Below are 57,671 nucleotides of genomic sequence, written 5' to 3' on the forward strand. Positions count from 1 at the left end.
TGGCCCCGGAAGCCGTGCAGGCCGCACTGCAAAGCTGGAATCAGCTGCTCGAAGAGCTGGCCAGTTCCGTGGATGAGCAAGTGTCGGCCTACAGTGCAACCTTTGTGTTGGGAATGCTGGCCTACGGGATGGCTTTTCCAGCCGCGCTCGGACTGATGATCGGGCGTTGGTGGCACTCGCTGGTGGATAATCCCGGCGGGTTTGGAGCGGAGTTTCAGGCGCTGAAACTCCATCCGATACAGGCTGTTACCAGTATGGCCGCCGCCGTGTACTGCCTGTTTCAGGGGCTGGATTACGCACTGTGGTCAGCGTTGTTTCTGCTGCCTTTGGTACTACAGGGGGTGGCGATAGTGCACCGCCTGGTGGCCATCAAGGGTTTGGGCGTTCAATGGCTGTTCGTGTTTTACGCGGTATTGATATTGCTGGAACCCGCGACTCAGCTGTTGGCCGTGTTGGCATTTCTGGATACTTGGCTGAATTTTCGCGAGCGGGCAACCCCCCGGGCCTGAGGCCCAGCCCGATTGCCGGATCATACAACTTAGAGGGTAAACGAGATGGACGTTATTCTGCTGGAAAAAGTAGGCAAGCTCGGTGGCATTGGCGACCAGGTTGCTGTGAAAGCCGGCTTTGGCCGCAACTTCCTGCTGCCGCAGGGCAAAGCCATTCCGGCCACCGCCGAGAACGTGGCTGAATTTGAAGCGCGCCGCGCAGAACTGGAAGCCGCTGCCGCCGCCAAGCTGAGCGAAGCCGAAGCGCGCGCCGCCAAGCTGGCCGAAGTCAGTGTCACCATCGGCGCCAACGCCGGGGACGAAGGCAAGCTGTTCGGCTCTATCGGGACTCGCGACATCGCTGACGCCATCACCAAGGCCGGCGTTGAAGTCACCAAGGCGGAAGTCAAGCTGCCGGAAGGCGCGCTGCGCGAAGTCGGTGAGTATGAGATCGACGTGCAAGTGCATGCTGAAGTCATTCAGGCTGTTAAAGTCAGCGTAGTGGCCGAGTAACGGGCGCTACCCTGTGTTGGCCATGATTCATGGCTGGCGATGACAAGTCTGACGAAATCGGGCACTATCGACCCCTCGGGGACTGATCGGTAGTGCCCGTTTTTTTGTCCGAACATTACCTGTACTGAGAGCCCATGTCTGATCTACCCCTGGATCTGTCGTCGGAGGAAGAGGCCTCCCCGGCGAAAATGCCCCCGCCGCACTCGTTAGAAGCCGAGCAGGCGGTATTGGGTGGCCTGATGTTGGACAATATGCGCCTGGAAGCGGTGCGCGAAGTCCTGTCTGAGCGGGATTTTTACCGGGATGATCATCGGCAGATCTTCTTGCGCATGTGTGAGCTGGCGGAAGAAGACCAGCCGCTGGATGTCATCACTCTGTCGGAAGAGCTGCATCGGCACGAGGAGCTGGAGCGGGTTGGCGGGCTGGGGTATCTGACCGAGCTGGCGGCCAATACCCCCAGTGCGGCCAACATCCTCGCCTACGCCAATATCGTGCGCGAGCGCTCGACGCTGCGCCAGCTCATCAGTGTGGCTCAGGAGATCAGCAAATCCGGTTATAACCCCCTGGGGCTCGATGCGGACGACCTGCTGCAGATTGCGGAAAAACGGGTGGCGGAAATTGCCGAGGATCGTCCCAAAGAAGGCGGATTGACCGACCTGAACGCGCTGCTCAAGGACACGGTGCAGCGGATTGATGAGCTGTTCCGCTCAGGCAGTGACCTGACCGGGGTCAGCTCGGGACTGGAAGATCTGGATCAACGAACCTCCGGCTGGCAGCCCGGCGAGCTGGTCATTCTGGCGGCGCGTCCCTCCATGGGGAAAACGGCTCTGGCACTGAACTTTGTCGAGTCGTCCATCTTTACCCAGAGTCGTCCCACCCTGGTATTCAGTATGGAAATGCCCTCGGCGGCATTGGTCATGCGGATGATGTCGTCTATCGGGCGGATTGATCAGGGGAAAATCCGCAACGGCAAACTGACCGAGGAGGACTGGCCGAAACTGTCCGCCGCGGTCAGCAAAATGAAAGACAAACCACTGTTTATCGACGATACCCCGGGGCTGTCGCCCACCGAAATGCGCGCCCGGGTACGCCGCATCGCCCGCGAGCACGGCAATCCGGCGATGATCATGGTGGACTACCTGCAGTTGATGCAATTGTCCGGCCCAAGCGAGGGGCGGACCCAGGAAATCTCTGAAATTTCCCGCTCGCTCAAGGCCATGGCCAAGGAGTTTGACTGCCCTGTGATCGCTCTGTCCCAGTTGAACCGGGGTGTGGAGCAGCGCCCGAACAAGCGGCCGATGAACTCGGATTTGCGCGAATCCGGTGCGATTGAGCAGGATGCCGATGTCATTCTATTCATCTATCGGGATGAGTATTACAACGAGGACAGCCCTGACAAAGGTATTGCCGAGTTGATTATTGGCAAGCAGCGCAACGGTGAGATCGGCACCTGTCGCGCCGCGTTTATTGGTAAGTTCACGCGCTTTGAGAACCTGGCGCCGGAATACATGCAGCAGGGAGACTACTGATCCGGCACCCGCGGGAATCCCGGGAAAGTAACGCTGTCGCGTCAGAAAGCATGAATCTGGCGCCATGTTGCGCAAAGATTGTACATCCCGGATCGAGCGTGTATTATCCCGCCCCCAAGTTTGGGTAATTAGGTAACGCCAGTGTCGGTCACGGCGTTAGGGTCCGCACCGCGTTGTCGCCTGAAACGAGCCAGTCATGCAGGTATTTCATCAGATTCACTCGTTGCGCACCGCGCTGGCGGAAGAACGTCGCCAGGGCAAGCGTATTGGCTTCGTGCCTACCATGGGTAATCTCCATCAGGCGCATTTGGCACTGGTTCAGCAGGCTCAGGCCAGTTGCGACTGTGTGGTCACCAGTATTTTCGTCAATCCGCTGCAGTTCGGGCTGAATGAGGACTGGGATAAATATCCCCGGACACTGGCGGCGGACACGGCCAAGCTGGAGGGTATTGGCTGTGACTACCTTTTCTGCCCGGATGAGACCGAGATTTATCCCAATGGTATGGCCGAGCAGACCCGGGTTGTGGTACCCACCATGACGGACGTGCTCTGTGGTGCCAGTCGCCCCGGCCACTTTGAGGGGGTGACCACGGTCGTCACCAAGCTGTTCAACATCGTTCAGCCGGATGAGGCGGTCTTTGGCGCCAAGGATTTCCAGCAACTGGCGGTGATTCGCCGGATGGTGGAAGATCTGTGCATCCCGGTCAAGATCAGCGCGGGCGAGATTGTGCGGGAATCCGATGGCCTGGCGCTCAGTTCCCGCAACGGGTTTATTGGTGAGGATGAGCGCCCCCGGGTGTCTCAGTTGTATCGGAGCCTGAGCTGGGCGCGCGATCAGATTCTGTCCGGTCGGCGCGACTATCTCGCGCTGGCGGAGGAAGCGAAGGAACAGATTGAAAATGCGGGTTTTCGGCCCGATTATGTCAGTGTGTGCAATAGTCATACGCTGGACCCGGCGGCCCACGATGACGCCGAAATCACAATTCTCGGCGCGATGTACACTCGGGGCGCGCGCCTGATTGACAATGTATCCCTTGTGCTGGACGCTTGACGTCAGCACCGAACACGGGAGAAGCCTATGCTTTCTACTCTGCTGAAAGGCAAATTGCACATGGCGGCGGTCACCCAGGCCGAGCTCTGGTACGACGGCTCCTGCGCCATCGACAGCGATCTGGTGGCCCTGGCTGGCTTGCGTGAGTTTGAACAGATTGATATCTACAACGTCAATAATGGCGAGCGGTTCACGACGTACGTGATTCTGGCGGAAGCCGGTTCGGGAACCATCTCCATGAATGGCGCCGCGGCCCGCAAAGTCCAGGTCGGAGACCGGGTGATCATCGCCAGTTATGGGCAGTACAGTGAAGCGGAGCTGCTCAACCACAAGCCCCGACTGGTTTATCTCGACGAGGCTAACCGCGTTGAGCGGACGACCAATACCATCCCGACCCAGGTCGCCTGACCCGGGTCGCGTGCCCGTTACTACCCTGCCCCTTCCCCTCTGATGGATCGGCGTCGCCCGCTTAACGATTATTTACGGGCTCACCAGTTCAGACAACGTTGTCTGTGGCCAATTTCAGAAACTGCTGTTAAGCTTGAGGCTACGGCTCTGAGCCAGGATCCTGAACAATAGTGTCAACCACGAAATGCATAACAACTGTAAGCGAGGCCTGTCATGTCCGAACAGCACGTCCACCCGGTTCCTGAATCTTTCAAAGCGCATGCGGCCATTGATGCGGCGCGCTATCGGGAGATGTACCAACGTTCGGTGGAGGATCCGGACGGATTCTGGGCCGAGCAGGCCGAAGCCTTTCTGACCTGGGATAAAAAATGGGATACCGTCTGTGAGAGTAATCTGCGCAAAGGGGAAGTTGCCTGGTTCAAGGGCGGCAAGCTCAACGTCAGCGTAAACTGCGTAGACCGCCATCTGGCACAGCGGGCGGATCAGGTTGCCATCATCTGGGAAGGGGATGATCCGTCGGAAGACCAGATGATCACCTACCGTGAGTTGCACACCGAAGTCAGTCGCCTGGGCAACCTGTTGCGCGAGCGCGGTGTCAAGAAAGGCGATCGTGTGTGCATTTATATGCCAATGATCCCCGAGGCGACCTACGCCATGCTCGCCTGCGCCCGTTTGGGCGCCATCCACTCGGTGGTGTTTGGCGGTTTTTCACCGGATGCTCTGAAAGACCGGATTCTGGATGCGGATTGTCGGGTGCTGATCACCGCCGATGAGGGCATTCGTGGTGGAAAACACATCCCCTTGAAAAACAATGCCGACAAGGCGATGACATCCTGCCCGGATGTGCATACCTGCCTGGTGGTCAAGCGCACAGGAGCGGATGTCGCCTGGAAGGAAGGCCGGGATATCTGGTACGAGCAGGAGGTGGAGCGCCAGCCCGATCATTGTGAACCGGAGAGCATGGATGCCGAAGACCCCCTGTTCATCCTGTACACCTCCGGCTCTACCGGCAAGCCCAAGGGCGTGCTGCACACCTCCGGTGGCTACCTGCTGCAGTCGGCCATGACCCATAAATATGTCTTCGACCACCAGGAAGGAGATGTTTACTGGTGCACGGCGGATGTGGGCTGGGTGACCGGTCATAGTTACATTGTCTACGGCCCGTTGGCGAATGGCGCGACCACGCTGATGTTTGAAGGCGTGCCGACCTATCCGGACGCCTCCCGCTGTTGGCAGGTGGTGGACAAGCACATGGTGAACACCTTCTATACCGCCCCGACGGCTATCCGAGCCTTGATGGGGGCCGGGGATAAGTGGGTCACCCAGACATCCCGTCAGTCCCTGAAGCTGTTGGGAACCGTCGGCGAGCCGATCAATCCCGAGGCGTGGGAGTGGTACTACCGGGTTGTGGGCGAGAGCCGGTGCCCGATCATGGACACCTGGTGGCAGACCGAAACCGGTGCCCATATGCTGACACCACTGCCCGGTGCCATAGACCTGAAGCCCGGTTCCGCCACCTTGCCCTTCTTTGGCGTTCAGCCGGTCCTGCTGGATAACGAAGGCCATGAAATACAGGGTGCCGGTTCGGGTAATCTGGCGATCAAGGCGCCATGGCCCAGCCAGATTCGCACGGTATACGGCGATCATCAGCGCTGTATCGATACCTACTACAGTGCTTATCCCGGTTATTACTTTACCGGTGATGGCGCCCGTCGGGATGAAGATGGCTACTACTGGATTACCGGCCGAGTGGATGACGTGCTGAATGTCTCCGGTCACCGGATGGGAACGGCCGAAATCGAAAGCGCCCTGGTGCTTCACCCGAAGGTCTCCGAGGCGGCGGTTGTCGGTTATCCCCATAACATCAAGGGGCAGGGTATCTATGCCTATGTGACGCTGATGGGAGGGGAGGAGCCCAGTGAAGCGCTGCGCAAGGAACTGATTGACCTGTGCGTGCAGGAAATCGGCGCCATTGCCAAACCGGATATCATTCAGTGGGCGCCCGGCCTGCCGAAAACCCGCTCGGGCAAAATCATGCGCCGCATCCTGCGAAAAATCGCCGCCAATGAGCTGGATAACCTCGGGGATACCTCGACGTTGGCTGACCCGGCAGTAGTCGATGATCTGATCGACAACCGGGCCAATCAATAAAATCACCTATGGGAGAGTAGAGACACATGAATCAACTTTGGAGACAACGTTTCGGCATCGGTGTGTTGAGCACGGCACTGGGGATGGTAGCGCTGAATGCCGGCGCGGGTGAATCCCCCCGCCTTGAACAGCAATGGGAAACCGACGGGTTACGTACCCCGGAGTCCGTGCTGTACCACGAGTCGGACGGAGAGGCCTATCTGCTGGTGGCCGAAATCGAAGGTGAAGGCAGCCAGGCCGACGGTAAAGGCGGTATCGCCAAGCTGTCGTTGGATGGGGAGGTCATCGACCGGGACTGGGCTCGCGGCATGAACGCCCCCAAAGGCATGGGCATTCTGCGCAACACCCTCTACGTCGCGGATCTGACCGAGGTGCTGGCCGTGAGTCTGAAAACCGGGCAGATCATGTCCCGGATTCCGGTGGCGGACTCGGTGTTCCTGAACGATATCGCCATTGACGACGGCGGCACCGTCTATGTCTCCGATACCCGCACGGGCAAAGTCCATCGCATTCTCAGTGACGGTGCCGAGCTGTTTCTGGATGGGCTGAAAGATCCGAACGGCCTATACATTGACGGCGATGCGATCTATATCGGCGCCGGGAATACGCTGCTGCGGGCGAACCCTGAGGGCGAGCTCGAAACGGTCGCCGAAGGCTTTGAGTCCGGGATTGATGGTGTCGAGAAAATCGGTACCAACGAATTCCTGGTGACCTGTTGGGTGGGGTTGGTCTACCACGTGCGTGATGGCAAGGTCACCCGTCTGATGGACACCCGCGATCCGCGCATGAACACTGCCGACCTGGGGTGGAATCCGGATGACGGCATCGCCTATATCCCCACATTCTTCACCGATTCGGTCATCGCCTACCGCTGGCACTGATGACGTTCTCCTTGATCGACAGCCACTGTCATCTGGATTTTGAGGTTTTTGATCGGGACCGGGAAGCGCTCTGGTCCCGATGTCGATCACAGGGGATCCACCAGTTGGTGATTCCCGGCACGGATCCGGACCAATGGGTACGGGCCCGGTCTTTGTGCGAATCGCCTCACCTCGATTGGTACTTTGCCGCCGGCATGCATCCCTGGTGGTTGGACAGGGCCGGTGAAGGCTGGGAATCAGCGTGTCGGGACTTTCTGGCTCACCCGCGCTGCGTGGCAGTGGGAGAGTGCGGCCTGGATAAGCATATTGATACACCCATGAGCGAGCAGGAGGCATTGCTCGAGGTTCATCTGGAGATGGCCCGGGCGTGCGACAAGCCGATCATTCTTCACTGCGTCAAAGCGCATAATGAGCTGATTCGACAACTCAAGCGCCACCGTTTTTCCAGAGGCGGTGTGGTTCATGCTTTCAGCGGTAGTGCCGACATTGCGCAAACCTATTGGCAAATGGGTTTTCGGTTGGGTGTCGGCGGTGTTATCACGTACGAGCGAGCCCGCAAAACCCGGGCTGCGGTCAGCCGGGTGCCCTTGGAAGCATTGCTGCTGGAAACCGACGCGCCGGACATGCCGGTATCCGGACGGCAGGGCGAGCGCAACAGCCCGGAATTTTTACCGGTCATCGCCCAAACGTTGGCCGGGTTGCGGGGGTGTCCGGTGGAGCAGGTGGCTCGTCAGACCACAGACAATACCCGTCAGCTCTTCAGAATCTGAACGGTGTTTCAGATGGATGTGAGCACGTTTGCTCAACAGCCCCGGTCCTGCAGGTACCGCTCCACGGCCTGACTGGCGGCCGCGAACCCGAAGCTGCCCGTGACCATCACGACCGAGCCCAATCCGCCCCCGCAGTCGAGCTTGACCCCACTATCGGGATCCCGATTACCTTTATCGCCCACACACACGCTGCCGTCCAGTTGCGGGAAATGCATTTGCTCATTGGAGTAGATGGCATCCACCCGAAAGCGTCGTTTGGCGTCCTTGCGAAATCCGTAATGACGGTAGAGCAGGTTGCGTACCTTACGCAGCATCGGGTCGTAGGTGGTTTGCGCCAGGTCGGAACAGACAATCTGTTTGGGGTCGCGCTTGCCGCCTGACGAGCCCACGGTGACCAAGCGGCCCTTGAGCCGGCTGATATAGGCCACCAGGTGTGCCTTGATATGGGCGGAATCGATGGCATCAATCACGACGTCGTGTTCACGATTGATCAACTGCTCAATATTGTCACTGGTCAAAAACGCTTCCTCGCTGTGAACCGTCAGCTCGGGGTTGATGGCTTTGAGGCGATCACTCACCACCTGGTTTTTTGAGGCGCCGATATAACCCTCCAGGGCGTGCAACTGTCGGTTGGTATTGGTGACACACACACCGTCGAGCTCAATCAGGGTGAGCGTCCCGATACCGGTGCGGGCCAGTGCCTCGGCCGCCCAACTGCCCACGCCGCCCAGGCCGACCACGGCAAAATGGGCATCGGCCAGATGCTCCAGAGCAGGCTCGCCATAAAGCCGTGCCAGGGCGCCAAAGCGTTGCCGGTAAGCGGGCGTCAGAGTCATTCAGAGCTCCTGTCGTGCGGTGGTAGGCTGGATAATGTGCCATTGTAAAAGATTTGCGCCCGCGGGCCGAATTAATGTGTGGTTAAACCTTGAGATATCCCCAAAGCTGTGCAACTATTAGGCCGCTGGAATCTAATATAAGCCTTAAGCACGATCGGTTGTCCGTCGTCTGACGACGCCCATCACGTTCGATGTAAAAAGGCGATCAGCCAAATGATAAAGTGAGAGAGGATAGGGAGAAATGAACCATTCAAACGACGTTCTTCCAGTCGGGTTTCCTGCTGTCGTCAGACAGTCGGGCTCGGTTGCCCCGCTTTCAAGACCTGCGTTAGCAATTCCTTTGTAACGATACCTCAGGTAAGTCGAGTGCCAGTGTTGGTGCGGGCTTTCCGTTTTCACTTTGGTGATTTCCCCGAAGGGAGTTGCTGTGGCTGTACGTTAGAGTCGCATCTGGCTTGTGCATTCTTGCAGGCCAGGGTGTTCCAGTAGTGAGAGTCAAAGACATCAGTCTACATAATAAACCAGGAGGCATCATGTCCCTATTCAACTACAAGTTTAGTAAGCAATTTCTGGCCAACACATCCATGACTGCTCTGGCACTGGCTGTTTCAGGTGTGTCAGTTTCCGCCCACGCCCAAGACGAAGGCGCGGGCGCCCTGGAAGAAGTGGTTGTCACCGGCTTCCGCCAGAGTCTGGAACGCGCGCTGGACATCAAGCGCGATTCCGCCAACAACGTCGAAACCATTGTCGCCGAAGACATGGGTAAAATGCCCGACCTGAACCTGGCCGAGTCCCTGCAACGGGTCCCCGGTGTGGCCATCACCCGCGAAGGCGGTGAAGGGCGCAGCATCACCGTGCGCGGCCTGAGCCCGGACTTCACCCGCAGTACCCTGAACGGTATGGAAGTGCCCGGCAGTGCCGGCGGCCTGGACTCCTCCGGCGGCGTCAACCGCGGCCGCTCCATGGACTTCAACATCTTTGCCTCCGAACTGTTCAACCGCATCGATATTCACAAGTCGCCCAAGGCGTCGGTGGAAGAGGGCGGTCTGGCCAGTACCGTGGAGCTGTTTACCGCCAAGCCGTTTGATAACCCCGGCCTGAACGCCAGCGTCAGCGGCCAGTTCACCGTGGATAACGTCGCCAGTGAGTCCGACCCGCGCTTCGCCGCGCTGGTGAGCAACACCTTTATGGACGACACTGTCGGGGTGCTGTTCTCGGTGGCCCATTCCACCCGTACCGTGCGTCAGGAAGGTTTCGGCACCGTGCGCTATACCTCGCCGTTTGCCAACGGTCAGAGCTGGGCGGACACCAGCGGTACCACCATCAACGGCACACCCGACCCGGACACCAACCACCCCGAATACACTCAGGGTGACGATCCACTCGACTACATGTGGACCCCGCGTCTGCCGCGGATGGACTACTTCGGCAACACCCAGGACCGCACCGGGGTGACCGCCGCCTTCCAGTTCCGCCCCACTGATCGCCTGGAACTGGGTCTGGACATTGTCGGCTCCGAGCTGTCCAATGACCGTGAGTCCTACAACTACTTCGCCCAGTTCCGGAACACCTTCGATGAAATCACACCCACCAGTGTGACCCTGGATGCCGCCGGCCGTCAGATCGTCGCCGGTACCTTCCAGAACGTGACCCCGCGTTCGGAAAGCCGTGGCCAGTTCTCGGAAACCACGTTCCTGCAGACCGTGTTCTCCGGTAAGTACGATCTGAGCGATCGCACCGTGCTGAGCTTCATGCTGGGTAACGCCAACTCCGAGCACGATGAAGAACAGTACCGTTTCAACCTGACCGCCTCGGAAGGTCACGACTTCACCTTTGACTTCGGCGCGGACTCCAACATCGCCGAGATGAGCTACGGGTTCGACATCCTGGAGCCATCGAACTACTTCTTCTCCGGCCCGACGCTGCGCAAAGACGTGGTGGACCGTGACAACACCACCTTCCGTCTGGATCTGGAAACCGAGCAGGGCGGTGCCGTGTTCAAAACCGGCTTTATCTACAACGACCGGGAAGTGGACTCACTGCGCTACAACCCGACCGAAGGCACCATCGACGCGCCGGATGAAGTGACCCCGGATCTGGCCACCTCGCTGACCGGCATCGGCATTGATGACTTTGCCAGCGGCCTGGATGCGCCCGGCGGCTTTCCGCGCGACTTCCTGATCGCCCACTTCGACAACACCATTGAAGCCTACGGCGCGGGTCAGTTTACCCCGGTACCGGTGGACGCCTCCTCCTGGAACGTGCAGGAAGAGACCATGGGCCTGTACGGTGAAGTGGACTTTGAAACCCGCGTGTTTGACCGCCCGTTGCGGGTGAACACCGGCCTGCGGATCGCCCGGACCTTCATGACCTCCAGCGGTGCCACCGAAGACCCGGTCACCGGCGAGGCGATCCTGCTGTCCGAGGACAATGCCTACACCGACGTACTTCCGTCGACCAACATCGTGTGGGAAATTGAAGAAGACCTGCTGCTGCGCGCCAACATCTCCCGCAACATCACCCGTCCGGGGCTGGGCAGCCTGTCCCCCACCGTGACCGGTGTGACCCCGATCAACGGCAACATCAGCCGGGGTAACCCGGACCTGGATCCGATGCGCGCCAGCGCCGTGGATCTGGGGCTGGAGTGGTATTTCGACAGCGAAGCGCTGCTGGCGGTGACCCTGTTCCACAAAGACATCGAAAGCTTCATCAGCGGTGACGAAGTGGAAGGACCGCTCAGTCCGGAGCTGCGCCAGATCGTATCCAACTACCCGGCCTACGATCCGGACTCTCCGCTGTTTGAGCCCAACGCCGTGGACATCAACGGTTCGGCCTGGTTTACCTCCCAGCCGGTCAATGGCGATGGTGCCCAGCTCGATGGGGTGGAGATCGCGTACCAGCAGCCGTTTACCTTCCTGCCGGCGCCGTTCGACAACCTGGGTATGATTGCCAACTACACCTATGTGAGCTCCGAGGCGAATTTCGGTTCGGTGGTGAGCACTCTGCCGGGTCTGTCGGAGGACAGCTACAACTTCACGCTGTACTACGAAACCGATCGCTACGGCATCCGTGGTTCCATCAACGGGCGGGATGATTACATCACCAGCCCCAATGGCAGCAACGGCAACGCCCAGGAAGCGACCACCGGCCCGACCCGTCTGGACATGTCGGCGTTCTACAACATCACCGATGATCTGAAGGTGACGCTGGAAGGCATCAACATGACCAACGAGACCGAGCGGTTGTACACCACCGGTCCGCTGGGGGATATGAACCTGGTGCGAGAGTACAACACCACCGGCCGTGAGGTTTACCTCGGCCTGCGTTACAGCTACTGACCCCGGATGGCTCGCCGTGAGGTGAGCCGGGTTGAAGCGGATGGGCGCCACCCTCTGGGGTGGCGCTTTTTTTATGTAAGCTATTATTTTGTCCGAGTTACCCATTACACTGGCCACTGACGTTTAGAGATAGGGGGCCTTAATGGCGCTACGATTACCCACCAGAACCGAAAATGCCCGGGGCGAGCCCCGTCGTATCGGCGTTGAACTGGAAATGAATGGCCTGACGCTGGATCAGCTCAGCGAGCTGGTGGCGGACTATCTGGATCTGAACGTCGAGCCAAGGGGACGCTATGAGCGGGTGCTCAGAGGGGACCCGGCCGGCGATTGGGGTGTTGAATTGGATTTTCGTCTGCTCAAGGAGCTCGGACGCGAGGAGCGTGAAAAAGGTACCTTTTCCGGTGAACTTGGGGACTCCGCCGAAGAGGTGCTCAAGTGGCTGGCGGATTCATTGGTGCCAATGGAACTCGTCAGTCCGCCATTGCCCATGACTCGGCTCAATCAGGTGGAAGAAATCATCCGGCGTCTGCGTGCTGCTGGTGCCAAGGGAACTTCGGATCGTCTGATCAATGCCTTCGGAATGCAGCTGAACCCGGAGGTGCCCGACGAAAAAACCGGGACGATAACCGCTTATCTTAAAGCGTTTTCCTGTCTGTACGACTGGCTGTATGTTCGGGCGGATATCAACCTGTCCCGTCAGGTCACCCACTATATTGACCCCTATCCCACAGATTATCGACGCTTGTTGGCCAGAGCGGACTATTGGCCTGATCAAAATCAGTTGATCGATGATTATCTGGCGCACAACCTCACGCGAAACCGCGCGTTGGACATGTTGCCGCTGTTTGCTCATCTGGATGAACCTCGAGTGCGACAGCAGTTGGATGATCCTTTGATCAAGTCGCGCCCGGCGTTTCACTACCGCCTGCCGGACTGTGAAATCCATCGACCGGGTTGGACGCTGGCACTGGCGTGGGATGACTGGCTGGAAGTGGAAGCGCTAGCGGGCGATGCGCCACGCCTGGCGGATTGTTGTCGGGCCTATCATGAGTTTCTGACCGACCCTCTGGATCGCTGGTTCGGCGACTGGGTCAAGCAGTTGGAGGACCGATGGCTGCTCCGCTAGTGGCGGTGACCGGGCCGGAACGAGGCGCATTTGGCCCCCGGTTTCTGGTCGCTCAAGTGCTGCGCCTGTATGGTGCCCGACCGATACAGGTCCGCCCCAGCGACATCGACGCCCTGCCGGATTTTGAGGCGGTGGTGGTGACCGGCGGACACGACGTGCAACCGGTTCTGTATGGTGCTGAGCCGGAGGTTCACCCCAAGTATGATCCCGATCGCGATGAGCTGGAAAAGCGGGTCATTCACAAGGCGTTGGCGGAACACCGCCCACTACTTGGAATCTGCCGCGGTGCGCAGCTATTGAACGTGTGTCTCGGCGGTACGCTGGTTCAGGATCTTCGTCTGCACCGGCGTAAAACCTCTCATCGTCGTACCATTCTACCTCTGAAAACCCTGGAGGTCGTGCCGGAAACGCTTCTGCTGAACTTGCTGGGAAAGCACTCCCAGCGAATCAACAGCTTACACAACCAGGCCATTGATCGGTTGGGGCGAGGGCTGCACGTATCCGGGCGCGACCACGATGGCATCGTGCAGGCGGTCGAGGACCCATCCTACGGTTTTCTGTTGGGCGTTCAATGGCATCCGGAGTTTCTGTTATATCGCCGTTCACAGCGACATCTGTTTCACGCTCTGATTGCGAGCATAAAAAAGCCGGCCCTGGGGTGAGGCCGGCAAACTGTGCAAACGCACGTCGGGTGGCGTGAAGTAATCAGAAGCGCAGGCGCAGACCGACCTTGACGGTGTCGAGGTCGGTGTCCTCGACGTTCGGTAACTCCTCAAGGTGCGTATCGATTTCGTAGCGACTGTACTCTACGATCATATTCAGGTTCTGCGCCAGGCGGAAATCCATGCCCGCCGCGTAAAAGGGGTCATCGCCGTCGGTATCGCCGGAGCCCACGGGAGTGTCAATGTCCGCCTCCCAGAAGAACTGACCGCCTTTGGCATAGAGCCCCCAGCTATCGGATAGCGGCAGCCGACCGATAACGGCCATGCCGTAGCCTTCGGCGTCTGCGGTAGCGAGCCTGTTCCCGTACTCACCGAAGTAGGTGGCGCTGGCCTCAAGGCCGACATAGGGATTAAAAAAGCCGCCGAAGCTCAGTTCAAAAAAGTCCTTGTCGTCATCAAATTCCCCACCGCGCGCCTTGAAGCCGCCGTAGCTGCCGCCGACATACACGTGGGCGGCGTTATCGTTCTGGGATACGCTGTTCTGGGCCAGTGCAGCGCCGGAAGTGAGCGCCAGCGCGCCTGCGATACCGTAAATGATTGACTGTTTCATAGGATCATTCCTCTTTGGTTGTGATTGACAAAACATGTCAGTGAGCGTTGAAACGGTCCGGTGAGCCCGGAATTCATTTTTTCGTCGGCGCCACGCCCAGGTTGCTCTCGACCGAGCGCACGCCCTGCGTGTTCAAAGCCGTGTAGTAGGCCAGCTCCCGCTGGTCCCGATGATCAACCTCCCCGCTCAGAGTGACGTGTCCCTGCCGTGTTTCGACATTGATACGGGCACCGGGGAGGTTGATGTTGGCCAACAGCCGGGTTTTAACCTTGGCCAGAAGCGCGCTGTCAGACTGATGCTCGCTCCAGGCCGGCGATGAGTGGTGGTCCTCTCGCAAGCGGGGGTTCACTTGAAGCTGGTTGCTCACCGTGTCGATTCCATCAATGCTCATCGCAAGTTCCTGTGCAAGATCCCGTTGCACGTGAGACTCCACTTCGCCACCGAGTGTGGCGCGGCTCTCCCGAACCTCAACCTGAATCGTGGCCGGATCCAGAGACGGGTGAAACAGATAGGCGCCTTCGATTTGACCCCGCTGTCGCTGATCTGCCAGACGAGTTTCGAGGGCAGAATCGATGTCAGGCCGTTGTTCTTCACTGATGGCCGGTTGACTCAGCAGCGTCATGGTTGCCGCTGTGAGGCTGATTCCGATCATCCAGTAGCGGTAACATCCCAAACGGATTGGCTGTGTCATCGGGGGCTCCCTATAGGTTCGGAAATTCCGGTAGAATGACCGGAACGACACAGGGTCGTTCCGGTCCGGCATGGCGATTACTGCCAGCCACTTCCGCTTCCCTGTCCTTCGTACTCGGATTGCGTTACCTCGCCATCTCCGTTGCTGTCCATGGCGTCAAAACGGCGGTCACTGATGCCGCTGTTTTTGGCCTCGTCCTTGTCGATGCTGCCGTCGCCATTCTGGTCGATCACAGAGAAAGCGGAGTCGCCGCCACTTCCCTGAGTTCCGGTGTCATCCTGAGCAACAGCGGTCAAGGTTCCCAAAGACAGCAGCGCAGTGGTTGCAATCACAGATACAATTTTCATAATTCACCTCATCGTTCCTGTTGGTGTGTGTTACCAGCATTTGACGCGCCGGTCCCGAAGCGTTTCAGGCAACGGTGTCGGGGCTACTGCCAAGGTCGTGCCACCCTTGAAAAAATATTGGTTTTCAATCAGTTAGAGAATCAGACGGAAGTCTGTCCGGGTTTTTCGAAGAAAGAGTGTCGCAAAAATGCGACGGAGTTTTGGTTTGTAGGGTGTGAAGCCCGTTATGATCAGGAGGCAGGAGTGTTTCCTATTGGCAACAGCGCTCGCGATTAAAACGGTTTGAATGGCCGCGATCTCTATGAGGAGTTCATTCATGCCCCACCGGAGAGGTTTATCACTGTCCCAACAGTGGCTATTGATTGCCGTGGTGACATTGGTACCCATGTTGGCGTTGGTGGCCTACGCCTCCTGGTCGTTCTATCAGCAAATGCACACCCAGCGCGTGCTGGTTGATCACTCGGATGCGCTGGCCAGTCGGCAGTCGGCGTTGAATGCCGAGGTGCGTGATCTTGAGCGTTTTGCCCGGCAGTACCGTCTGTTGCGGGACGCGGCTTTTCTGGAGCCTTATCAACAAAAACGTGAATCGATTCTGAACGAGCTGGACCTGCTCACACAGTGGCTCCGGGACGGTACGTCGGGGCGCACTGAACTTGTTGCCAAACCGCAACAGGGGGGCGTTTACGAGGCAATTGTGTCTCTGGAAAATACATTGCGCACTCTGAGTGATGAGGCCGTGGAGTCGTGGCGGGACGAAGACTTTACGGAGCAGCTCGCCGTTCTGTCGCAACGGCGTTCGGCACTGGATGACAGCGTCAACGCTTATGTTGAAGTGCTCAGCGATCGAAGTGAAATGGCGCTTCAACAGATTCTGTGGCGGCTGTCACTGTTGGGTATGATCAGCCTGCCGGTGACACTGACATTGATGGCGCTGGGTTTTTGGCAGATGATCCGCCCTTTGCGTCGCCTGTCTTCGGCCATCCGTAATCTCGGGCATCGCGATTGGGAAACTCCCATTCGAGTGGCCGGTCCCCGGGACTTGCAGGCATTGGGTGAACGCCTGGAATGGTTGCGAGGTCAACTACTGACCGCCGAGCAGCAAAAACAGATATTTTTGCGCCACGTGTCCCACGAGCTTAAAACGCCGTTGTCAGCGATCGTTGAAGCGGGGTCGTTATTGCAGGATGAGGTGCCGGGTCCGATCAACGCTCGTCAACAGAACGTTTTACGAATTCTGCTTGAGAATTCACAAAACCTGCAGGAACTTATTCAACAGTTGTTGAACTACAACGTCATAACCCACAATGTCACGGTAGAGGATCGGGCCGTGGCGATGGAGCCGCTCTGTGCCCGTATTACCAAGCGCCTTGACCAACAGAACCTGCGTCACCGCGTGAGTTGGGATTGCCAGGGAACCCCCGGGAGTCTGAAAGGCGACATTCACTTACTGGAAATGATATTGACCAATCTTCTCTCCAATGCCTACCACTACTCCTCCGATGGCGGTGTCGTCCGGGTACGGTGGGGTATTGATCAGAACGGCGCCTGGTTATCCGTCGCTGATCAGGGACCCGGCATTCAGCCGGAAGATCAAGACAAGATATTCCAGCCTTTTGTGCAGGGGCGTGTTCGTCGGCACGGCTCGGTACATGGCAGTGGGGTGGGGCTGGCCATCGTCAAGGAGTCCGTGGCTCGTCTCGGCGGTACCATCGAGTTGACCTCCACTCCGGGTGAGGGCAGTTGTTTTCTGCTCCGCTACCCGGTGTCGGCTATGCGGCCAATAGAACCATCCAACGAGGCGTCGACATCATGAGATTGCGTGTAGTGTGCTTGTCGTTACTGTTCAGTGGATGTGTCGCCTGGAATGACCGGCCGGCCGATTCCGCGGCGAGTCCGCCGACGCCCTCTTCTGTGGGGGGACCAGCGCATGAGGTAAGCCGGCACGCCACGTTTCACAACCTTGAGTCCCTGGTGACCTTTCGACATCAGGCGTGTCAGTTATCGGCGGAAGAGCGTGACCGCCTGCTCAGCGCCTATCGCGAAATGACGTCCGATGAGGCTGTGTTGGGCGCGTTGATGCTGGCGACCTGTGAGCCGGATCAGACGCCCGGTCTGTTGGCCAACTCGCTCGTTGCCGCCAGGAATATCGAACGACCGCCACCGGGTTTTCCCGCATTCCTGGAATTGTTGGCGGCGGAGGCGAAATCTTATGCGCTGCTCGAGCGGCGGCTGAGAAATACCCAGAAAAAGCTGGACGATATGATAGACGGAATTCGAGCCATCGAAGCGGAGATGGGCCAGCCTACTGACGAGGGGGCGTTGCGATGAACGAAGCCCGAACTGCGGCTGCGGAGCAGCCGCTGATCTTATTGGTGGATGATGATCCCGATATTCTTCAGTTGCTCAGTATGCGACTGAATGCCTCGGGGTACCGGGTAATGACGGCGAGTTCAGGGGAAGAAGCATTGGCCAGTCTTGATCGTGAACAGGCTGCCGCCGTGGTTACGGACTTGCGCATGGAACCGATGGATGGCATGGCGTTATTTACTCACATTCAGAAGAGTTGGCCTAATGTGCCGGTTATCATGCTGACGGCACACGGTTCGATTCGCGAAGCCGTGGAGGCGACTCAGCAGGGGTTATTCTCGTTTCTGACCAAGCCCATTGATAATCGGGAGCTGCGACAAGTGCTGGATCAGGCGATGGAGCTGGGAGGTTTGGGGGCAACGCCCAAGGCCGGATGGTCCGATGCCATCGTGACCCGCAGCGAGCTCATGTTCAAGCGGCTTGAGCAGGCACGCCGATTGGCGCGTAGCGACATCAATGTGCTGATTGGCGGCGAGAGCGGCACTGGCAAGGAGCTGCTGGCGCAGGCGGTCCACAACGCCAGCGCCCGGTCGGAGCAGCCTTTTATCGCCGTCAATTGCGGCGCCATACCCGCCGAGCTGCTGGAGTCCGAGCTGTTTGGTCACGTCAAAGGGGCATTTACCGGTGCGACTCATAACCGGGATGGTCTGTTTCTGGCCGCCGATGGTGGCACCCTGTTCCTGGACGAAATTGGCGATATGCCGCTCAATCTGCAAGTCAAGCTGCTGCGGGTGCTTCAGGAGCGCAAGATCCGGCCTCTGGGATCATCGGCGGATCAACCCATCGATGTCCGGATCATCTCTGCGACCCACCGGGACCTGGAGCAGGCCATTGCCGAGCAAGGCTTCCGGGAAGATCTGTTCTATCGCCTGAACGTCGCTCAACTGGCACTCCCGCCTCTGCGCGAGCGCAAGGAAGATATTCCCCTGTTGGCCCGTTCATTCCTGGAAGATATTGCCAGACGTACCGGCGACACGGTCCGCCAATTGTCCCCCGGGGGGCAGCGGATGTTATTGCAGTTCGATTGGCCGGGTAATATCCGTCAGTTGCGCAATGTCATCGAGCAGCTAGTGGCGCTATCGCCGTCGCCTCTGATACCGGAGCCCATGATTGCGGAGGTACTGCCCGAGCAGGAATCACCAGCGTTGGTACCCTTGAAGGAGGCCAAGCGGCAGTTTGAGCGCGACTACGTGGTCCGCATTTTGCGGATGACCGGGGGCAACATCACTGAAGCCGCGCGCCTGGCAGGGCGGAACCGCTCGGATTTCCATAAAATCATGAAGCGGCACGAACTCGATAGCGAGCGCTTTCGCTCGGCTTAGCGGCCGCTGTCGCGCATAGTCACTGCCGGCAAGAGCCCGTATAATCTCCGCGACTGATTGTTGTCTCACACAGCGGAGCCCTCATGGCCGATCGCCCCCAGGATATCGATGACTACCTAGGACTTTTCCTTTCGGACACGCCGATGATCGATACGCGTGCCCCGGTCGAGTTTGCCAAAGGGGCGTTTCCCGGTGCGGTGAATTTGCCGCTGATGCTCGATGACGAGCGGGCGCGAGTGGGCACCTGTTACAAAGAACAGGGGCAGGAGTCCGCCATTGAGCTGGGTCATCAACTGGTTCAGGGCGATATCAAGGCACAGCGGGTGCAGGCCTGGCTGGATTTCGCCCGCCAACACCCCGACGGTGTGCTTTACTGTTTTCGTGGCGGCTTGCGCTCGCAAATCTGTCAGCGGTGGTTGCGCGAGGCCGGTTGCGACTACCCGCGGGTCACCGGCGGCTACAAGGCGTTGCGCTGGTTTCTGATCGACCGTATGGAGCAGCTCTGTCGTACCCATCCATTGGTCGTATTGGCGGGGCGCACGGGTGTGGCCAAAACCGACCTGCTCGTGCAACTGAGCCAGAGTGTCGATCTGGAAGGTCGAGCCAATCACCGTGGCAGTGCGTTCGGGCGCCGGGTGGGGGGACAACCCAGCCAGATCGATTTTGAAAACGCTGTGGCGATTGACTTGCTGCGTTGTCACCACCGGGCGCCGGAGGTGCCAGTACTGGTGGAGGATGAAAGCCACTTGATTGGCCGCTGCGTGTTACCCATGCCGCTCAAAGAAGCGATGGAACGCGCTCCACTGGCGTTGCTTGAGGTGTCGCTGGAGGATCGGGTCGAGCACACCTATACCAACTATATTCTGCGGAAGCTCGCCGAGTGGCGGGAGGATCAGGGGGATGACGTGGGGTTTGAGCGCTTTGCGGAAGACCTGCGCGTCTCCCTCGGACGCATTCGCAAGCGCCTCGGCGGCGTGCGCTACGAGGAAATGGCGCAACTGCTGGAGCAATCCCTGAGTGCCCATCGCCGGGGCGATGCCGAGCTGCATCGGGTCTGGATTCGCCGGTTACTGGAGGATTACTACGACCCGATGTACCGCTATCAACTGAGCAAAAAATCCGACCGGATCGTGGTCCGCGGTGGCCCCGAGGAGGTATTCGCCTATCTGGCCGAGCACTACGGTATTGAGCGGCGGGCCAACGTCGTGCGGTGATCCGGATCCACTCCGTATGCGTTCTTAACCCGACTTGTTACAGGAAAGGTTGGAACCCCCTATGGCTGCTCAGGTCAAGCTGATTCTCGGAGATCAACTCAACGCCTCCCACTCCTGGTTTCAGTCGCCGGACGACGAGGTGCTGTTCGTCATGGCCGAGCTGCCACAGGAAGCCACCTATGTGGTTCACCATCGCCAGAAGCTGCTCGCCTTTTTTGCGGCCATGCGTGGCTTCGCCGCCGCGCTGGAACAGGCAGGGCATCGGGTGCGTTACTTCACGCTGGATGAAAGTGCGGCTTACGCCGATTTGCCCGATCTGCTGGAGCGGGTGCTGGAGCAGGCGTCGGCCGACACATTCGCCTATCAGCGACCGGATGAATACCGCCTTGATCAGCAGTTGGCCGACTTCTGCCGCACGCTGGATATCGCCGTGTCGGTTGCCGACACCGAACACTTTCTGACCCCCCGGGATGCCTGGGAAAACTACTCCACCCATCGCATGGAATACTTTTATCGCGCCCTGCGTCTCGAGTACCGGGTTCTGCTCGACCAGGACGGGAAGCCGCTGGGAGAGCAGTGGAACTTCGATGCCGACAACCGTGCCCGTCTGCCCCGCGATGCGACCTTGCCGGCGCCGTTGATGTTTGCGACGGATGTCAGCGACATCGATCAGATGCTGAACCGCCATCAAGTCAAGACGCTGGGGGTGGCGGACCCCACCGCGTTACTCTGGCCGGTGAGTCGGGCTCAGAGCCGGGCCCTTCTGCAGTACTTTCTCGACCATCTGTTGCCCGCCTTCGGACGCTATCAGGATGCCATGACCCCTGATGGATGGAGTCTGTATCACAGCCGCCTGTCCTTCAGCCTGAATACCAAAATGCTCCACCCCCTGGAGGTGATTCGTGCCGCCGAGTCGCATTGGCAGGCGAACCGGCAGAAGATCAGTCTGGCCCAGGTAGAGGGTTTCATCCGGCAGATACTCGGTTGGCGGGAATATGTGCGGGCCCTGTACTGGCATTACATGCCCGACTATCGCCAGCGCAACCACCTGTCAGCGCAGCGACCCTTGCCGGAGTACTACTGGACCGGGGAGACCGGTATGGCCTGCATGGCGCACGCCATCGGCCAATCCCTGGAATACGCCTATGCCCACCATATTCAGCGGCTAATGGTGACCGGAAATTTCGCGCTGTTGGCTGGCATTCATCCGGATGCGTTGGACGACTGGTATCTGGGCATCTACATCGATGCCATTGAATGGGTGGAATTGCCCAATACCCGGGGCATGAGCCAATACGCCGATGGGGGGCTGATGGGGAGCAAGCCCTACGCGGCCTCGGGTCAGTACATCAACAAGATGAGCCATTACTGTGGAGGCTGCGCCTACGACGTCAAAGCCAAAACCGGTGAGGGGAGTTGTCCGTTCAATAGTCTGTACTGGCACTTTCTGGATCGCCAGAGAGGGCGGTTGGGGAACAACCCGCGAATGAAACTGGTGTACGCCAACTGGGACCGTCAAGACCCGGCGCAGCGCAAGGCCATATTGGCGACGGCCGATGCCTATCTCGCTCGACTGGATACCCTTTAAGGAGGACTTGTGGGGCGGGAAGAATCGTGGGATTATATGGAAACAATTCTCATTTATATTGGGCGATTGAGGCCCATCCGGTAATACAACGAGGAGTTGCCAATGACACTGACCCGAGCCCTGCTGTTACTGCCACTGTGTGGCCTTCTATCCTGGCCGGCTCTGGCCGATGACCCGGTTGACCACTATGCGGGCAAGCCTTCAGAGACGCTGGAAGACGCCGTCAAAAACTTTACCGAGGGCAACGCCCGTCTGCGCGAGTTGCTGTCCGGCGAGGTGAGCAATCAGGATATGGCGGATATTCATGAGCTGAGCTACACCATTGAAAATGCGGTGGCCACCCTGCGGCGCGAGATGAACGTGTTGGCGGTGGTGCTGGAGGATGTGCACCTGGCCTCTGAATCATTCAATCAGGATACCGTCAGTGCCAGCGGCAAAGCGTATCTGGACATGGCGGGTACTCTGGAAACACTGGGAAAGACGGACTGACAGTCGACAAAACCCGATCCATAAAAAAACCGGCCCTGTCCCTGGCCGGTTTTTTTATGGGGTTATCCAGCCCCGGAGTGGTGCCGACAGCGTGTCAACGTACCCGACGACGGGCCCGGAACAACGCAAACAGACCGGTCATCAGCAGCAGCAACGACGCTGGCTCAGGCACACTGGCCGTGGTCACTGTCAGCAGGTTCTGTGAGTTATCCGCGACCAGCAGGTGGAAATCGTATTTGCCTGTGTCCAGATTGGTGTCGTTGAGAGAGTTCAGCCAACTCTGGGCAATGTTGCGGGCGCCAGAGAAGTAATCGGACTTGAAGGCGTTGCTGGTCATGCTGTAAGCACTGCTCGGCCACTCGTTGATGATCTCCCACAGTGCCAGTTGAAAGGCGGCGCTATTGTACTTACTGGTCTGGGCATCATCGTAAAAGTTGGAGAACAGACGATCGATGTGCAGCCCCGCCGTACCAAAGTCCAACAGGTTGATACCGCTGTTCACCGTGTACTGGGTCGCCGTGGTTTTCAGAGTCGTACCGATTTCGACACAGAAAGCACTCAGTCCGTTATCCCACTCGGCAATGCCGCTGGTGTTATTGCTGGTGGAAAAGTCGAATTCACCGGCATAGACATTGGGGCTGCCATAAGACGAGTAGATACGACCCGTCGGGGCGCTTTCCGCAGCCAGATTGTTGTCGTACTTGAGAGTAATGGATGCCGCCTGAGAGGCCACTGACGCGATTGTCAGTAGACCGGCGGCCATTGCCAGACGCATTAAATGGATCATTTTCATAGCAGTTCCTGTGCACTTGTAGGTTGAGGCTGCCCCGTCTGATTGACCTATCCCTCAGGCGGGTGAATGACATGCTTGTCTAAGCAGAAAACGCGCCAGAAATTAAAAAACTATATAAAACAATTGGTTATGAATGGCGTTGAAATGTTCCGAGATGCGGATTGTGATGCTTGTCAAGTTCTTCGACGTTGACCTTCCGGGCACAAAAAAGCCCCGTTACCGGGGCTGTGGGGGCGTGCCGAGACGGTCGGCGGTCAGAAGGTGTATTCGATACCCACTGAAGCGGTCTGAGGCTTGTTGGGTCGAGGGCCCAACGGGCTACGGGCAATGATTACCTGTTCGTCAAACAGGTTTTCTACCTTCAGGTACACCGCCGCGTCGTCGTTCAGGTCGTAGCGCGATACCACATCGACCACAAAGAGTGAATCGGTGCGGTCCTGCTCGTTTCCGGAACGGTTGCAGCCCAGGGAGACACAGGTCTCGTCCATGAGCTTGGCCACGGCGTAGTTGCGCCAACCATGGTTGTTGTCCAGCTCAACTCTCAGGCTGAGCAGGTTTTCCGGGATGCTGGCCAGTTCGTCACCGTCCCGCGCGCCGCTGACAGCGTTATCCTCGGTCACCTCAGCGCTGGTGTAGGTGTAGGTCAGATGCATGGGCACGGAGAAGCGGCCCCACTCGTAAGTGTTGCTCAACTGGAACTCCAGGCCGGCGACCACCGCTCTCCCGGTTGTAAAGGTGCCCGACTCGGCGCCGTTACTGCAGGGCGTCGCCATAGAGCAGTTTTCGGTCTGATTGGAAAAGTCGCTGTAGAAGCCGATCACTTCGGCGAACAACTGATCCTGCCCGAAGCGCATCCCCGCTTCAACATTGGTGCTGGTTTCCGGCTCCTGCTGTTCGGTAGCGCCGCCCCCCAAAGGCGAGAAGCCCTTGTGAACACCTGCCAGCACCTGCCATTGATCGGTCAGATCGTAGGTCAGAGAGACGCCCGGCAACCACTCCCGGGAGCTGTTACTGCGGTAGCTCGGCTCGTCGGAGCGTTCGGGGGTGCTGAACTGGTTGCGGTAGCTGTCCACGTCTTCATAGCGCAGGGCCAGGTCCAGCTTCAGCGCTTCGGTCAGGGTCCAGGCGTCGGTCACCCAGAGCGACAATGCCTCGGCACCTTCCAGACGGTTGTCGCCGCCGGTGGGCTCAACCAGGCGGTCGAAGACCAGACTGCCGTTGATCTGATCGTAAATCTCCACGGGTTGGAAGCGGTCCATTTCGTCTTCGTGCTGGCGCAGGCCGACTTCAATCTGGTGGTCGTTCAACGCTATACGCGAGTTGACTTCAATACCTTGAGATTCGTACACCCGGTTGTTGTGCTTGTAGCTGAGGTCTTCCGCGTCCTGCTCGCCGTGCAGAATGGCCAGGGCCGCGGCATCGCCGCTATTGGCCAGGTCCACCAGGCTGGTACTCAGTTTGAACCAGTCCCGGGCAAACTCGTTGTGGTAGCCGAGCACGTTCAGGGTCACCGCATCGCTGACGTTGAACTGGTAGTTGGCACTGAACCCTTTGTGACTGTTGTTCATCTGGTCGATGCTGGACAGGCCATAGCGGCGGTTCGGGTCGGTCGCGAAGTCCTCGTCGGTCAACCCCAGGTAGGTTTCGTTGGACACCTCTTCGGAGTACTGGGCTTTGATGCCCAGAGCGTGGCGGTCGCCTGTCCAGCGGGCCTTGGCCACATAGTCGGCAATGTCAAAACCACTGTCGCGGTTGCTGCGGTCGATGTCTTTGAAACCTTCGGTGCTGCGCTGCACGGTCTCAAGCAGCCAGCCGAAATTGCCGTTGGTTTCACCGTAGTAGAGGTGGGTATCCTGCTGATTGTGTTCGCCCAGCGTGGCCTGAACTTTGCCGGCACGGTTTTGCGGAATGGGGGTGCTCACCAGGTTGATCACGCCGCCGGTGGTTTGTGGGCCGTGGCGCAGCAGCGGAGCGCCCTTGAGTACTTCCACCGCCGACATGCGAGCGGTGGTGGGGAAGTAATAGGCGGCGGGGTTCGAGTAGGGCGCCGGCGCCATCAGAATACCGTCTTCCATCAGAGTCACTTTGCTGCTGCGTCCGGAAGAGGCGGCGCGAATACCAATGTTGGGTCGCAGGCCGTAGCCCTCTTCTTCCTGCACATATACACCGGGCACGGTTTTCAGCACCTGATTGATATCGGTGACCACTTCGATCTGCATTTGCTGGGGCTCCACCACGGCACTGGAGCCGGACACCTCCCGGGCCTCCACCTGGGTGCCGATAATCCGAATGGTCTCCAGTTTGGGCAGAGTGTTCAGTGCCAGATCCTGGGCAAACGAGGGGGCTGACAGACTTGCAATGGCGAGCGACAGAGCGGTGGTGCGTTTCAGCATGGAGCTATCCTTCAACGTGATGTCCGGCCTTCAAGGTATGGTTGGCCTTCCGGGTGAATGTGGCGGCTCAAAAATGAGAGTGACTATCAATAACGTTGAAGAAATCTATCATGAATAATAACAATTCTCAATAGTGATGGATGAGGGTAAAAAGGGAGGCGCTGATCGGAGGCGGGGGTGAGCGCTGGAGCGGGGATCAGGGGGTCAAAACGATGATCTGCATTTCCCCCAGCCGCGCTTCGAGATGTTCCAGATAAAGGCGCTGGCGCGATAGTGCCGGGGCGTCCTGGTGGGCCTGCCAGTTGGCGAGGAAACGCTCCTGGTAGCCCCGGGCTCGCTCCAGATTTTCGGTGGCCTGCGCCTGGGCATTGGAGCGAAGTCCGCTGATATCGCTTCGGGCTCTGGCCAGCTGGGTGTTGCGCTCCCCGGCGCTCTCCTGGATCAGCTTCTGTTTTTCGGACCGTGCTCGGGCTACGTCATCAAAGGCGGCCTTGATCGAGGGTGGCGGTTCCAGTCGGCGCAGTTGCACCGAGGTCACTCTGAGTCCGAGCCCAAGGGCCTCAACGCTGCGTTGCAGGTCGAGTTTCAGTTGATTCTGCAGGCGAGTGCGGCCAACGGTCAGCAGGGGGTCAATGGCGTGGGCGCCGATGTAGGCAATGGTATGGGTACGGGCGAGCTGTTCGAGCAGGGCTTCCGGTGCTTCGGCGCTGCCAAGGTACTCTCCGGGGGAGCCAATGTTGTATTGCACTAACAGGGCGATGTCCACCAGGTCTTCGTCGCCGGTGGTCAACTCCGGTTGCAGCGCTTGTGGTGCGGAGGCGGAAAAGTCCAGTTCGAGGGTTCTCAGAGTCGTGGCCGGTACTGTGTGCACGGATTCTATTGGCCAGGGCCAGTGGTAGTGCATGCCGGGGAGTACCTGGTCATCGACCAGTTGTCCAAAACGTAAAATAACACCGCGCTCTTCGGTGCCGACCGAGTAAAACCCGCTGAGCACATAGAGCGCCGGCAAGAGTACCGCCAGGCCGGTGATCAGCAGCGGGCGAACCTGTTTGAGAATATGGCGGATGTCGTCGTGCAGGGTCACGGCCGGTCGAACTCCGGTGGGTTGAACAGTAAATCGAACAGAGGCGAGTCCGCCGAGAGCACCAATCGGGTGTCTTCGCCCAGGATCTGGTTATACGCCTCCAGGGTACGGATGAAGCGATAGTATTCGGCGTTGGTCTGATAGGCTTCGGCGTACAGCCGGGCCGCCTCTGCCTCGCTTTGTCCGATCAGTGCCTGGGCTTCACGTTGTGCCTGGGCACGCATCTGCCGGACCTCCCGCTCGGTTTCCGCGCGCAGTGTGGCGGCCTGCTCCTGTCCCTCGGCGCGATACTGACGGGCGATACGATCGCGCTCGGACTCCATGCGCTTGTAAATGGCCAACAGATTCTGCTTGGGAAAGCCGAACCGGTTGGGCCGTACGGTCACCACCTCGATACCCAACTCCTGCTCGGCAATGCGGTTGGCGGAGCGGCTGATCTGCTCGAACATTTCGTTGAGTTGGAAGTCCTGTTCGTTGAGGGTAAAAATCTGGGTGATCGGCCGGGCTGCCAGTGCCGCGCCGATTTCCGAGCTGGCCAGGGTGCTCAACCGCTGTTCCGCCGTTTCCATGCTGCGCAGGCTGGTCAGAAACTGGCCGGGGTCGACGATACGCCAGACCACAAAGGCACTGACCACCAGGTTGCGCCGGTCCAGGGTGACCAGCTCTGTGGGCTCAAGCGATAGCAGCTGTTGGCGTTTATCAAAGAACACCGCGGTTTCGATCGGGTCCGGCCACTTGAAGGCCAACCCGGCCTGATGAATGGCCCGGGTGGGTTTCCCGAATTGCGTCACCATGGCCATGTGCGTTTCCGGGACCACCAGTGCCGAGCTGATACCCAGGTAGCCCAGCAGAATCACAGCGGCGAGTGTCCAGAGCAGTTTTTTCACAGCGTTATTTCCTGTCGTCAGTCCCCAGTAAACTCTGGGGCCCCCAAAGTCTGATGTCGTCGGTGTCCAGGGCCGGGTCGGTCAACCACAGGCGACGGCCCCTGAGTGTGTCGGTGGTGTGTTGCAATTGCTGCTCGAAGCCGACCGCGTTGCTGCGCTCTCGGTACACCTCGGCCAGCGACAGGAAGCGTTCCACCGCACCCTCGGCCTGCAGAATCCGTTCCTTGGCGTCCGCGCTCACTCTGGCTTGTTGTTGTGTGCGTTCGGCCTGGGCCATCAGACGATCGTGAATCTGTTGCGCTTCAGCGCGGGTCTGGTACTGACGCTTTTCCTGCTCGGCGTTGAGCAGGTCGCGGTAGGCGCGCACCGCCACGGCCGGTGGCTGGGCGACCAGCACTTGCGCGTCCACAACCTGTATGCCGACGCCGAGCGCCTGTAATTGCGTCTGAGTCTGGAGGGCAACCCGTTCGGCAAAATCGTGTTGACCGTGGCTTAACAGCTCAAAAAACAGGTGGCCCGCGGTTTCTTCCCAAAGCGCCGCTTCGGTGGTGCGGGTGATGAGCGCCGGAAGATCGTGAGTGCGCAGCGCCATCTGTGCGGGGTTCTTGATGCGGTAGTGCAATGCGAACTGCAGATCGATGAGGTTTTCGTCCTGGGTCACCAGGTAGTCGGTGATGTCTTCATGGGCCTGCGGGGTCTTGACCTCCCGCCACAGTGACCCGCGGCGTTCGCTCTCGGGTAGTGTATGACGGCTGCCGACCTGAGCGGTGTGAACCGTTCCATGGGCCAATGGTTGAACGCTATCCACCGGCCAGGGCAGACTCAGGTGTAAACCCGCCTCCAGTCCGATGTTCACCGGCGCCCCGAAGCGGCTGTGAATGCCGGTGTACCCGGCGGGAATGGTGTGCACCCCGGTGGAGAGCCAGGCGACGGACAAGCCGGCCAGAGGAAGCCAGCGAAACCGGTACAACGCCCGCGCGAGCCTTCGCCCGAGTTTGGCCAGCGGTTGACTGAAGGACCGTCGGGCCAGCCACTCCAGCGCTGGTTCGAGCAGCGAGATGGGGTCCAGTTCCTGTCGGTAGCGAAGGCCCTGTATGCCGGACATCAATAACTCAATGCCGGCGACGGCAATCAGCAGTGCGATAATCAGGGCGACCGGTTCGTCAATATTGATACCGACCAGGAGTCCCACCAGAGAGGCGAGCACGGCGAGGGTGGTGAACAGGTCGATTTTGCTGTGATAGCCATCGGCTTCCAGTGCCGGTGAATCGGTTTCCTGGCCCACATAGGTTTTCAGCCTGGCCATGAAGTGCACCAGGGCGAGAATGACCAGCACACCGAGAATGCCCGCCCAGAGGAAGCGCACATCCTCGGCGCTTCGGGCGTTCAGCTCCAGCAGAATTTCCACCGGGATGTACAGAATCAACAGGGCGACCGCGATGGCCAACAGCGATTCCAGCATCCGCGCCTTCTGTCCCGCCTGTGCACCTTTGCGTTCCTGACGAAAGCGGATGATCAGACTGACCAGAAGCACCAGTGAGACCACCAGATCGGTGCCCGAGTGATAGGCGTCGGCGAGCAGTGCCGCGCTGCCGGTGAGCAGCGCCAGCCCCACCTTGGCGCCGGTCAGTAAAAGGTCCGCCCCGATCGCGATCAGCGAGGTGCGTATGCGTCGATCACTGAGCATCACGATATCATTCCTGCCAGGACCAGTAGTCGTCGGTGGAGGTGTCTGGCCAGGCGAGGCGAATGTCCCACTGATGCCGGTGTTCGGGCTCCAGGGGTGGGGTGCTCGGGTCGACGCTCTGGAAGACATTGGTGGCCGGTTTTATGGTCGCGTCCCGGCCAAAAATATAACTCTGCTCTTCCACGATGGCCCGGTAGGCCTTGTTGAGCGCCAGGGCGCGTTCGCGCGATGGCGTGATCAGCTCATACAGGTTGCGTACCGAGGTGACTTTCTCGCGGTTGACCCGGCCGTCCGGGTAGAACCAGCGCTCCAGCATTTCCTCGTTCTGCCGGAACTCATCACCACCGCCCACGCGCTCCAGGTACTGCAGAAATTCCCCTTCGTACTCGCCCAGGCTGGGCGTATCCTGTTGGGTGGTCAGGTCGATGTAACCCCAGCCGTCGGCTCCGGCGACCTTGCGCGGAAACGCGAAAGTATGGTCTATGGAGGTGCCGACACTTTTGTGACAACCCATGCAGAAAAACTGTTCTTCGTGATGCTGTTTGCGCAGGGTACCTTGAGCGTCTTCAATAAAGCCCCAGAGCCGCCAACCGAACTTGTTGTCCATGCCCCGGTCGGCGTGGTCCGCCACTCCCGGCAAATTGCCAAAGTGTTTTTCCTTGGCTTCCATATAGTAACTACTGGTCAAGCTGGTGGCGGGACGAAACCGGTCTTTCACCATATAGCGTACTTCTTTCATGCGCGGCGCGTTATAAATGCGACCGCTGTCGTCCACCCCGAGGTAACGCACGGTGTGTAAAAAGGCCGTCCCCTCCGGGTACAGCATGTGGGTCAGAGGTACCTCACTGGCATCACCCAGGTAAAACGGCCGGTGAAGAATCCGGTGGCTGGCAACACTGAGTACGCCATCGCCGTCGAGGTCGATATCCAGCGCCGCTTCGCTCAGTGGCGGCGTGTCCAGTTCCTGTGCACCGGTAATGGCCATTTCCAGCAGGCTGAGGTTGGCGAAGTACACATCCCGGGAAAACTGCCCGTCGATTTCGGAAAAAGCCTCTGGCAGTCGGATCATGACATCGTCGGTGGAACCGTTGGTGGGCCAGAAGGTACTCGGCAAGGGTTTGTAGTTGAAGGCGACCCAGCGGGACCCATCCTTGGCCAGTCCGTGCTCATCAAAGGCGTCCGCGCCTCGGTGGAGGTTTTCGATGATGGCTTCCTCGCCGGACCACTGATCCGAGCGCATCCACTGGGTCAAATCGGTGTAGTTGTCCTGGTGAACGTACTCAATGATTTCCTCATCGGATACTCGCTCGATGTAGGGGCGTCGGTCCTTGAACAGGTTCTGCCAGTGATTGCGTTCGCCAAATTCAGAAAGCGCATAGCTGCCCTGGAGAAATCCGTCGTGCATCTGGTTGGGACGACGGTCGCCGTAAGTCTGGTGGCAGGTGTAGCAGGGATTATGTCGACCATCGGTTTTGGTGTAGCACTGGGAGGGAATGGGGGCTTCGCGGTTGTAGGCTTCTCCCGCACGCAGATAGTCTCGAGCGTTGACACCGCCTTGCTGCACCGCATCGGCGGCAAACTCAATGGTTGCTCGTGGTTTGTCGCCGTCGGCAGGCGTTGAGTCGCAGGCGCCCAGTAGCATCAACAGTGCACCTGAGACGAGTCCGTAAACGTACTTTTTCATGGAACCAGTGCCCCTAAATCAGAGAGCCGTATGGTAACCACCGGAGTATGAACGGCGTGTGACAGAACGAAAAAAGGGGGTACGAGAATCGCACCCCCTTTGAGCCGACCGCGACAGCGGGTCGGATCGTTATTGCTGTGTTTTAGTTATTGATCTTGGGGTCATACATCCACAGGGTGTTATTGGTCTGGAAGCCGTCTTCACCGAGCAGGATGCGACCGTCGTCCAGAACGATCACGTTATCCGGCTGTGACAGTGCGTTGACATCGCAACGTTCCGCGCCGTCGGCGGTGGAACGGTAGGTAGAGCCCATTACCACCGGCTCAATGCGGTCGGTATCGTATCCGGGCAGCAGACGCATGCGATAGACACCGCCACAATCTTTAACGCGGGCCGACAGCTGGATATCCCCGTCATCGTCGACCATGCCGTTGTCCATATCGGCGATGGCGAAATAGACGTAGGCGTCTTCCACGACTTCACCCGGAATCAGGTCGGTACCTTCCACGGCCTCTTCGGCGCGCTTGTGATTGACACTGATGCCTTCGAACTTCTGCCACTCGGCGGTTGCGCCTTTGGCGCGGGCGGCTTTGCGGGACTCCAGGAACACCACGCGATCATCCATGGCGTCGCCGGCCGTCACCAGGCCACCGAAGGTGTTGGCATCGGTGTAACCGGCATCGATCGCGGGCTGATAAGCGGTATCGTAGCTCGGGTAGTTGGCGTCACCGTTGGCCCAGGCAATGGCGTCGGCATCGCTCAGGTAGCTGCTCTTGCCTTCCACATAGTCGTCGCTGCCGATTGCATCGTACTCGGCGATCCAGGTTTCGATCTCGGTGTTGTTGCCACTGGCCAATTCGATCCACTCGATATCGAATCCGGTGGTGAGCGGCTCGCTGCTGCCGGCATCCTGGGTGAGCTTGGCGGCGAACAGGGTGCCCGCGCTCAGATCGCCCGGCTGGTCGGCCACAAACTTGAAGAACACACCGCGAGAGTTGTCCTGGGACAGGTACACCGTGCGCTCGTCGGGCATGACGATGGAGTTTTCATGCTCGTAGCGGCCCATGGCATAGTGCTTGACCGGGACCGGGTTGGCGCTGGTGGGCTCGGTAATTTCCACAATGTAGTGGTAGCGGTAGGTGTTCGGGAACTGAGCCGCATCGTTGGCGGTATTGACCGACGAGTCGATGTAGCGGGCCAGCGCGGTTTGCGATGAACCTTCACCAGCGCGCTCGGGGTTGTTCCAGCGGTGGGTGTTGTCCCCGTCGTTACCCCACTCTTCGGACGTCAGCGGCGTACCCCAGGGAGACATGGAGCCGAAACAGTTGGCAATGGTACCCCAGTCGCCAAAGTCGAGCATCATCACATCGGTGTTGTCGACCGACCAATGGCCGCTGTTGGCATCCTTGTTGAGCTTGATGCGGCTCATGCCACCGGGGATGGACTCCCAGTTGGTGAACAGATAGCCTTCGTTCGCGCCAGTGGCCAGGTAACCATTGAAATCCGGCATGTCGCTTTCAACACTGACGGTGGTGTCGTCTGTGGCCAGCACATGGCCCAGCCCTTGAGAGAGCGCGCCACCAAAGTTGTCGCCGGTTTGTCCCAGAACCTGGTACTCACCGTAGGCGACCTGAATGGTTTCCTGCTCCTGCTGAGTACGTGGTACGGGGGAGGAAATCAGGTTGCGCGGCAACTGATGGAGGTTAACCCCACGCACGACCCCGACGGTACCGGTGTGAAAGGTGTTGCCGTCGGCATCCTGGGCGGTGTTGCTGCCGCTGGGGTGCTGGGCGTTAAAAAACAGGTCGCCGTCTTCGGTCACATAGGCACCGGTGACTTCCGCGCCCAGTGGTACGGTCGCCAGGCGGGTCAGGCCGGGTGTCATCAATCCGGCGCCAATGCCGTCTTCACCGTCAGCACCGTCTTGTCCGTCAACGCCATCCTGACCATTCTGGCCGTCCGCTCCGGCCTGACCGTCGGCACCATTCTGCCCATCGGCACCGTTCTGACCATCGACACCGGCTTCGCCCTGCGGCCCTTGTTCGCCGGCCGGGCCCCGCTCGCCGTCATCGCCGCTGCAGGCGGCGAGGGTGGAGGCCATGGCAATCAGAGCCAACAATTGTCCTTTTTTACTCAGCTTGAACATCATTGTGTTACTCCCGTTATTTATGGGGTTATCTTCGAATTTGGCGCCCGTGGACTTTCGGGTGGAAAGCGATGCTTTGGCGGACGCGATAACGTTAAACGGGAAATATGACGTTTGGCGGGAATAAAAGTGACAGAAGGGTGAAGTTTTGGTGAATTGTGATCAGCGCAGGTTCCGGCCCACTCGGGCCGGACGTTTGACCGGATGACTGTGGTTATGACGCGACGAATGGGCTACGGGTGAGAATCCGGATTTCGCCCTTCAGCGTCTTGTGCACCGGGCACTTGTCGGCGATGTCCAGCAGTCGTTGGTGTTGCTCGTCGCTCAGCGAACCCTCGTAGCTCAGCTCGCGCTGAATCTCGCTGATCATGCCGTCTTTGGTTTCACAATCCTGGCAGTCCTCGGCGTGGACGCGCTCATGCCTGAGACGGACCTCCAGATTTTCCACTGGCAGCTTTTTGTGATTGATGTACATGCGCAGGGTCATGGACGTGCAGGCACCCAGAGACATCAACAGCAGGTCGTAGGGGTTGGGCCCCTGATTGCTGCCGCCTTTGTCCTTTGGCTCGTCGGCCTGCCACTGGTGGTCGGCCGTGTACAGACCGCGCAGGAAGTGCGCGTCCTGCTCGGTAATCAGGACTTCACCGGCGCCGACCTGTGGGCGGTCGTGACTTTGTGCCTGCACCGGTTCGAGCTTCAGGTAGCGGCTGGCCCAGGCGGTGAGGGTGAGTGCGACATAGTCGGCATCGCTCTGGTCGCTGAGCAGGTGGTCGGCGTCGTCCAGCGAGACGAAGCTTTTGGGATGTTTGGCGGCCTGGAAAATTTTTGCCGCTTCATCCACGTTGACCACCTGATCCACAGGGGAGTGGAAAATCAGTAAAGGTTTGCGCAGGGCGCCGACGGTTTCCTCCAGCGGCCAGTTCTCCAGGTCTTCCAGAAGCTCCGCTCCCAGCTCAAAGGTTCGCCCGGCGATGGTGACTGGAGCGCGACCTTCCCGGCGGATATCGCAGGCCTGGTCGGCAAACAGATGCTCCACATGTTGCGGAGAAGCCGGGGAGGCAATGGTGACCACCGCCTGAACGGATCTGAGTCGTCGGGCCACTGCCAGTACCGCGGCGCCACCCAGACTGTGGCCAACCAGTAGGGCGGGCGCCTGGTGCTCGTTGGCGAGAAACTTTGCGGCCGCCTCAAGGTCCGACACATTGCCCGAAAAAGTGGTGTTGGCAAAATCGCCTTCACTGCTGCCCAGGCCGGTAAAGTCAAAGCGCAGTACCGCGATGCCCTGATCGGCGAGAGTGCGGGCGATGTGGGTGGCGGCGATCACGTCCTTGCCGCAGGTAAAACAGTGGGCAAACAGGGCGTAAGCCTTGGGGGTGCCGCTGTCGGGCAGTTCCAGAGCGCCGGCCAGGGTGTGGCCATCGGCGTTGGTGAATTCAACTTTCTGGCGTGGCATGGAACCTCCATTCTGGGATTGAGCGCTCGGCGCGATGGCCAAACTTACGTTAGAATACCTTAATATAAACCTCGGATACGAGAACCCACGATAAGAGAAGCTTCCGATTCATGACCCTATTCAATAAAATCAGATCCTCGTCGATCGCGAGTTTTCTGCCCTGGGGGGCGCTGCTTACCTTCCTGTTGGCCCCGGTGGCCCTGGCCGAGGAGGCCCCGGATCCCGAACGGCTGAAGCTGGCCTCGGTGAGTGCTGCGGTGGCGCCAATCGGGGCCGAAACTCCCCTCTATACCAAACGCGCGGACTGGAGCATGCCCATCGCGTCGGTCACAAAGCTGATGACCGGGCTGGTGGTTCTGGAGTCCGGGGCCGCTCTGGATGAATGGTTGACCGTCGAGGAGCGCCACTTTCCTCCGGCGGCCAACGCCTTTTCCCGTTTGCGCCCCGAGTCTGAAGCCCGACGCGGCGATCTGCTGCGTATTGCACTGATGTCATCGGAAAACTACGCCGCTTACTTGTTGGCCCGCCATCACCCCGAGGGTTACGACGCGTTCATCGAAGCGATGAATGACAAGGCCCGATCCCTGGGGATGACCCGCACGCGCTTTGTTGACTCCTCGGGTCTGTCGGACGCCAACGTCTCCAGTGCCGGTGACCTTCTGAAACTGGTGCAGGCCGCCTACGCGAACCAGACGCTTCGGGAGCTGAGCGCCGATGGCCGCCACAGTGTGCGCTTTCGCAACCCGGGCTACACCTTGCACTTTGGCAACACCAACCCGCTGGTGCACAGCGGTCGATGGGAGGTGGATCTCACCAAAACCGGCTACCTGACGGCGGCCGGGCGTTGCCTGGTGATGGTGACGGAAATGAATGGCGAGCCGACCGCGGTGGTCCTGCTGAACTCGTTCGGCACCCGCACGCCGTTGGGCGATGCGGGTCGGATCCGGCGCTGGCTCGAGAATGGCACCGCCAGCACGGTGGCCCAAGCGGCGCTGCGTTACGAGCAGGAGACCGCCGAACGCCTGAGTGGGCAGCAAGTGGCGGAAAGCGGCGCCGCGCCAACGCTCTGATTCGCTCCGGTGTCCGTCCTACGCCAGCGCTCGAAGCCACCGCCCGGTGGCTTTTTTGTTTGTCTGGCTATTTGGCGTCACAGTTTTTATTCTACGCCAAAGGGGAATAAAACCCGGTTTGGTACGTTGTCTGGAATATGAGGCCTGAATGACACTGGATTTTCGTTCGCAGCTGGTGGCGCTGTTGCCGCGCCTGAGGCGGTTTGCGTTGGGCTTGACCGCCAGTCGGGACGAGGCGGATGACCTTGTACAGGCCGCCTGCGAAAAGGCGTTGGTCAAACAGGATCAGTGGCAGCCGGACACCCGGCTGGATTCCTGGCTGTACCGGATCATCCAGACCCAGCGGATTGACCACTTGCGCCGTGCAAAACGCTCTCCGGTGAGCGTGCCGGAGGACGCCATGCCGGACTGGGAGGATACCCGGAGTGCCGACCGGGCCGAGAACGAAGACCTGCTCCGGCACACCCTGAGAGCCCTGGTGCAGTTACCCGAGGAGCAGCGGGTGGTGATGCTGCTGGTGGTGGTAGAAGGCCACTCCTATCGGGAAGTGGCGGAGCAACTGGGAATTCCACAGGGCACGGTCATGAGCCGTTTGGCGCGCGCCCGCCTGCGAGTGCAGGCGCTTCTGGCTCCCACGGAGCAGGCAAACGAGCAGCCTTGAGCCATAGGGCAGCCTCGAGTTCAACCACACAACAGGACAGCGCAATGAACGACGCCGATTTTCAACTGATTATGGCCTATTCCGACGGTGAAACCGGACCGGAAGACACCGCTCGGGCCCAAGCCCTGTTGGCCGACAGTGCCGAAGCGCGCGCGGCGCTCGCGAATATGCGCACCATGGATGATCGGCTCAGAGCCAGCCTGGACGAGGTGCTGCACGAGCCGGTTCCGGAGCGTTTGACTCGCGCCGCTACGGTGAAGGCCCCCGTCCGGGGACGCCTCCTTCGGTTCCCGGGGCGTCTGGGGGTGGCGCCGTCTCACTGGGCCATGGCCGCGTCGGTGGTCGTGGTGCTGAGCGCGGTTCTGTTCTGGGCGACAAGCCCAGAACCGGATGCCGAGGCCATGCAGCGGTTTGTTTATCAGACCCTGGAGCAGACCCCGAGCGGTGAGCGCCGAACGGACGCTGATCGCGGCTGGCAGGTAATGCCGCTGGCCAGTTACGAGACCGCCGATGGCCGGTTGTGCCGAGAGTATGCCGGACGAATGGGCACCGATACCCTGTCCGGCCTGGCCTGTCGTGCCGATAATGATCAGTGGCAAACCCTGGTGTCTGAAACACACGCGGTGCCGGAGGGCTATCGGCCCGCGGCCGGACCCACGGATACCATGGCGGCAGTACTTGCGGGGCTGCAGGCCGGGGAGCCTTTGACCGAGGCGGAAGAGGCGGCCCGCTTGCGCCGGGTGGGGCAATGAGGGTTGTGACGGCCGCCGCATGGCGTCTCCGCTCCGGTTGGCTCGGTGCCACTGGACTCAGTGTCATGGCTTCGTGCCTGCTGGGCCTTGCCTCGTCGGTGACCCTCGCCGAAAAATCTCCGTTGAATAGCCTGCGGGACTCAGTGGATCTGTCGGTGTCGGCCGGTGCACGCCACGAGGACAACCTGGTTGTCGAGGAGTTGGATTCGGTGTCCCGGGAGTCGGGTTCGGCCTGGGTCGGCTCGGTGGACCTTGACCTGGAACAGGGGCTGGGCGGCGGGCGCGAGATCGGAGCCGGTTATTTTATGGAGCAGCGACGCTTCGACCAGCACCCGGACTATGACCTGGATCTGCACTATGGTTATGGCAACCTGAGTCAGCGGCTGGGGGCGGTGCGTTGGACCACACGCCTCGATGGGGTTCTAGGGATTTTCCGTCCAAAAACGACAAAGTGCTCTGGAGGCCGCGCCGTCCGTGGCCTCCAGAGGGGTATTACTTTTCGCTGACGGGTAAATATCCCTCGATTGAGCGCATAAGCTCCTCCAGATCTGGCAATTTTTCGCTCAATTCGAAGTGGTAAGTCCCCTTGAGGTTAATGTTGTGCCAGGCCACAGGGGATGCCTGTTTGACGATATCTATTCTCTTGGTATCTCCTTGGTATTCGAAGCTGGTCAACAGCTGGCTGAGTATCCTGGAGTTGAAGTAAACGATGGCATTGGTGACCAGGCGAGCGCACTCATTCCATAGCTGGATTTCTTCGTCTGAACTGCCCCGGAACTGATCCCCATTGACGCTGCTCACGGCCCGACGCAGTTGGTGATAGGCCTCTCCCCGGTTCAGCGCGCGCTGAACATAGTTTCTTAAACTGGCATCATCGATGTAGCACAGTAGATAATTCGCTTTCACCAGGCGATTGTATTCCGTCAGGGCTTCCAGCAGCGGGTGATTGCGCTTGTACTCCGAGAGCTTTCTCACCAAGGTGGCTTGCGTTGTTTTCCGCTGCTTAAGTGATACTGCAATCCGTTGGATGGTATCCCAGTGCTGCGCAATACGATGGGTATTGATTGGCTTTTTTAAGCACAGCTGAATTCGGTGTTCTTTGTCTTCCTTGACATCAAACATGTCATTGATCACTTTGCCAACCTGGGCATAGCGTGGGGCAAACTGGTATCCGAACAGATCCAGTAACGCGAAGTTCACATGGTTCACCCCATGGGTATCGGTTGAGAGCACATCCGGAATGATGTCTGACGTATTGCTCATCAACAAATCAAAGATGTAGTGCGATTCATGTTCGTTGGCGCCGATCACTCTGGCGTTGATCGCAGCGTGATTGGCGATCAAGGTCATGGCAGAAACACCTTTTTGAGTGCCAAAGTACTTCGACGAATAACGGGTTTTGAAGGTCTCGCGCCGGGCTTCGAACTTTTGACCATCGGCACTGGCGTGGATCACATCTTCCTGGATGTTGTAGTACCGGAAGATGGGTAGCTTGGCTGTCGCGTTATTGATGTTGTCGTTAGCAGCATTCAATGTTTCCAGGCGAAGATAGTTCGCCTGGATAGTGCTGAGCTGATCATAGGTACGATCAGAGATCTGTGCCATGCCGTAAATGCCTTGATTGGTTGCATTGCCGACCAGAATTGCCAACAGGTCATATTCATGGGAACGGCTTCTGGATTGGGAACCCAGCACATGAGCGAAGCAGTCAATGAAACCGGTGTCACGATCAACCATGCGCAGTACATCCGCAACCCCCGTTGTGGGAATTTGCTGGAAGAAGGGATTGTTGACCAGATGATGTTTGCTGGCCGAAGGCAGGCGCCAGAAGCGTTTACCCTGCGGATTACGCAAGATGATATTCCGGTTGTCTTCCTGTTCAAGATATTCGCCGACTTCGTACAAACGGGTATCCAATTCCATGGCCATCTGTTTGATCAGCTTTTCAGGCTCCTCCGCTAATTTTGTAAAATGGCTCTGTTGAAGCAGCGTATATTTGTTTTTTCGCCAATGTTCCCCGTCGATCAGGTCGGCGTCGAGTGCCCGGTATTTAGTGATATCAGGCAGCGTCAGCTGGCCATTCAGGCGATCAGGAATCTGTTGATAGAGGAACCACTCATAACGATCGATCAGGATATTCCCTTCACCATCCAGCAGGAATTCACGTGATTTTTTGGAAAGGAGTCTGGTGTCGGCAGTTTGCAACTGAGCGTCCTGGCCGTTGAGTTCGTTTTGTGTTTTCGCCAAGGCGGCCGCTAAGTGCTGGGTGCCGTCGCAGCCTTCGAAGCGCAGACATAGGAACAACTCTCGCAGCAAACCTTTCCGCAGACTTTCTTTCTCGTCGCAGTACTGCCACATGGCTTCATCGACCGATCGTCGCTGCTCGTTCAGGAAGAGACATACAGATTCCAGATCCCTTTTGGTCAGCAGGCTCAGTGCTTGCTGTCTTACTGTTGCAAACGGTAGTTGCAGATCAATGCTGTCATCAATGAACAGGTGCAGTACTTCAGCTGCCTTGCTGACATTTTTAGCTGCTTTTTGCCAATCCTTAAACACCGCTTCCTGCGCATAATCCTTTGCCTTCTGTTTGGTCTGTCTGACATGATGCACAAAGCCATCGGCAATACGTTCCAGCGCTTGCTGCCATCGCGTTTGAAGATAGCACAATAAATACAGCCATTGGCTGCCTACGGTTTGACGTTTCAGTTTGGCACCGTAGTAGTCGACTTTCTCTGCCAGGTGTTGCAGATTTTTCTGCGACAGTGATAGCGTGCTCAACAGCAGATCCACTTCCGGCATCCAATGCTGGATATGGCGATAGACAATCAGTTCTTTCTCCAACTCGGTTCCGGTGAAGTTACGAGCCGATTGTCGCAACTGTCGGAACGGCAGTGGACCTGTGCCGTTCACGAGCTCCGCCAGTGCTTGCTTAAGACCGCGTGACATTGCACGCTCAAGGTGCGCGGCCATGTGTTCCTGTTCGTCTCCCACCACCTGACTGATGATCTTTTGCAGCGTGCTGTAGGCAGGGATTGCGATCTTCTGCCCCGAACAATATTCAATGGCCGCATCGAAGAGGTGCCTAGGCGCTGTCCAGGCTCTGGCTTGCTGGGATAAGTAATCTCTCAACGCCGCTCCATGGTCTTTGACATTCCAGCGCTGGTAGTTGCAGAGCTGGAAAACACGTTGGTAAATCCGTTCGTTCTCTTTTGGCGTGAGATTAAAGGGTCTACAGCCTGGGCCTGGTAGAACGGTTTGATAAACGTATTTGAGGTCCTGCTTGATCTGATGAAAGCCGGGATTCAGCACCACCGGCTTGGCTTTGAAATAGCCCAGCAGTACCACCAGCATGTAACGCTGGCCCCGATGACGGAGGCTTTTAGCGATCGCCAGTTCCTTATCGTTCAGCGAGAAAAAGAAGCGTTGGTCGGCGGAGGTGAAAGCGGGGGGTCCATATAACTCATCTTGTTCTGCCTCGGACAAGATTTGGACACGTTCTTCGAATGCCATGGATTTAGCCCAAAAAGACTAAATCTTACTCAAACAGAGCCCAAATAGGGATCTCGAAAAAAGTAATACCCCTCTGGAGGCCACAGACGGCGGGGCCTCCAGAGCACTTTGTCGTTTTTGGACGGAAAATCCCTAGAACCCCGTGATGAGGCTTATCGTACGCATGAAATCACAAAAAAGGGTCTACCGCTATCAGCAATATGGAAAGGCGATGCCAATTCAATATCGCAATTGACCGTATTCAGGCATTTTGACAGTGCCTCAGTTTCCGAAGGATTCATTGGTGAAGGCCCTAATACAGTCTGGGTTATTGATTACCCGACGTTGGAGCGTATCTATTACGATCTAGTGGTTAACTTCGATGTGTTTGGCAGTGTCTCGCATCAAATACTGACTCGGATGTACATGGATTATCTACGGATGGAGAGCGAAGCGTTGTTTCTCTCCTTTCTACCCGTTGCCGATAGAGAACCCATACTTAAACATTGGTATCGAGGGGCGTTGGCGCAGGCAAAGGTGTTTTATGGTCATTCCCATTTGCTGATTGATACACCAGCAGCGATTCATTATGGCGGCAAAGATCCGAAAAATGAATTGATCAGGATGATCGGCACTCGGTCCATGCGCTCGACGCACAGTGCTAGACCTACTACGAATTATGTGCCCTCTGATCTTAAAGTGCTGGATAACTTGTCTGCCAAAAAGTCACTCTGGCTACGTTATCTTCCCGAGTTGAGTTATGTGGTAGTTCACGATGATCATGGAGAGATAACGAACGTTATTTCGATGGTTGTCAACAGGGCTCATGCGAACGTCTCATTTATATTTGGCGAGGAGGATCGCCGTATTCCGGAAGAAGATACATTGATGCTGGTAAATGGGCTGCTGGGGAGTTATCCCAATTTTATTTTTTGGATTGATCAAAGTGAAATCGGCAAGTTTGCCGACGCGGCTAAACAGGTTTCGGATACGAAGAGTATGGATCAATGGGTTGCTCGTTACGGTGTCCGCAGAACTGATCCTAGAATTTGGTCAGTCTTGGATAGATTGCACTATTACAAACAGCATTATTACAAACAGAAAGATGGCGAAAGTGAGGGGCTGCTTGACGTAAGCCGGTATGAAAACCTGTGAGACTAATGAAAGGATAACATGCAAGGAAATCAACTTTGTTCTTTAACCTGACCCTGTTTTTAACCGCGTCACTCCTGATGGTGGCCTGCGGTACTGTGTTTGAACGTTTTAAACTGCCGCAAGCAGCTGTGGTTATTTTCGTCGGTGTTTTGCTGGGACCAGCCGGTGTCCGGGTAATTCAGCTTGGTGATCTTGAACATACCCTGTCTGAGCTCGCGGTGATACTAATGCTGTTCTCAGCAGGTTATAACATTCAATGGCCACACTTTACCGCTGCTATCAAGCCGGGTATCGAAGTGGGCTTGTCGGGAATTGTGACCAGTCTGGTCGCTGGGTTCACCGCCGCCTATTTCCTGTCGAAAGATATTGATGAAGCTCTGTATGTCGGTATTGCCCCGTCTGCTACCAGTATCGGTCTCAGTGTCGCTTTGATGAGTCATGCATCGGTACTTAAAAGCAGGGTGGGGCAAATCCTGTTGGCGGCAGCCATTGTTGATGACATTCTGGTGATGTATTTATTGTCGATCACCCACGCAAGCCTGATCAATGACGGTGGTGTGAGCGTCATTTTGTTCTCTCTGTTATTGAGTCTACTCGTCTTGTCGGGATTAAGCGGGATTCTTTGTGTGTTCAATGCGTTAATTAAACATTTCTCGGTAGATCGATTCATAGATTTCCGGCGGTCAATGGCTATTGCGATGGCAATGTTGTCCGCTTGGGTAACAGCGAGATTCGGTCTCTCTCCAGTAGTTGGGGGCTTTGTCGCTGGGGCGGTTGTTGCTGGCTTCAAGGACCAGGCCGCCGGAGGAGGCAATAATGGAAACACCTCCGACAGCGGCTATTTTGCTGGAATCAGTCAGTTTCTTTCTCCTATGTTCTTCCTGGCCATTGGGCTGGAGATTACGGACATTAACCTACAGGATGAGGGATTACTCCATTACGCGCTGTGGGTCTTTACTGCTGCAGTCATTGGAAAATTGCTTGCACCCTGGGTGCTCGCTGGCGTCATGACAGTGCGAGAATGCTTGCTGCTTGGGTTTGCCTTGTTGCCACGGGCAGAGGTTGCCCTCGTTGTTGCCAGTGTAGGGCTTCAGCAGGGGCATCTGTCACATCATGGCATGATAGCGCTAGTGCTGATGACCCTGGCAACAGCGACTGGGCAGACCTGCCCGCACTTCGGGCACGTCAGCTTGCCGTTGCCATGCTGCACATGAACCTCCACCTCGTCGTCTGCAAGCGACACATTCACCGAGGTGACCTTCCAGGGCTTCTGGATGCCCAGAATCTGGCTGTAGAGCTGTGTATCTTTCATGAGGACAAGGCTAATCTACCCACTCGATTTGGTGAAGACCCCTATATATAAATCAGACTAGAGAGAGGGAAGCGAAACAACGAAACAAGTGGTTCCGTTCCCGGATTGCGCACTGATAACCCCATCATGAGACTCCACTATAGCCTTGGTGATGGCCAACCCCAGGCCGGTACCTTCACTTTGTCGCTGGCGGGATGGGTCTACCCGGTAAAATCGATCAAATAGTTTCGGCAAATGCTCGGCTGGAACATCCTCGCCGGGATTGGCAATTGAAACGGTGGCATGTGCGCCTTCATCCACTGACAAGTGGATTCTAATGATTTCTCCGTGTGGGGTGTAGCGTATGGCGTTGGATAGAAGGTTCGAGAACGCTCGGCGCAGTAGCGCGCGGTCACCTCTCACGACGGGAGCGTTACCTTCCAACACCAGTTGCACCTGATGTTCCGTTGTCAGTGCATCAAAAAACTCGAACAGCTCTTTAAACTCTTGAGTCAGGTCTAATGGGACAAATACAGGTTTGATCAAATCGTTATCGCTCTTCGCCAGCCAAAGCATGTCACTAACCATTTTGGACATCCGTTCTTGCTCCTCCAGGCCGGAATACAGCAATTCACGGTATTCATCCGCTGATCGCGGTTTGCTGAGACCAACCTGACTTTGGGTAATCAGGTTCGTCAGCGGCGTCCGCAGTTCATGCGCGATGTCGGCTGAAAAGTTTGATAGGCGCTCAAACCCTTCTTCCAGGCGTCCAATCATTTGATTAAACGACACGGCCAATTCCCTGAGTTCAGTGGGCAAGGTATCCGCGTCGAGGCGTTCATCAAGGTGATTAGCCTGAATCTTGCGCATACCCTCACTCAAACTCCTCAACGGCAAAAGCCCCTGGTGGATGCCAAACCAGGCAGCCAGCAGTGTGATGGCCCCGGTTCCGAGCATGATCAGCCATAGGCTATTGCGAAAGCTGTGCAGAAAAAACAGATGAAAATCAAGATCGATAGCGGCAGTGATTCGATAGATTTCCGACCTTGCTGTCAGAGTGGTGACCACGCCTCGAAAATTTTTGCCGCCGCTGGCCCACACGGAAACATGGTCTTCATCGATGACGCGCACCGGTGACAGCGCGGCAGCCCCGTCAAAAAAGTCAATTCCGGGAGTGCGAAACAACAAGGTACCATCGTCATCTTCCACCTGAAAATAAACCCCATGATGACCGGCAACGGCCCTTGCCAGGGACTCCTCTATGGAGGCGCCGTTTTCCAGTGCAGTACTAAGAGTGTGCTCTATGGATTGAACGATGGTGCGTAGCTCGTCGACATCCTGCTCCGCAAAGTGATCTCGGATCGACTGCAACACTAGCAGGCTACTCAACACCAGACTGAGACCAGTTGCCAGGGTCACAAACGCCAGGACCCGCGACGTGAGTGGGCTGGGGCACGATTTTTTTCTACGCATCATCGTTTTCCACATCGAGTTTGTAACCCATCCCCCTAACGGTGTGGATGAGTTTTGGCTCGAAGTTGTCGTCGATTTTGGCGCGTAAGCGACGAATAGCGACATCAATTACGTTCGTGTCACTGTCAAAATTCATGTCCCACACCTGGGAAGCAATCAAGGAGCGTGGCAATACTTCCCCCTGGCGACGCACAAATAGTTCCAGCAACGCAAATTCTTTCTGGCTGAGTGTGATTTTTGTGCCGCCGCGACTGGCGCGGCGGCGTGGTAGATCCAGTATCAGATCCGCCACCTGCAAGTGATCGGTGAGCATAGGTACCGTTCCCCTGCGCAGGAGTGTCCGCACCCGTGCCAGCAGCTCTGAAAATGCAAAAGGCTTGACGAGATAATCATCAGCACCCAGTTCCAGTCCTTTGACACGGTCATCCACGCTGTCGCGTGCCGTGAGAAACAATACCGGGGTCTGGTGTCCCGCCTCGCGTAGGGATTGCACGATGCGCCAGCCCTCCACATCGGGCAGCATCACATCGAGAATGATCAGATCAAAAGCTTCCGTCATGGCCAAATGATGTCCATCCAACCCATTGCGCGCGAGCACGATCAGAAAGCCGGCCTCGGCCAGGCCCTGCCGCAGGTAATCACCGGTTTTTACTTCGTCCTCTACTACAAGCAGACGCATAGTCAGGTTCCCCTTCTGAACTGGCCTTTCAGTCTAATGGGCCGATTCGCACAGCCACATGACATAAAGATTACAATATTGTCATCTTGTGGTCATGTTGATGACAGGGTGCATTGATTATGTTGAAAGCCTCGAAAAAATTGACCCGTCACAATGACAGAATGAGGAATCCGAATGAACAGACCAAACAGGCCGTTGAACCTTTCTCGGCGACGCTTCGTGCAGGGATTGGCCGCCGGCGGTGTTTTGGCCTGGGCACCGGGATGGTTACATGCGAGGGGACGAGATAACCCAAGTATCCGGACCGGTTCTGCGCCGATTTTGAGCGGTCGAGAAGTAGATCTGGTAATTGAAGAGATGCCCGTCAATTTCACCGGTGCCATACGCATGGCAACCACAATCAATGGTTCTATTCCCGCCCCGACACTTCGTTTCCGAGAGGGCGACGACGTGACCATCCGGGTAACCAACCGCCTTACCGTTCCGACTTCCATACATTGGCACGGTATTATTTTGCCGTTCCAGATGGATGGCGTACCCGGCATCAGCTTTCGTGGAATCGCCCCCGGTGAGACTTTTGTTTATCGTTTCAGGCTCCAGCAGAGTGGCACTTATTGGTATCACTCTCACAGCGGGTTTCAAGAAATGACTGGGATGTACGGCGCGCTGATTATTGAACCACGCGAGGTTGAAACCATCCGGACAGACCGGGATTACGTGGTGCAATTGTCCGACTGGACCGACGATGATCCCATGTCGGTCTTCGCGAAATTGAAAGTGCAAAGTGACTTTTTCAATTTTAACCAACCCACGCTTCCCGATTTTTTCAGTGATGTCTCTGCATCAGGACTGAAAGCCGCCTTTGAAAAGCGCCAGATGTGGAACGCCATGCGGATGAACCCGACGGACGTGGCAGATCTGTCGGCAGCGACACTGACCTATCTCATGAATGGCATCACGCCCAATGGCAATTGGACCGCCCTGTTTCAGCCAGGCGAGCGAATTCGCCTACGTTTTATCAACGGGGCCAGCAATTCTTTTTACGACGTGCGCATCCCCGGATTGAAAATGACGGTGGTTCAGGCTGACGGCCAGAACGTCGAACCTGTGTCCGTGGATGAATTCCGCTTCGGTCCCGGGGAGACTTATGACGTAGTAGTGGAGCCTGATAACGATTCTCATACCATTTTTGCCCAAAGCATGGATCGAACCGGCTACGCCCGGGGTTCGCTCGCCGTTCGGCAGGGATTGTCTGCGCCGGTCCCGGAACTCGATCCGGTGGAGTGGTTGAGCATGGCTGACATGATGGGGTCCATGACACACGGTAATACAAACCACTCGCCCACATCGAACGGCACCATAGGCCATTCCGGTATGGGTCATTCCCAGACGCATGGCGGGATGGCGATGGATCACCGCACGCACGGCATGCCATCACATACCGTTAACCCACTGCTCAGGCCCTCGCAAGTGGTGCGCCATGCGCGCACCGAGTACGGATCCTCCACTGACATGAGAGTGGATATGCCACGCACCAATTTGGACGATCCGGGTATTGGCCTTAGAGACAATGGCCGTCGAGTGCTGACATTAGCGGATCTAAAATCCGTCACCGGCGTATTGGATGACCGGCGAGCGCCCTCTCGGGAAATTGAGCTGCATCTGACCGGCAATATGGAGCGTTACAGTTGGTCATTTGATGGGCTGGAATTTGGTAAAAGCACGCCGGTGTATTTGCGCCATAACGAGCGCGTCAGAATTATTCTGCAAAACGACACCATGATGACCCACCCTATGCATCTGCACGGTATGTGGAGTGATCTGGAAACCGACCAGGGCGAACTGCGGGTACGACGCCACACGATCCCCGTACAGCCAGCTCAACGCATCAGTTTTTTGACGACACCTCATGATCTGGGTCGTTGGGCCTGGCATTGCCACCTGTTGTTTCATATGGACGCGGGTATGTTCCGTGAGGTGGTGGTCGCATGAGTATGATTTCGTTTCCTTTTGTCTGGGTTCAGGCCGGATTGGCTTTGGTCATATCCCTGACAGCACTCCCTATCGCGGCTCAGAGTGTTCATGAAAATCACTCAGGTCATGCCGGGCAACCCAGTCCCGCCAGTCAAGTAAACAGTCAAACAGCATCAGATCATGCCAATCACGCTGGCGGTACCATCAGTTCGTCAGTCCCTGCGCAAGAGAATATGGAATCAATGGATCATGGCGACATGCAAATGCAAGGGGCTACTGCGTCCCCCGATGCCAGAGATCCACACGCCTGGTCCGGCGGTTTCACCCTAACCGAGGGTCCCTACGCGCTTTCCACTACCCGCACTCTCGTACTGGCCGATGAGCACCGGTTTTGGGCCGTGTTGGGGGATCGGTTGGAATACGACCCCGACAATGAGGTGATGGTATTCGATGTTCAAGCTTGGTACGGCACAACCTATGATCGTCTTGCGCTCAAACTGGAAGGTGATATTGCTGATGGGCGCTTGGAAGAAAGTCGGGCGGATCTGCTGTGGAGTCACGCCATAAGCGCCTACTTCGATGGCCAGGTCGGTGCCCGGTTTGACCAGTACGACGAGGGCAAGGATCGTCAGTGGCTGGCATTCGGCCTTCAGGGGTTGGCGCCTTACTGGTTTGAATTGGATATCACTGCCTATGTCGGCGAGCGCGGCCGCACCGCACTCTCCATGGAGGCCGAGTATGAACTGTTGCTCAGTCAACGCCTGATCCTGCAGCCCCGTGCCGAAATTACGTTGTATGGCAAGGATGATGTGGACAACGGTTTGGGCAGCGGACTGTCTGATGCGGCCCTGGGACTTCGACTGCGCTATGAGTTTTCGCGCCAATTTGCGCCCTATGTCGGCGTTGAATGGACAAGCAAGTTTGGCGGTACGGCTGATTTTGCCCGTGCTGCCGATGAACCGGATGCTGACACGCTGTGGGTCGTCGGATTGAAATTCTGGCTCTAAACCTATTTTCTACTGTGACTTAAGGAGTCAACCTCATGAAACTGAAATCCCTCTCCCGTTTGGCGGCATTGCCTGTCCTGATTATCGCTCTGTCGGTGCAAGCGCACGATCCCAAGGAGCATATGCAAGACGCCGAAAAACCCGATTGTAAGGCCATGAAAGACATGGATCATTCCAAGATGGACATGAACGATCCAGTGATGAAGGCCATGATGCAGAAATGCATGAAGGACATGCACCATGATGAGGAAGAGGAAGCATCGGACTCTTCAACTCCCAACGAGGATCATGGCAAGCACGGGCAGGACAACAAAAAGCCATCCGAGCATCAGCACTAATGATATAGCCTGGCCTTGTCTTTTCCTGTAGGCAACGGCCAGACTTTTTAAGGAGGACTCATGACTGCTGGCAAATCACTGTCCTGCATCAAATGTCTGTTGGCAATAACAGTTATCGTAATTGCAGCCGGCACAGCATTTCTCTACTCAGGGTGGTATCCAATGGGTGCAGACGTGCCTCATAACCGCGTCACCTACTGGATGTTGGAAACCTTGCGTGAGCGTTCTATCGCACGCGCGGCAGCCAACTTAGAAGTACCTGCGGATTTGGATTCCTCCGATCGTCTGCTCTCAGGCGGTGCGGACTACAACGACATGTGCGCAGGATGCCATTTGAAACCCGGCAAAACGCAGAGCGACTTTACTCTGGGGCTTTACCCAGCACCGCCCAACCTGACCCGTAACGACGATGGTGGCGGTACCAACAAGGCACAGGACCAGCGACGCTTTTGGATCATCAAGCACGGTATCAAAGCATCCGGCATGCCTGCCTGGGGCCCTGGTCATGACGATGAACGTATCTGGAACATGGTGGCCTTTCTGAAGCGCCTGCCGGAGCTGACACCGGAGCAATATCAAATCCTGACGGCGCGTGGCGATGATCAGGCCGAACATCATTAAAGGGGGAGGACGCCAATGGCGCATCATCATTCAAACACCGGCGGTACACTGACCGATCCTGTATGCGGTATGGCTGTGACTGCCACGTCATCTCACAAGGCTGAATTTCGAGGCGAGGTATATTCTTTTTGCAGTGCCTCTTGCCGGGAAAAGTTCGTCGCCGGCCCCACGGATTACCTCGAAAAGCCGATAACACCAGTCGTTCACAACACGCCGAACGAAACGAAGAGCAACGTCGAATACAGCTGCCCGATGCATCCGGAGATTCGGCAACCGGGGCCGGGTACATGTCCCAAGTGCGGTATGGCGCTGGAACCGATCATGCCCAGTGCGGAAACCGAACAAAATCCCGAGTTGGCGGACTTCCGTCGCCGATTCTGGTACACCTTGCCATTGACTGTGCTGGTTACTCTCATTGCCATGTCGGGCGGCGCCTTCGACAACTTGCTGGGTGGCGCTCGTCCATGGGTAGAGCTGCTGCTGGCGACGCCAGTGGTACTGTGGTCAGGGTGGCCTTTCTTTGTGAGATGGCTGCACTCCATCCGCTTGCGCGCACCGAATATGTGGACGCTCATTGGTACCGGTACTGGTGCGGCTTATGTGTACAGCGTAGTTGCTGTGCTCGCCCCGGATATTTTCCCCACGTCCTTTCGTGAGGCCGGCCATGTGGCCGTATATTTTGAGGCGGCGGCGGTCATCATTTCATTGACCCTGCTGGGTCAGGTGCTGGAACTGAAAGCCCGCTCCGAAACCGGTGCGGCAATTCGGGCGCTGCTGGGACTGGCGCCCAAGACGGCGCGACGTTTACGGGATGACGGGACGGAAGAAGATGTTCCGCTGACCCATGTGCATCCGGGCGATCGCCTGCGTATTCGCCCTGGTGAAAAAGTGCCGGTCGATGGTGTGGTGCTGGAAGGTGAGAGTGCCATTGATGAATCCATGTTGACTGGTGAGCCCATGCCGGTCAGCAAGCGTACCGGCGATGCGGTCATCGGCGCATCACTCAATACCAGCGGCGCCCTGATCATGCGCGCGGAAAAAGTCGGATCGGCCACGGTGCTTTCTCAGATCGTACAGATGGTGGCTAATGCTCAGCGATCTCGAGCACCAATGCAGCGTATGGCTGATGTGGTCGCCGGTTATTTTGTATTGGTGGTTATCGCGGTCTCACTGGCCACTTTCATTCTGTGGGGGATGTTTGGCCCCGAACCCAGCTGGGCCTTTGGCCTAATCAACGCAGTGGCGGTATTAATTATTGCTTGCCCTTGTGCACTGGGCCTGGCAACACCCATGTCAGTGATGGTGGCTACCGGTAACGCAGCAACCCGGGGTGTCCTTTTCAAAGACGCTGCGGCGATTGAACAGCTGTGTAAGGTCGATACCTTGATCGTCGATAAAACAGGAACACTGACTCAGGGCAAGCCAGCGTTCCTGTCTGCAGCGGCAGCACCCGGCAGCAGCTCAGACGAGGTGCTGCGTTTGGCCGCCAGTCTCGACCAGGGGAGCGAGCATCCGCTCGCTCACGCCATTGTGGCTGAGGCACACAATCGGAAATTGACCTTGAGCACTGTCAATGACTTCGAATCCAGTTCCGGTATTGGTGTGCGCGGACATGTGGATGGGCAGTCTCTCGCGCTGGGTAATACTGCACTGATGGATGAGCTGCAAATCGACTGGCGCGGCATGTCTGATAAAGCAGAGGCGCTGCGAACCCAAGGCGCCAGTGTGATGTACCTTTCGGCTGGTCCGCAATTGGTAGGCTTGCTGGCGGTCGCCGATCCCATCAAGACATCCACCCCTGAAGCCATCACGCAACTGCGCACTCAAGGCCTGCATATCGTTATGGCCACCGGTGATGGTCTCACCACTGCCCAGGCAGTAGCGCAAACGCTTGGTATCGACGAGGTACACGGCGAGGTACGTCCAGAAGACAAGGACAAACTGGTGGCACAGTTGCAGGCTAATGGACGCAAGGTGGCCATGGCCGGTGACGGCATCAACGACGCACCCGCCTTGGCCCGCGCCGATGTCGGCATTGCTATGGGTACGGGGACGGATGTGGCGATGAGCACGGCGCAACTGACCCTGGTCAAGGGTGATCTACGCGGTATCGCCGTGGCGCGTGGGATTTCGTTGGACACCGTTCGAAATATGCGCCAGAACCTGATGTTCGCTTTTCTTTACAACGCTTTGGGTGTGCCTATAGCCGCCGGTGTGCTGTATCCGGTAACCGGCTGGCTATTGTCGCCGCTGATTGCCGCACTGGCCATGAGCCTGAGCTCCGTGTCGGTGGTGGGTAACGCGCTACGTCTGCGGCAGCGAAAAATCACCGGAGCTGATCAATGAACAAGCATTCAGGCTCCTTCTGGTTGACTTCCAAAGGTTTGGCCGCGATAGGCCTGATCGGCGCAGCAAGTTATTTTCTGCTGATCGAACATCGCGACCATGTCCTGCCGTTTCTGCCTTACCTGATCTTGCTGGCCTGCCCGTTAATGCACCTGTTTATGCATGGTAGGCATGGGCATCATCACTCAGAGGAAACCCAGTCCGAAAGCTCGTCCCATGCACCTCACCGCTTCCAAGGTGAGGTGCATGGGACGAGCTTTCGGACGAGGAGGAGAACAACAATGCACGGTGAATCTGCATACGGCCTTTGGAGCCTCGTTCTGATCAACTCCGCCATTTTTATTTTTTTCGCCTTCAGCTTCGTCAAACCTCAAAGCCAGCTGGATTGGCGGAGTCTCGGCGCGTTTTCTGCCTTTATCGTGGCCTTGTTTACTGAAATGTACGGGTTTCCGTTAAGCATCAATTTTCTCTCCGGTTGGCTGGCGGAAAAGTACCCCGGCGTGGACTTCCTATCACACGACAACGGCCACTTGCTGCATACGCTCCTTGGACTGGACGGTAATCCGCACTTTGATCCCCTGCATCTGGCGAGCAATATCCTGATTGTTCTGGGATTCTTTATGCTGGCGTCCGCCTGGAGTGTATTGCACAAGGCACAGCAAAACCGCCAATTGGCGAACAGCGGTTGGTATGCCCGCTGCCGACACCCGCAGTACCTTGCGTTCATCGTGATCATGTTTGGTTTTTTACTTCAATGGCCTACGATCCCGACGCTGATCATGTTCCCCGTATTGCTTGTGGTCTATGTCCGCCTTGCCAAACGTGAGGAACAACGCGCGCTGGAAGAGTTTGGGGAACACTATCGCGATTATCAGGGACGCGTGCCAGCCTGGCTGCCGAGCCTGAAACCTCAACTTCTCAAGGAAGGGTTATGAAAAACCGGTCAGATTTTTTTAAGGCGGGGAGTATATTACAGCTCGCTGCCTACTAAGCGATTGATGCGACCTGGATATCAATCCATTCGGAGACAAGATCATGTCATTACTACGCGTAGCTGGCTCACTCATGGGCCTGTTTTTTCTGGTATTCCTAACTGGCTGTGACACTTCAGATCCGACGAGTGCGCCTTCCTCCCCAGATAGAGGGGGTCTGGAGATTACCGCCAGCACGGAAACTACATTTCTGACGGTCTATAAAAGCCCAACCTGTGGGTGTTGCAAGGAGTGGATCAGTCACATAGAAAGAGCGGGCTTTACCACTGAAACACGTCATCCGGCGAATCTTGAACGCTTTAAGGATCAGCACGGCATCGCGACCAATTTGCGTTCCTGCCACACGGCCGTCTCCCCAGGGGGCTACGTGTTTGAAGGCCATATTCCGGCCCGCTACATCCAACAGTTTCTGGATAATCCTCCTGCCGATGCAATTGGCCTGAGCGTGCCCGGCATGCCGGTGGGCAGCCCCGGGATGGAAGTGGGCGATAAGTTCATACCGTATCAGGTGTTGTTATTGAAGCACGATGGCAGCACCGAGGTATTCGCTCGTGTGGAACAGCAGACACACCAATATCAAGAAGGAACACTATGAAAGGAGTTAATGCCATTCTCCATCAAGCACGCCGACTGCACGCATCAACATGGCTTAAACATTACAACATCGTCATCTTGGGGTCATGTTTGTGACAGACATAAGCGACTAACCTCGGAGGTACCAAATGGGTAAAACTTTTTAGCCACGCACTTCCCCCTATCAGCGACAACTCAAAAAGGAGTCCGCTATGAAAATCCGTTTGTACGCGTCCTGGTGCTTGGAACAGCCATCCTGTGGCTTGCAGGCTGCGCCAATAGCCCCTTCTATCACGGCCAAATCATGAGAGGCCAGGTAGTTCAGTCTACGGCGTCCGATGTGGTAGTATGTGTAGGTAAACGCGACGGTGCCGAACCTGGGCAGCTGTTGAGTGCGTACCGGGTAGTATTTGCAGAAGGTGTTGTTGAAGAAGGGGCGTCAAACGTTCGCCGAGTGCCGGTAGGCAAGGTGAAAATTGTAAATATCATTGATGATCACTTCGCAAAAGCGCGTGTTATTGAAGGTGACATTGCAAAAAATGACATCGTAGAGCTTCAAAAATAGAGGACGAGATATAAAGCATATCCACCAGTTTTAGTTGATTGCGAGACTTCTTACGAGGATAACTTATGATCATGGCGGTGACATGGACGGGAAACACTTTATGCTCATTGTTTGGTGACATCCTGAGATGTGTGAGTCCTGCTTATGCTGTAACTCAGCGCAGCGGCTCGTAAATTAAAACCGCATGCTTCTGGCGAAAGCTTGCTTCAAATCAACTTGGCCTGGGCTCGAATTGATTAATCTGCGGCTGGCCATTTACAAGCTGTCAATTACGTTGTTTTAAATAGCAATTTTGGAGACATCAATGAAAAAGATTATCACAGCGTTAGCGTTAACAAGTATTTTCGCTATGCCGGCGTTTTCCCAAAGCGGACATACTCAAAGTGACCCGGCTACGCAGGCTGGCGGCATGTCGACACAATCCACTCAAATGCCCGACCTGCAGTCCCAAATGGAAAAAATGAAAGGGCTGATGGAGCGCATCCGATCAGAACAGAATCCTGAAGTCCGCGAAAAGCTTATGCAGGAGCACATGACAGCCATGGAGCACGGCATGCAGATGATAAGTGAGAATATGAAAAATGATTCTCAAAAAGACACAATGAACGCCGAAAAACGCATGGACATGATGAATGATCGCATGGACATGATGCATAAAATGATGGAACAAATGATGGGTCAGATGAAAGGTGGTATGGGTATGTCTGGTGGCCATATGTAAGCCTCCTTGCTCACTTTTCTGACATCGCGCGAAGGCGACAAGCGCAAAAGTAAAACAGGTACACAACTGTCATTGCACTCAATAGAAACAGGTTTTTTACATGCCGGGTTATCCGGCGTAATTTTTCATCAAAACGGAGATAGACATATGAAATTTTCTAAATTGTTTTTCAATCTGATTGTGGCAACAGCGCTGGTATTTTCTTTCCAGGCTCAGGCTCAGGCACAAACCCAACCTGCCGAAGAACCTATCATGGAACTGCTGAACAGCATGGCCGATAAGCCAGAAGATCATAAGGCGATTGCCGACTATTACCGAAAAAAGGCCGGTGAGGCGCGAGAAGAGGCCAGTCTGCATGAGAAAATGAAAGACAAATATCGCCATAGTCACGCTCAAATGAAGGGTATGGCTGCCGGAAAATCCACACAAAAACATTGTGAACGTGTCATCAAGCTTCAGCAATCTGTAGCCGAAGAGTACGATGCCTTGGCTGAGTTGCATGAAAAATCCGCCAAGCAGTAAGTAATTGCTTAAGAAAAAATGCTAACTGCCTTTGCCTGCACGCTACCGGAAAGGCAGTTTACATTCCTGACCGAGCTCGCAAACCGACCAGTAATATCATCATCGCAATATAACGTTTACTGAAGCCGGAACCCAAACCTCATGGCTCATTGCAAAAAACATACGTCATATTGGGAAGTATCCAGCTCTCTAAAACTGAATAGGTGGTTACCTTTGGCCGCTTTCCAACGCTTTTCCGAACTATTACAGCGGGCAACGATATACCTGATCGTAGCAACTGTTTTTTTGTCCGGCCCCATTCAGGCTCAGGTCTCCCCGGAGGATCATCAAGCTCATCACCCAGACGTAGCGGCCCCACCACCACAATTCACACCAGCTTCTCCGGTTGTCGGAAAAAGTACCGGCATGATGGAAGGCATGGGAGAGATGATGCGCCAAATGGGTGTACCTCCCCCGAAAGAGATTTACCCATCACTCATGACGTTGTCTGATCTTCCGCCCGAAAAACGGGCGGAGGTGGAAGCCGCTGCCCATGAACGTATGGCCAGTGGCACGGCACTGATGACCGACGGGCTCACCCGCCTCGCCGATTCTGCATCCTCCAATGATTATGAACTGATGCAGCAGGCCGTGAGCCTGCTGCATGAAGGTATGGCACGATTCGAGAGTGGGTTGGCGGCTCATCAGGTGTTGGTCGGCACCGACGATCCGCAGGCCGTTGCTCTCGACTGGTTCCGACGCGAAATGGAACTGCCTGTGCCAAACCCGCCTGTTGCAAACACGGGGGTCATGGGTATGACCTGGTTCCATTTCTGGATCATGCTCAGCTCGGCGGCACTCATCGCCAGTTTCTTTTGGTTGTACATACTCAAGATGCGCCGGGCCTCGCAGCTCCTGAGCAGTTTAGCGGCGCCAGCGCGGCAGCCTTCACCTCTGCAGGCCCCAATGCCGCCGCCAATCCAATTCCCAGGATCTGCCGAGACTACCGCGTCTGGACGACCCTGGTCGGGGCAGCTGCGCATCAGTCGTATTTTCCAGGAGACCGGCGACGTCAAAACGTTCCGGCTCGTGAATCCGGTCGGAGGGATGCTGCCCTTCGATTACCTGCCCGGGCAATTCATCACAGTCACAGTGCCACACGGTGAAGCAACTGTTCGCCGTGGCTATACGATCGCCTCTTCGCCGACACAACGGGATTACATCGAAATCACTGTCAAACATGCGCCTGAGGGTGTGGTGTCCGGTTATCTCCATTCCGAGATCCACGAAGGTAGCTTGCTGGATCTCTCGGGACCGGCCGGTTCGTTTGTTTTCACAGGCCGGGAATGCAAATGCATTGTTCTGATTGCCGGAGGTGTTGGCATCACGCCACTTATGAGTGTATTGCGCTATCTTCTGGATCGTAGTTGGGAAGGTGACATTTTCCTGGTTTATGGTTGCCGTGCACCAGAGGACATCATTTTTCGAGAAGAACTGGAGTATTTGAGGCGCCGTCACACCAATCTTCAGGTGGTCATTACAGTATCGCAAAGCGGGGCGGAAAAATGGGCTGGCCCTCAGGGGCGCATCACCAAAGAGTTGCTGGCCGAGTCAATCCCGGATTTGCCGTCACGCTATATCCATATTTGCGGTCCTGTCCCAATGATGGAGGCGACGAAGCAGATTCTCTCAGAACTTGGCATACCTAAAGACCGCATTAAAACAGAGGCATTCGGTCCAGCTCTTGGCAAACAGGAACGCTTGCCGAGCGCTGATCAGAAGACCGCAGGCCCCAGTTCTCCCAAGCCTGGGCTTCCCACGGTTACCTTCACGGATTCGGACAGAGCGGGACCCCTTCCTCCTGATAAAGTTGTGCTCGATGTGGCTGAAGAATTGGGCGTGGACATCGATTACTCCTGCCGCGCCGGCATATGTGGGGTTTGCCGGGTAGAGCTACTTGCTGGTGAAGTTAGCATGGACGTTGAAGACGGCCTGGAGCCGGGGGATAAGGAAAAAAACCTAATATTGGCCTGCCAAGCCAAAGCCAATTGCGACATTTCGGTAAAGGCATGAAAGAACGCGAACGGTTTATCGTCACTGCACTTGTCCTGCTGTTGCTGGCTTTCTGGTTGGGATTCCTTTTCCATCGCTCGCCCCGCTTTCCTGGTAGTGCTATCGGTGGGGTGCTTGGTGTGTCGGGAGCGGTGCTGATGCTGATTCCGCTGGCCTACCTCATCGTAAAACGCATCAAAATCCTGAACCGGTGGGTTACGAGGTTCGTGTCGATGCGAACATTGTTAACCTGGCATATTTATGCCGGTGTGCTGGGACCCATTCTCGTCATATTCCATTCCAGCCACAAATTCGATAGTGCATTGGGTATCGCACTCACCGTCATGACCCTGATTGTTGTCCTCAGCGGGTTTGTTGGTCGCTACCTGTTGACTCGCCTCTCCGACACCATCCGTGAGAAAAAAGAAACCCTTACCCAACTGGAAATCAGTTACCGCCAAGTGGCTGCGGAATTGGTCGGAGATCCGGGACATGCCGCGATGCTGCGTTCATTTACAGGGCTTTTCACACGCTGGATTGCCAATAAGCTGATTCTGAGAAATCAGCTGGGACAAGAAAGCCCTCCACCGATGCGGGCGCTTGCACTGGTGGATGCCATGGCAGAGATTGAGTATGCAGTGAAGATGCACCAATGGTTCAAATCCGCCTTCCAGTGGTGGCTGCGCTTTCACATTACCATTGCTTTTGTTCTGTACCTGCTGCTGGCTCTGCATGTATGGGCAGGTATTTACTTCGGTTTACGGTGGTTTACATGAAGCTTTGGCCACATTTTTTAGTCGCGCTAGTTGTCATGGGTGCCCTGTCAATGTGGGTCTATTACGGTGGTGCGCATCCTGGCGGCAAGGCCTCGGGCCTACTTGATAAAATAACCTGGCAACGCAT

The 57,671-nt window shown here is 56.9% G+C and carries 51 protein-coding genes and 1 pseudogene (2 of these 52 running past the window's edge); 37 read left to right on the forward strand and 15 right to left on the reverse strand.

Annotated elements, in window-relative coordinates; genetic code table 11:
- The 8 genes from OOT55_RS16745 to OOT55_RS16780 form a co-directional block, all read left to right on the forward strand.
- Window positions 1-509 carry the 3' portion of a hypothetical protein gene (locus tag OOT55_RS16745; protein WP_265366981.1) on the forward strand. 340 nt of this gene lie to the left of the window's left edge, so only the last 509 of its 849 coding nucleotides appear in the window; its start codon lies beyond the left edge, outside the window; the stop codon is at window positions 507-509.
- Between the two features lie 45 nt (window positions 510-554).
- Window positions 555-1,001, forward strand: coding sequence for a 50S ribosomal protein L9 (gene rplI, locus OOT55_RS16750; RefSeq protein WP_265366982.1), 447 nt, complete (start codon window positions 555-557; stop codon window positions 999-1,001).
- A gap of 188 nt (window positions 1,002-1,189) precedes the next feature.
- Window positions 1,190-2,530: a replicative DNA helicase gene (dnaB, locus tag OOT55_RS16755; RefSeq protein ID WP_322113842.1), complete on the forward strand. Its 1,341-nt coding sequence runs from the start codon at window positions 1,190-1,192 to the stop codon at window positions 2,528-2,530.
- A 196-nt stretch (window positions 2,531-2,726) separates the two neighbouring features.
- A complete protein-coding gene (gene panC / locus OOT55_RS16760; RefSeq protein ID WP_265366984.1) occupies window positions 2,727-3,581 on the forward strand; it encodes a pantoate--beta-alanine ligase in 855 nt (284 codons plus the stop codon).
- Between the two features lie 27 nt (window positions 3,582-3,608).
- Window positions 3,609-3,989 carry an aspartate 1-decarboxylase gene (gene panD / locus OOT55_RS16765; RefSeq protein WP_265366985.1) on the forward strand — a complete coding sequence of 127 codons (381 nt, stop codon included), beginning with the start codon at window positions 3,609-3,611 and terminating at the stop codon, window positions 3,987-3,989.
- A gap of 213 nt (window positions 3,990-4,202) precedes the next feature.
- Window positions 4,203-6,140 (forward strand): acetate--CoA ligase, encoded by a 1,938-nt coding sequence (gene acs, locus OOT55_RS16770; protein WP_265366986.1) that lies wholly within the window; start codon window positions 4,203-4,205, stop codon window positions 6,138-6,140.
- A gap of 26 nt (window positions 6,141-6,166) precedes the next feature.
- Window positions 6,167-7,021 carry a GTP-binding protein gene (locus tag OOT55_RS16775; RefSeq protein ID WP_265366987.1) on the forward strand — a complete coding sequence of 285 codons (855 nt, stop codon included), beginning with the start codon at window positions 6,167-6,169 and terminating at the stop codon, window positions 7,019-7,021.
- Entirely contained in the window at window positions 7,021-7,791 is a 771-nt protein-coding gene (locus tag OOT55_RS16780) for a TatD family hydrolase (RefSeq protein WP_265366988.1), read from the forward strand. The genes OOT55_RS16775 and OOT55_RS16780 overlap by 1 nt, the downstream gene beginning before the upstream one ends.
- Window positions 7,792-7,823: 32 nt before the next feature.
- Here OOT55_RS16780 and OOT55_RS16785 read toward each other — a convergent pair whose 3' ends face one another.
- Window positions 7,824-8,627, reverse strand: coding sequence for a tRNA threonylcarbamoyladenosine dehydratase (locus OOT55_RS16785; protein WP_265366989.1), 804 nt, complete (start codon window positions 8,625-8,627; stop codon window positions 7,824-7,826).
- Between the two features lie 533 nt (window positions 8,628-9,160).
- On the opposite strand from OOT55_RS16785, the gene OOT55_RS16790 reads away from it, so the two are divergent.
- From OOT55_RS16790 to OOT55_RS16800, 3 genes are all read left to right on the forward strand, one after another.
- Window positions 9,161-11,965, forward strand: a complete 2,805-nt coding sequence (locus OOT55_RS16790) for a TonB-dependent receptor (protein ID WP_265366990.1) — start codon at window positions 9,161-9,163, stop codon at window positions 11,963-11,965.
- Between the two features lie 142 nt (window positions 11,966-12,107).
- Window positions 12,108-13,091: an amidoligase family protein gene (locus tag OOT55_RS16795; RefSeq protein WP_265366991.1), complete on the forward strand. Its 984-nt coding sequence runs from the start codon at window positions 12,108-12,110 to the stop codon at window positions 13,089-13,091.
- Complete coding sequence (locus OOT55_RS16800) at window positions 13,076-13,753, forward strand: gamma-glutamyl-gamma-aminobutyrate hydrolase family protein (protein WP_265366992.1); 678 nt, start codon at window positions 13,076-13,078, stop codon at window positions 13,751-13,753. Before OOT55_RS16795 ends, OOT55_RS16800 begins: the two co-directional genes overlap by 16 nt.
- A 43-nt stretch (window positions 13,754-13,796) precedes the next feature.
- On the opposite strand, the gene OOT55_RS16805 is transcribed toward OOT55_RS16800, so the two are convergent.
- From OOT55_RS16805 to OOT55_RS16815, 3 genes are all read right to left on the reverse strand, one after another.
- Window positions 13,797-14,363 carry a porin family protein gene (locus tag OOT55_RS16805; protein WP_265366993.1) on the reverse strand — a complete coding sequence of 189 codons (567 nt, stop codon included), beginning with the start codon at window positions 14,361-14,363 and terminating at the stop codon, window positions 13,797-13,799.
- 73 nt (window positions 14,364-14,436) lie between these two features.
- Window positions 14,437-15,054: a BON domain-containing protein gene (locus OOT55_RS16810; protein ID WP_265366994.1), complete on the reverse strand. Its 618-nt coding sequence runs from the start codon at window positions 15,052-15,054 to the stop codon at window positions 14,437-14,439.
- Window positions 15,055-15,131: 77 nt separating this feature from the next.
- Window positions 15,132-15,401 carry a hypothetical protein gene (locus tag OOT55_RS16815; protein ID WP_265366995.1) on the reverse strand — a complete coding sequence of 90 codons (270 nt, stop codon included), beginning with the start codon at window positions 15,399-15,401 and terminating at the stop codon, window positions 15,132-15,134.
- Window positions 15,402-15,717: 316 nt separating this feature from the next.
- Here OOT55_RS16815 and OOT55_RS16820 point away from each other — a divergent pair, with 316 nt between their 5' ends.
- The 6 genes from OOT55_RS16820 to OOT55_RS16845 all read left to right on the forward strand — a co-directional run bounded on the left by OOT55_RS16820 (window position 15,718) and on the right by OOT55_RS16845 (window position 22,381).
- Complete coding sequence (locus OOT55_RS16820) at window positions 15,718-17,214, forward strand: sensor histidine kinase (protein ID WP_265366996.1); 1,497 nt, start codon at window positions 15,718-15,720, stop codon at window positions 17,212-17,214.
- Window positions 17,215-17,372: 158 nt separating this feature from the next.
- Complete coding sequence (locus tag OOT55_RS16825) at window positions 17,373-17,729, forward strand: hypothetical protein (RefSeq protein WP_265366997.1); 357 nt, start codon at window positions 17,373-17,375, stop codon at window positions 17,727-17,729.
- Window positions 17,726-19,090: a sigma 54-interacting transcriptional regulator gene (locus OOT55_RS16830; RefSeq protein ID WP_265366998.1), complete on the forward strand. Its 1,365-nt coding sequence runs from the start codon at window positions 17,726-17,728 to the stop codon at window positions 19,088-19,090. The genes OOT55_RS16825 and OOT55_RS16830 overlap by 4 nt, the downstream gene beginning before the upstream one ends.
- Before the next feature lie 83 nt (window positions 19,091-19,173).
- Window positions 19,174-20,304 (forward strand): tRNA 2-selenouridine(34) synthase MnmH, encoded by a 1,131-nt coding sequence (mnmH, locus tag OOT55_RS16835; protein WP_265366999.1) that lies wholly within the window; start codon window positions 19,174-19,176, stop codon window positions 20,302-20,304.
- Between the two features lie 61 nt (window positions 20,305-20,365).
- Window positions 20,366-21,892 carry a cryptochrome/photolyase family protein gene (locus OOT55_RS16840; RefSeq protein ID WP_265367000.1) on the forward strand — a complete coding sequence of 509 codons (1,527 nt, stop codon included), beginning with the start codon at window positions 20,366-20,368 and terminating at the stop codon, window positions 21,890-21,892.
- A gap of 102 nt (window positions 21,893-21,994) precedes the next feature.
- Window positions 21,995-22,381, forward strand: coding sequence for a DUF6746 family protein (locus OOT55_RS16845; protein WP_265367001.1), 387 nt, complete (start codon window positions 21,995-21,997; stop codon window positions 22,379-22,381).
- Between the two features lie 94 nt (window positions 22,382-22,475).
- On the opposite strand, the gene OOT55_RS16850 is transcribed toward OOT55_RS16845, so the two are convergent.
- The 8 genes from OOT55_RS16850 to OOT55_RS16885 form a co-directional block, all read right to left on the reverse strand.
- On the reverse strand, window positions 22,476-23,174 hold the full coding sequence (locus OOT55_RS16850; protein ID WP_265367002.1) for a PEP-CTERM sorting domain-containing protein: 699 nt from the start codon (window positions 23,172-23,174) through the stop codon (window positions 22,476-22,478).
- Window positions 23,175-23,428: 254 nt separating this feature from the next.
- Window positions 23,429-25,567: a TonB-dependent receptor family protein gene (locus OOT55_RS16855; RefSeq protein WP_265367003.1), complete on the reverse strand. Its 2,139-nt coding sequence runs from the start codon at window positions 25,565-25,567 to the stop codon at window positions 23,429-23,431.
- A gap of 196 nt (window positions 25,568-25,763) precedes the next feature.
- A complete protein-coding gene (hflK, locus tag OOT55_RS16860; RefSeq protein ID WP_265367004.1) occupies window positions 25,764-26,651 on the reverse strand; it encodes an FtsH protease activity modulator HflK in 888 nt (295 codons plus the stop codon).
- The gene (hflC, locus tag OOT55_RS16865) at window positions 26,648-27,538 is read right to left on the reverse strand and encodes a protease modulator HflC (RefSeq protein WP_265367005.1); all 891 of its coding nucleotides are present in this window, start codon (window positions 27,536-27,538) and stop codon (window positions 26,648-26,650) included. The genes hflK and hflC overlap by 4 nt, the downstream gene beginning before the upstream one ends.
- Window positions 27,539-27,542: 4 nt before the next feature.
- Window positions 27,543-29,225, reverse strand: a complete 1,683-nt coding sequence (locus OOT55_RS16870; RefSeq protein ID WP_265368847.1) for a protease modulator HflK family protein — start codon at window positions 29,223-29,225, stop codon at window positions 27,543-27,545.
- 7 nt (window positions 29,226-29,232) lie between these two features.
- Window positions 29,233-30,909 (reverse strand): hypothetical protein, encoded by a 1,677-nt coding sequence (locus OOT55_RS16875; RefSeq protein ID WP_265367006.1) that lies wholly within the window; start codon window positions 30,907-30,909, stop codon window positions 29,233-29,235.
- 142 nt (window positions 30,910-31,051) lie between these two features.
- Window positions 31,052-33,058 carry an alkaline phosphatase PhoX gene (locus tag OOT55_RS16880; protein WP_265367007.1) on the reverse strand — a complete coding sequence of 669 codons (2,007 nt, stop codon included), beginning with the start codon at window positions 33,056-33,058 and terminating at the stop codon, window positions 31,052-31,054.
- 211 nt (window positions 33,059-33,269) lie between these two features.
- A complete protein-coding gene (locus OOT55_RS16885) occupies window positions 33,270-34,508 on the reverse strand; it encodes a bifunctional alpha/beta hydrolase/OsmC family protein (RefSeq protein WP_265367008.1) in 1,239 nt (412 codons plus the stop codon).
- A gap of 110 nt (window positions 34,509-34,618) precedes the next feature.
- Between OOT55_RS16885 and pbpG the strand changes: the two genes are divergently transcribed.
- The 4 genes from pbpG to OOT55_RS16905 all read left to right on the forward strand — a co-directional run bounded on the left by pbpG (window position 34,619) and on the right by OOT55_RS16905 (window position 37,497).
- The gene (pbpG, locus tag OOT55_RS16890) at window positions 34,619-35,578 is read left to right on the forward strand and encodes a D-alanyl-D-alanine endopeptidase (protein WP_265367009.1); all 960 of its coding nucleotides are present in this window, start codon (window positions 34,619-34,621) and stop codon (window positions 35,576-35,578) included.
- Between the two features lie 148 nt (window positions 35,579-35,726).
- On the forward strand, window positions 35,727-36,239 hold the full coding sequence (locus tag OOT55_RS16895) for an RNA polymerase sigma factor (protein WP_265367010.1): 513 nt from the start codon (window positions 35,727-35,729) through the stop codon (window positions 36,237-36,239).
- A 44-nt stretch (window positions 36,240-36,283) separates the two neighbouring features.
- Window positions 36,284-36,991, forward strand: a complete 708-nt coding sequence (locus OOT55_RS16900; protein ID WP_265367011.1) for a hypothetical protein — start codon at window positions 36,284-36,286, stop codon at window positions 36,989-36,991.
- A gap of 65 nt (window positions 36,992-37,056) precedes the next feature.
- Complete coding sequence (locus tag OOT55_RS16905) at window positions 37,057-37,497, forward strand: hypothetical protein (RefSeq protein ID WP_265367012.1); 441 nt, start codon at window positions 37,057-37,059, stop codon at window positions 37,495-37,497.
- Here OOT55_RS16905 and OOT55_RS16910 read toward each other — a convergent pair.
- Entirely contained in the window at window positions 37,484-40,501 is a 3,018-nt protein-coding gene (locus OOT55_RS16910; protein WP_259476907.1) for a Tn3-like element IS3000 family transposase, read from the reverse strand. The two genes, OOT55_RS16905 and OOT55_RS16910, sit on opposite strands and share 14 nt — an antisense overlap.
- Window positions 40,502-40,609: 108 nt before the next feature.
- Here OOT55_RS16910 and OOT55_RS16915 point away from each other — a divergent pair, with 108 nt between their 5' ends.
- Together OOT55_RS16915 and OOT55_RS16920 are read left to right on the forward strand one after the other, a co-directional pair.
- A complete protein-coding gene (locus tag OOT55_RS16915; protein WP_265367013.1) occupies window positions 40,610-41,635 on the forward strand; it encodes a fatty acid cis/trans isomerase in 1,026 nt (341 codons plus the stop codon).
- A 35-nt stretch (window positions 41,636-41,670) separates the two neighbouring features.
- Window positions 41,671-42,849, forward strand: a complete 1,179-nt coding sequence (locus tag OOT55_RS16920; RefSeq protein WP_265367014.1) for a cation:proton antiporter — start codon at window positions 41,671-41,673, stop codon at window positions 42,847-42,849.
- A gap of 155 nt (window positions 42,850-43,004) precedes the next feature.
- Here OOT55_RS16920 and OOT55_RS16925 read toward each other — a convergent pair whose 3' ends face one another.
- Window positions 43,005-44,414: a heavy metal sensor histidine kinase gene (locus OOT55_RS16925; RefSeq protein ID WP_322113815.1), complete on the reverse strand. Its 1,410-nt coding sequence runs from the start codon at window positions 44,412-44,414 to the stop codon at window positions 43,005-43,007.
- Window positions 44,392-45,078 (reverse strand): heavy metal response regulator transcription factor, encoded by a 687-nt coding sequence (locus OOT55_RS16930; protein ID WP_265367015.1) that lies wholly within the window; start codon window positions 45,076-45,078, stop codon window positions 44,392-44,394. The genes OOT55_RS16925 and OOT55_RS16930 overlap by 23 nt, the downstream gene beginning before the upstream one ends.
- Window positions 45,079-45,252: 174 nt before the next feature.
- Here OOT55_RS16930 and OOT55_RS16935 point away from each other — a divergent pair, with 174 nt between their 5' ends.
- From OOT55_RS16935 to OOT55_RS17000, 14 genes and pseudogenes are all read left to right on the forward strand, one after another.
- The gene (locus tag OOT55_RS16935; protein WP_265367016.1) at window positions 45,253-47,070 is read left to right on the forward strand and encodes a copper resistance system multicopper oxidase; all 1,818 of its coding nucleotides are present in this window, start codon (window positions 45,253-45,255) and stop codon (window positions 47,068-47,070) included.
- Window positions 47,071-47,072: 2 nt separating this feature from the next.
- On the forward strand, window positions 47,073-48,059 hold the full coding sequence (locus OOT55_RS16940) for a copper resistance protein B (RefSeq protein ID WP_265368849.1): 987 nt from the start codon (window positions 47,073-47,075) through the stop codon (window positions 48,057-48,059).
- 35 nt (window positions 48,060-48,094) lie between these two features.
- A complete protein-coding gene (locus OOT55_RS16945; protein WP_265367017.1) occupies window positions 48,095-48,397 on the forward strand; it encodes a hypothetical protein in 303 nt (100 codons plus the stop codon).
- Between the two features lie 60 nt (window positions 48,398-48,457).
- On the forward strand, window positions 48,458-49,018 hold the full coding sequence (locus tag OOT55_RS16950; protein WP_265367018.1) for a c-type cytochrome: 561 nt from the start codon (window positions 48,458-48,460) through the stop codon (window positions 49,016-49,018).
- Between the two features lie 15 nt (window positions 49,019-49,033).
- Window positions 49,034-51,364, forward strand: a complete 2,331-nt coding sequence (locus OOT55_RS16955) for a heavy metal translocating P-type ATPase (RefSeq protein WP_265367019.1) — start codon at window positions 49,034-49,036, stop codon at window positions 51,362-51,364.
- Window positions 51,361-51,501 (forward strand): annotated as a pseudogene (locus tag OOT55_RS17880) (DUF2933 domain-containing protein); the annotation flags it as partial. The gene OOT55_RS16955 and the pseudogene OOT55_RS17880, both read left to right, overlap by 4 nt.
- A gap of 144 nt (window positions 51,502-51,645) precedes the next feature.
- A complete protein-coding gene (locus tag OOT55_RS16965; RefSeq protein WP_265368850.1) occupies window positions 51,646-52,299 on the forward strand; it encodes a methyltransferase family protein in 654 nt (217 codons plus the stop codon).
- Between the two features lie 100 nt (window positions 52,300-52,399).
- A complete protein-coding gene (locus OOT55_RS16970; RefSeq protein ID WP_226070197.1) occupies window positions 52,400-52,951 on the forward strand; it encodes a DUF411 domain-containing protein in 552 nt (183 codons plus the stop codon).
- A gap of 318 nt (window positions 52,952-53,269) precedes the next feature.
- A complete protein-coding gene (locus OOT55_RS16975) occupies window positions 53,270-53,494 on the forward strand; it encodes a hypothetical protein (RefSeq protein ID WP_265367020.1) in 225 nt (74 codons plus the stop codon).
- 304 nt (window positions 53,495-53,798) lie between these two features.
- The gene (locus OOT55_RS16980) at window positions 53,799-54,215 is read left to right on the forward strand and encodes a hypothetical protein (protein WP_248492831.1); all 417 of its coding nucleotides are present in this window, start codon (window positions 53,799-53,801) and stop codon (window positions 54,213-54,215) included.
- Window positions 54,216-54,362: 147 nt separating this feature from the next.
- Complete coding sequence (locus tag OOT55_RS16985) at window positions 54,363-54,737, forward strand: hypothetical protein (protein ID WP_265367021.1); 375 nt, start codon at window positions 54,363-54,365, stop codon at window positions 54,735-54,737.
- Between the two features lie 141 nt (window positions 54,738-54,878).
- Complete coding sequence (locus OOT55_RS16990) at window positions 54,879-56,789, forward strand: 2Fe-2S iron-sulfur cluster-binding protein (protein ID WP_265367022.1); 1,911 nt, start codon at window positions 54,879-54,881, stop codon at window positions 56,787-56,789.
- Window positions 56,786-57,544, forward strand: a complete 759-nt coding sequence (locus OOT55_RS16995) for a hypothetical protein (protein ID WP_228346322.1) — start codon at window positions 56,786-56,788, stop codon at window positions 57,542-57,544. Before OOT55_RS16990 ends, OOT55_RS16995 begins: the two co-directional genes overlap by 4 nt.
- Window positions 57,541-57,671, forward strand: the 5' end (the start) of a protein-coding gene (locus OOT55_RS17000) for a cytochrome C (RefSeq protein WP_265367023.1). The gene runs 634 nt beyond the window's last position; the window shows 131 of its 765 coding nt (coding positions 1-131); the start codon lies at window positions 57,541-57,543; its stop codon lies beyond the right edge, outside the window. The genes OOT55_RS16995 and OOT55_RS17000 overlap by 4 nt, the downstream gene beginning before the upstream one ends.

The sequence above is a fragment of the Marinimicrobium sp. C6131 genome, from assembly GCF_026153455.1.
Taxonomy (GTDB): domain Bacteria; phylum Pseudomonadota; class Gammaproteobacteria; order Pseudomonadales; family Cellvibrionaceae; genus Marinimicrobium.

Excerpts from the sequence above, each read along its gene's own strand:
- rplI (WP_265366982.1), top strand. The coding sequence starts at position 555 with ATGGACGTTATTCTGCTGGAAAAAGTAGGCAAGCTCGGTGGCATTGGC.
- dnaB (WP_322113842.1), top strand. The coding sequence starts at position 1,190 with ATGCCCCCGCCGCACTCGTTAGAAGCCGAGCAGGCGGTATTGGGTGGC.
- panC (WP_265366984.1), top strand. The coding sequence starts at position 2,727 with ATGCAGGTATTTCATCAGATTCACTCGTTGCGCACCGCGCTGGCGGAA.
- panD (WP_265366985.1), top strand. The coding sequence starts at position 3,609 with ATGCTTTCTACTCTGCTGAAAGGCAAATTGCACATGGCGGCGGTCACC.
- acs (WP_265366986.1), top strand. The coding sequence starts at position 4,203 with ATGTCCGAACAGCACGTCCACCCGGTTCCTGAATCTTTCAAAGCGCAT.
- OOT55_RS16775 (WP_265366987.1), top strand. The coding sequence starts at position 6,167 with ATGAATCAACTTTGGAGACAACGTTTCGGCATCGGTGTGTTGAGCACG.
- OOT55_RS16780 (WP_265366988.1), top strand. The coding sequence starts at position 7,021 with ATGACGTTCTCCTTGATCGACAGCCACTGTCATCTGGATTTTGAGGTT.
- OOT55_RS16785 (WP_265366989.1), bottom strand. The coding sequence starts at position 8,627 with ATGACTCTGACGCCCGCTTACCGGCAACGCTTTGGCGCCCTGGCACGG.
- OOT55_RS16790 (WP_265366990.1), top strand. The coding sequence starts at position 9,161 with ATGTCCCTATTCAACTACAAGTTTAGTAAGCAATTTCTGGCCAACACA.
- OOT55_RS16795 (WP_265366991.1), top strand. The coding sequence starts at position 12,108 with ATGGCGCTACGATTACCCACCAGAACCGAAAATGCCCGGGGCGAGCCC.
- OOT55_RS16800 (WP_265366992.1), top strand. The coding sequence starts at position 13,076 with ATGGCTGCTCCGCTAGTGGCGGTGACCGGGCCGGAACGAGGCGCATTT.
- OOT55_RS16805 (WP_265366993.1), bottom strand. The coding sequence starts at position 14,363 with ATGAAACAGTCAATCATTTACGGTATCGCAGGCGCGCTGGCGCTCACT.
- OOT55_RS16810 (WP_265366994.1), bottom strand. The coding sequence starts at position 15,054 with ATGACACAGCCAATCCGTTTGGGATGTTACCGCTACTGGATGATCGGA.
- OOT55_RS16815 (WP_265366995.1), bottom strand. The coding sequence starts at position 15,401 with ATGAAAATTGTATCTGTGATTGCAACCACTGCGCTGCTGTCTTTGGGA.
- OOT55_RS16820 (WP_265366996.1), top strand. The coding sequence starts at position 15,718 with ATGCCCCACCGGAGAGGTTTATCACTGTCCCAACAGTGGCTATTGATT.
- OOT55_RS16830 (WP_265366998.1), top strand. The coding sequence starts at position 17,726 with ATGAACGAAGCCCGAACTGCGGCTGCGGAGCAGCCGCTGATCTTATTG.
- mnmH (WP_265366999.1), top strand. The coding sequence starts at position 19,174 with ATGGCCGATCGCCCCCAGGATATCGATGACTACCTAGGACTTTTCCTT.
- OOT55_RS16840 (WP_265367000.1), top strand. The coding sequence starts at position 20,366 with ATGGCTGCTCAGGTCAAGCTGATTCTCGGAGATCAACTCAACGCCTCC.
- OOT55_RS16845 (WP_265367001.1), top strand. The coding sequence starts at position 21,995 with ATGACACTGACCCGAGCCCTGCTGTTACTGCCACTGTGTGGCCTTCTA.
- OOT55_RS16850 (WP_265367002.1), bottom strand. The coding sequence starts at position 23,174 with ATGAAAATGATCCATTTAATGCGTCTGGCAATGGCCGCCGGTCTACTG.
- OOT55_RS16855 (WP_265367003.1), bottom strand. The coding sequence starts at position 25,567 with ATGCTGAAACGCACCACCGCTCTGTCGCTCGCCATTGCAAGTCTGTCA.
- OOT55_RS16870 (WP_265368847.1), bottom strand. The coding sequence starts at position 29,225 with ATGCTCAGTGATCGACGCATACGCACCTCGCTGATCGCGATCGGGGCG.
- OOT55_RS16875 (WP_265367006.1), bottom strand. The coding sequence starts at position 30,909 with ATGAAAAAGTACGTTTACGGACTCGTCTCAGGTGCACTGTTGATGCTA.
- OOT55_RS16880 (WP_265367007.1), bottom strand. The coding sequence starts at position 33,058 with ATGATGTTCAAGCTGAGTAAAAAAGGACAATTGTTGGCTCTGATTGCC.
- OOT55_RS16885 (WP_265367008.1), bottom strand. The coding sequence starts at position 34,508 with ATGCCACGCCAGAAAGTTGAATTCACCAACGCCGATGGCCACACCCTG.
- pbpG (WP_265367009.1), top strand. The coding sequence starts at position 34,619 with ATGACCCTATTCAATAAAATCAGATCCTCGTCGATCGCGAGTTTTCTG.
- OOT55_RS16895 (WP_265367010.1), top strand. The coding sequence starts at position 35,727 with ATGACACTGGATTTTCGTTCGCAGCTGGTGGCGCTGTTGCCGCGCCTG.
- OOT55_RS16900 (WP_265367011.1), top strand. The coding sequence starts at position 36,284 with ATGAACGACGCCGATTTTCAACTGATTATGGCCTATTCCGACGGTGAA.
- OOT55_RS16905 (WP_265367012.1), top strand. The coding sequence starts at position 37,057 with ATGGCTTCGTGCCTGCTGGGCCTTGCCTCGTCGGTGACCCTCGCCGAA.
- OOT55_RS16910 (WP_259476907.1), bottom strand. The coding sequence starts at position 40,501 with ATGGCATTCGAAGAACGTGTCCAAATCTTGTCCGAGGCAGAACAAGAT.
- OOT55_RS16925 (WP_322113815.1), bottom strand. The coding sequence starts at position 44,414 with ATGTGGAAAACGATGATGCGTAGAAAAAAATCGTGCCCCAGCCCACTC.
- OOT55_RS16930 (WP_265367015.1), bottom strand. The coding sequence starts at position 45,078 with ATGCGTCTGCTTGTAGTAGAGGACGAAGTAAAAACCGGTGATTACCTG.
- OOT55_RS16935 (WP_265367016.1), top strand. The coding sequence starts at position 45,253 with ATGAACAGACCAAACAGGCCGTTGAACCTTTCTCGGCGACGCTTCGTG.
- OOT55_RS16940 (WP_265368849.1), top strand. The coding sequence starts at position 47,073 with ATGATTTCGTTTCCTTTTGTCTGGGTTCAGGCCGGATTGGCTTTGGTC.
- OOT55_RS16945 (WP_265367017.1), top strand. The coding sequence starts at position 48,095 with ATGAAACTGAAATCCCTCTCCCGTTTGGCGGCATTGCCTGTCCTGATT.
- OOT55_RS16950 (WP_265367018.1), top strand. The coding sequence starts at position 48,458 with ATGACTGCTGGCAAATCACTGTCCTGCATCAAATGTCTGTTGGCAATA.
- OOT55_RS16955 (WP_265367019.1), top strand. The coding sequence starts at position 49,034 with ATGGCGCATCATCATTCAAACACCGGCGGTACACTGACCGATCCTGTA.
- OOT55_RS16965 (WP_265368850.1), top strand. The coding sequence starts at position 51,646 with ATGCACGGTGAATCTGCATACGGCCTTTGGAGCCTCGTTCTGATCAAC.
- OOT55_RS16970 (WP_226070197.1), top strand. The coding sequence starts at position 52,400 with ATGTCATTACTACGCGTAGCTGGCTCACTCATGGGCCTGTTTTTTCTG.
- OOT55_RS16980 (WP_248492831.1), top strand. The coding sequence starts at position 53,799 with ATGAAAAAGATTATCACAGCGTTAGCGTTAACAAGTATTTTCGCTATG.
- OOT55_RS16985 (WP_265367021.1), top strand. The coding sequence starts at position 54,363 with ATGAAATTTTCTAAATTGTTTTTCAATCTGATTGTGGCAACAGCGCTG.
- OOT55_RS16990 (WP_265367022.1), top strand. The coding sequence starts at position 54,879 with ATGGCTCATTGCAAAAAACATACGTCATATTGGGAAGTATCCAGCTCT.
- OOT55_RS16995 (WP_228346322.1), top strand. The coding sequence starts at position 56,786 with ATGAAAGAACGCGAACGGTTTATCGTCACTGCACTTGTCCTGCTGTTG.